Origin of the sequence: Haloarcula sp. CBA1129 (assembly GCF_008729015.1) — an archaeon.
Classification (GTDB): Archaea; Halobacteriota; Halobacteria; order Halobacteriales; family Haloarculaceae; genus Haloarcula.
This window is the reverse complement of sequence record NZ_RKSM01000003.1, coordinates 230281-287951: the sequence shown is the minus strand read 5'-3', so window position 1 is coordinate 287951 and position 57671 is coordinate 230281. Positions and strand designations below refer to the sequence as shown.

Annotated in this window: 51 protein-coding genes and 1 pseudogene (2 of these 52 only partly in view); 22 read left to right on the top strand and 30 right to left on the bottom strand. The window is 59.4% G+C overall.

The window, feature by feature from the left end; genetic code table 11:
• The 9 genes and pseudogenes from Har1129_RS19120 to Har1129_RS19075 form a co-directional block, all read right to left on the bottom strand.
• Positions 1 to 1016, bottom strand: the 5' portion of a protein-coding gene (locus Har1129_RS19120) for a lipopolysaccharide biosynthesis protein (RefSeq protein ID WP_151102412.1). It extends 490 nt beyond the left edge of the window; only the first 1016 of its 1506 coding nucleotides appear in the window; the start codon lies at positions 1014 to 1016; the stop codon falls past the left edge of the window.
• A gap of 237 nt (positions 1017 to 1253) precedes the next feature.
• Complete coding sequence (locus Har1129_RS19115) at positions 1254 to 2390, bottom strand: Gfo/Idh/MocA family protein (RefSeq protein WP_151102411.1); 1137 nt, start codon at positions 2388 to 2390, stop codon at positions 1254 to 1256.
• Between the two features lie 218 nt (positions 2391 to 2608).
• Positions 2609 to 2686, bottom strand: a pseudogene (locus Har1129_RS19110) (IS6 family transposase); the annotation flags it as partial.
• A gap of 597 nt (positions 2687 to 3283) precedes the next feature.
• A complete protein-coding gene (locus Har1129_RS19105) occupies positions 3284 to 4087 on the bottom strand; it encodes a glycosyltransferase family 2 protein (protein WP_151102410.1) in 804 nt (267 codons plus the stop codon).
• Between the two features lie 755 nt (positions 4088 to 4842).
• Positions 4843 to 5043 carry a hypothetical protein gene (locus Har1129_RS19095; protein WP_151102408.1) on the bottom strand — a complete coding sequence of 67 codons (201 nt, stop codon included), beginning with the start codon at positions 5041 to 5043 and terminating at the stop codon, positions 4843 to 4845.
• Between the two features lie 632 nt (positions 5044 to 5675).
• Positions 5676 to 6668 carry a transposase gene (locus Har1129_RS19090; protein ID WP_151098964.1) on the bottom strand — a complete coding sequence of 331 codons (993 nt, stop codon included), beginning with the start codon at positions 6666 to 6668 and terminating at the stop codon, positions 5676 to 5678.
• 812 nt (positions 6669 to 7480) lie between these two features.
• Positions 7481 to 8023: a hypothetical protein gene (locus Har1129_RS19085; protein WP_151102407.1), complete on the bottom strand. Its 543-nt coding sequence runs from the start codon at positions 8021 to 8023 to the stop codon at positions 7481 to 7483.
• Positions 8024 to 8774: 751 nt separating this feature from the next.
• Complete coding sequence (locus Har1129_RS19080) at positions 8775 to 9038, bottom strand: HalOD1 output domain-containing protein (protein WP_151102406.1); 264 nt, start codon at positions 9036 to 9038, stop codon at positions 8775 to 8777.
• A gap of 70 nt (positions 9039 to 9108) precedes the next feature.
• A complete protein-coding gene (locus Har1129_RS19075) occupies positions 9109 to 12273 on the bottom strand; it encodes a GAF domain-containing protein (protein WP_151102405.1) in 3165 nt (1054 codons plus the stop codon).
• 546 nt (positions 12274 to 12819) lie between these two features.
• Here Har1129_RS19075 and rdfA point away from each other — a divergent pair.
• The 6 genes from rdfA to Har1129_RS19045 all read left to right on the top strand — a co-directional run bounded on the left by rdfA (position 12820) and on the right by Har1129_RS19045 (position 19198).
• A complete protein-coding gene (gene rdfA, locus Har1129_RS19070; protein WP_151102404.1) occupies positions 12820 to 13467 on the top strand; it encodes a rod-determining factor RdfA in 648 nt (215 codons plus the stop codon).
• Positions 13464 to 15254, top strand: a complete 1791-nt coding sequence (locus tag Har1129_RS19065) for an archaea-specific SMC-related protein (RefSeq protein ID WP_151102403.1) — start codon at positions 13464 to 13466, stop codon at positions 15252 to 15254. The genes rdfA and Har1129_RS19065 overlap by 4 nt, the downstream gene beginning before the upstream one ends.
• A gap of 159 nt (positions 15255 to 15413) precedes the next feature.
• Positions 15414 to 16238, top strand: a complete 825-nt coding sequence (locus Har1129_RS19060; RefSeq protein ID WP_151102402.1) for a hypothetical protein — start codon at positions 15414 to 15416, stop codon at positions 16236 to 16238.
• A 324-nt stretch (positions 16239 to 16562) separates the two neighbouring features.
• The gene (gene nadE, locus Har1129_RS19055; protein ID WP_225307869.1) at positions 16563 to 17411 is read left to right on the top strand and encodes an NAD(+) synthase; all 849 of its coding nucleotides are present in this window, start codon (positions 16563 to 16565) and stop codon (positions 17409 to 17411) included.
• Between the two features lie 135 nt (positions 17412 to 17546).
• The gene (locus tag Har1129_RS21385) at positions 17547 to 17744 is read left to right on the top strand and encodes a 30S ribosomal protein S17 (protein ID WP_151102401.1); all 198 of its coding nucleotides are present in this window, start codon (positions 17547 to 17549) and stop codon (positions 17742 to 17744) included.
• 119 nt (positions 17745 to 17863) lie between these two features.
• A complete protein-coding gene (locus Har1129_RS19045) occupies positions 17864 to 19198 on the top strand; it encodes a 5'-deoxyadenosine deaminase (protein ID WP_151102400.1) in 1335 nt (444 codons plus the stop codon).
• 28 nt (positions 19199 to 19226) lie between these two features.
• Here Har1129_RS19045 and phnE read toward each other — a convergent pair whose 3' ends face one another.
• The 6 genes from phnE to yqeC all read right to left on the bottom strand — a co-directional run bounded on the left by phnE (position 19227) and on the right by yqeC (position 23733).
• Complete coding sequence (gene phnE, locus Har1129_RS19040; RefSeq protein WP_151102399.1) at positions 19227 to 20105, bottom strand: phosphonate ABC transporter, permease protein PhnE; 879 nt, start codon at positions 20103 to 20105, stop codon at positions 19227 to 19229.
• On the bottom strand, positions 20098 to 20904 hold the full coding sequence (locus Har1129_RS19035) for a phosphonate ABC transporter ATP-binding protein (protein WP_225307868.1): 807 nt from the start codon (positions 20902 to 20904) through the stop codon (positions 20098 to 20100). Before Har1129_RS19035 ends, phnE begins: the two co-directional genes overlap by 8 nt.
• 11 nt (positions 20905 to 20915) lie before the next feature.
• Positions 20916 to 21791 (bottom strand): phosphate/phosphite/phosphonate ABC transporter substrate-binding protein, encoded by an 876-nt coding sequence (gene phnD / locus Har1129_RS19030; RefSeq protein ID WP_151102397.1) that lies wholly within the window; start codon positions 21789 to 21791, stop codon positions 20916 to 20918.
• Between the two features lie 85 nt (positions 21792 to 21876).
• Positions 21877 to 22257 (bottom strand): Rid family detoxifying hydrolase, encoded by a 381-nt coding sequence (locus tag Har1129_RS19025; RefSeq protein WP_151102396.1) that lies wholly within the window; start codon positions 22255 to 22257, stop codon positions 21877 to 21879.
• A gap of 32 nt (positions 22258 to 22289) precedes the next feature.
• Positions 22290 to 22907: a nucleotidyltransferase family protein gene (locus tag Har1129_RS19020; protein WP_151102395.1), complete on the bottom strand. Its 618-nt coding sequence runs from the start codon at positions 22905 to 22907 to the stop codon at positions 22290 to 22292.
• 46 nt (positions 22908 to 22953) lie between these two features.
• Positions 22954 to 23733 carry a selenium cofactor biosynthesis protein YqeC gene (gene yqeC, locus Har1129_RS19015; protein ID WP_151102394.1) on the bottom strand — a complete coding sequence of 260 codons (780 nt, stop codon included), beginning with the start codon at positions 23731 to 23733 and terminating at the stop codon, positions 22954 to 22956.
• A 94-nt stretch (positions 23734 to 23827) separates the two neighbouring features.
• Here yqeC and Har1129_RS19010 point away from each other — a divergent pair, with 94 nt between their 5' ends.
• Complete coding sequence (locus Har1129_RS19010; RefSeq protein WP_151102393.1) at positions 23828 to 24076, top strand: sulfurtransferase TusA family protein; 249 nt, start codon at positions 23828 to 23830, stop codon at positions 24074 to 24076.
• Between the two features lie 2 nt (positions 24077 to 24078).
• Positions 24079 to 25119, top strand: coding sequence for a selenide, water dikinase SelD (selD, locus tag Har1129_RS19005; protein WP_151102392.1), 1041 nt, complete (start codon positions 24079 to 24081; stop codon positions 25117 to 25119).
• A 17-nt stretch (positions 25120 to 25136) separates the two neighbouring features.
• Here the strand turns inward: selD and yqeB are convergent, their stop codons facing one another.
• From yqeB to Har1129_RS18960, 9 genes are all read right to left on the bottom strand, one after another.
• A complete protein-coding gene (gene yqeB, locus Har1129_RS19000) occupies positions 25137 to 26717 on the bottom strand; it encodes a selenium-dependent molybdenum cofactor biosynthesis protein YqeB (protein WP_151102391.1) in 1581 nt (526 codons plus the stop codon).
• Positions 26714 to 26959, bottom strand: a complete 246-nt coding sequence (locus Har1129_RS18995; RefSeq protein WP_151102390.1) for a hypothetical protein — start codon at positions 26957 to 26959, stop codon at positions 26714 to 26716. The genes yqeB and Har1129_RS18995 overlap by 4 nt, the downstream gene beginning before the upstream one ends.
• A 2-nt stretch (positions 26960 to 26961) precedes the next feature.
• On the bottom strand, positions 26962 to 27315 hold the full coding sequence (locus Har1129_RS18990) for a DsrE family protein (protein ID WP_151102389.1): 354 nt from the start codon (positions 27313 to 27315) through the stop codon (positions 26962 to 26964).
• Entirely contained in the window at positions 27312 to 27683 is a 372-nt protein-coding gene (locus Har1129_RS18985) for a DsrE/DsrF/TusD sulfur relay family protein (RefSeq protein WP_151102388.1), read from the bottom strand. The genes Har1129_RS18990 and Har1129_RS18985 overlap by 4 nt, the downstream gene beginning before the upstream one ends.
• Positions 27684 to 27783: 100 nt before the next feature.
• Positions 27784 to 30264, bottom strand: a complete 2481-nt coding sequence (locus Har1129_RS18980; protein WP_151102387.1) for a xanthine dehydrogenase family protein molybdopterin-binding subunit — start codon at positions 30262 to 30264, stop codon at positions 27784 to 27786.
• Positions 30261 to 30827 (bottom strand): (2Fe-2S)-binding protein, encoded by a 567-nt coding sequence (locus tag Har1129_RS18975; RefSeq protein ID WP_151102605.1) that lies wholly within the window; start codon positions 30825 to 30827, stop codon positions 30261 to 30263. Before Har1129_RS18975 ends, Har1129_RS18980 begins: the two co-directional genes overlap by 4 nt.
• 98 nt (positions 30828 to 30925) lie before the next feature.
• On the bottom strand, positions 30926 to 33376 hold the full coding sequence (locus Har1129_RS18970; protein WP_151102386.1) for a xanthine dehydrogenase family protein molybdopterin-binding subunit: 2451 nt from the start codon (positions 33374 to 33376) through the stop codon (positions 30926 to 30928).
• A complete protein-coding gene (locus Har1129_RS18965; RefSeq protein ID WP_191906220.1) occupies positions 33369 to 33947 on the bottom strand; it encodes a (2Fe-2S)-binding protein in 579 nt (192 codons plus the stop codon). Before Har1129_RS18965 ends, Har1129_RS18970 begins: the two co-directional genes overlap by 8 nt.
• 209 nt (positions 33948 to 34156) lie before the next feature.
• A complete protein-coding gene (locus Har1129_RS18960; RefSeq protein WP_151102384.1) occupies positions 34157 to 35389 on the bottom strand; it encodes a Zn-dependent hydrolase in 1233 nt (410 codons plus the stop codon).
• Positions 35390 to 35539: 150 nt separating this feature from the next.
• On the opposite strand from Har1129_RS18960, the gene Har1129_RS18955 reads away from it, so the two are divergent.
• Positions 35540 to 37255, top strand: coding sequence for an amidohydrolase family protein (locus Har1129_RS18955; protein ID WP_151102383.1), 1716 nt, complete (start codon positions 35540 to 35542; stop codon positions 37253 to 37255).
• Between the two features lie 68 nt (positions 37256 to 37323).
• Here the strand turns inward: Har1129_RS18955 and Har1129_RS18950 are convergent, their stop codons facing one another.
• Positions 37324 to 38445, bottom strand: a complete 1122-nt coding sequence (locus Har1129_RS18950; RefSeq protein WP_151102382.1) for a BMP family ABC transporter substrate-binding protein — start codon at positions 38443 to 38445, stop codon at positions 37324 to 37326.
• 195 nt (positions 38446 to 38640) lie between these two features.
• Positions 38641 to 39783, bottom strand: a complete 1143-nt coding sequence (locus Har1129_RS18945; RefSeq protein ID WP_151102381.1) for a BMP family ABC transporter substrate-binding protein — start codon at positions 39781 to 39783, stop codon at positions 38641 to 38643.
• A gap of 308 nt (positions 39784 to 40091) precedes the next feature.
• On the opposite strand from Har1129_RS18945, the gene Har1129_RS18940 reads away from it, so the two are divergent.
• The 4 genes from Har1129_RS18940 (at position 40092) to Har1129_RS18925 (ending at position 44969) form a co-directional block, all read left to right on the top strand.
• Positions 40092 to 41753 carry an ABC transporter ATP-binding protein gene (locus Har1129_RS18940; RefSeq protein WP_151102380.1) on the top strand — a complete coding sequence of 554 codons (1662 nt, stop codon included), beginning with the start codon at positions 40092 to 40094 and terminating at the stop codon, positions 41751 to 41753.
• Positions 41753 to 42853: an ABC transporter permease gene (locus Har1129_RS18935; RefSeq protein ID WP_151102379.1), complete on the top strand. Its 1101-nt coding sequence runs from the start codon at positions 41753 to 41755 to the stop codon at positions 42851 to 42853. Before Har1129_RS18940 ends, Har1129_RS18935 begins: the two co-directional genes overlap by 1 nt.
• A complete protein-coding gene (locus Har1129_RS18930) occupies positions 42853 to 43845 on the top strand; it encodes an ABC transporter permease (RefSeq protein ID WP_151102378.1) in 993 nt (330 codons plus the stop codon). Before Har1129_RS18935 ends, Har1129_RS18930 begins: the two co-directional genes overlap by 1 nt.
• An 89-nt stretch (positions 43846 to 43934) precedes the next feature.
• Entirely contained in the window at positions 43935 to 44969 is a 1035-nt protein-coding gene (locus Har1129_RS18925) for an LLM class flavin-dependent oxidoreductase (protein ID WP_151102377.1), read from the top strand.
• An 18-nt stretch (positions 44970 to 44987) separates the two neighbouring features.
• Here the strand turns inward: Har1129_RS18925 and thrC are convergent, their stop codons facing one another.
• On the bottom strand, positions 44988 to 46247 hold the full coding sequence (thrC, locus tag Har1129_RS18920; RefSeq protein WP_151102376.1) for a threonine synthase: 1260 nt from the start codon (positions 46245 to 46247) through the stop codon (positions 44988 to 44990).
• Positions 46248 to 46407: 160 nt separating this feature from the next.
• On the bottom strand, positions 46408 to 47751 hold the full coding sequence (locus Har1129_RS18915) for a dihydroorotase family protein (RefSeq protein ID WP_151102375.1): 1344 nt from the start codon (positions 47749 to 47751) through the stop codon (positions 46408 to 46410).
• A 141-nt stretch (positions 47752 to 47892) separates the two neighbouring features.
• Between Har1129_RS18915 and Har1129_RS18910 the strand changes: the two genes are divergently transcribed.
• From Har1129_RS18910 to Har1129_RS18900, 3 genes are all read left to right on the top strand, one after another.
• Positions 47893 to 49191 carry an amidohydrolase family protein gene (locus Har1129_RS18910; protein ID WP_151102374.1) on the top strand — a complete coding sequence of 433 codons (1299 nt, stop codon included), beginning with the start codon at positions 47893 to 47895 and terminating at the stop codon, positions 49189 to 49191.
• 305 nt (positions 49192 to 49496) lie between these two features.
• Positions 49497 to 50423: a hypothetical protein gene (locus tag Har1129_RS18905; RefSeq protein ID WP_151102373.1), complete on the top strand. Its 927-nt coding sequence runs from the start codon at positions 49497 to 49499 to the stop codon at positions 50421 to 50423.
• 86 nt (positions 50424 to 50509) lie between these two features.
• Positions 50510 to 51358, top strand: a complete 849-nt coding sequence (locus tag Har1129_RS18900) for a hypothetical protein (protein ID WP_151102372.1) — start codon at positions 50510 to 50512, stop codon at positions 51356 to 51358.
• Positions 51359 to 51569: 211 nt separating this feature from the next.
• On the opposite strand, the gene Har1129_RS18895 is transcribed toward Har1129_RS18900, so the two are convergent.
• Positions 51570 to 52340: a hypothetical protein gene (locus tag Har1129_RS18895; RefSeq protein WP_151102371.1), complete on the bottom strand. Its 771-nt coding sequence runs from the start codon at positions 52338 to 52340 to the stop codon at positions 51570 to 51572.
• 106 nt (positions 52341 to 52446) lie between these two features.
• Between Har1129_RS18895 and Har1129_RS18890 the strand changes: the two genes are divergently transcribed.
• Entirely contained in the window at positions 52447 to 52920 is a 474-nt protein-coding gene (locus tag Har1129_RS18890) for a hypothetical protein (RefSeq protein WP_151102370.1), read from the top strand.
• A gap of 69 nt (positions 52921 to 52989) precedes the next feature.
• On the opposite strand, the gene Har1129_RS18885 is transcribed toward Har1129_RS18890, so the two are convergent.
• A complete protein-coding gene (locus Har1129_RS18885) occupies positions 52990 to 54825 on the bottom strand; it encodes a bacteriohemerythrin (RefSeq protein WP_151102369.1) in 1836 nt (611 codons plus the stop codon).
• 102 nt (positions 54826 to 54927) lie between these two features.
• On the opposite strand from Har1129_RS18885, the gene Har1129_RS18880 reads away from it, so the two are divergent.
• The 5 genes from Har1129_RS18880 to Har1129_RS18860 all read left to right on the top strand — a co-directional run.
• Positions 54928 to 55362: a pyridoxamine 5'-phosphate oxidase family protein gene (locus tag Har1129_RS18880; RefSeq protein ID WP_151102368.1), complete on the top strand. Its 435-nt coding sequence runs from the start codon at positions 54928 to 54930 to the stop codon at positions 55360 to 55362.
• Positions 55363 to 55514: 152 nt separating this feature from the next.
• Entirely contained in the window at positions 55515 to 55793 is a 279-nt protein-coding gene (locus Har1129_RS18875; RefSeq protein WP_225307866.1) for an SHOCT domain-containing protein, read from the top strand.
• 137 nt (positions 55794 to 55930) lie between these two features.
• Positions 55931 to 56548, top strand: coding sequence for a bifunctional 2-polyprenyl-6-hydroxyphenol methylase/3-demethylubiquinol 3-O-methyltransferase UbiG (locus Har1129_RS18870; protein WP_151102367.1), 618 nt, complete (start codon positions 55931 to 55933; stop codon positions 56546 to 56548).
• Between the two features lie 125 nt (positions 56549 to 56673).
• Positions 56674 to 56943: a hypothetical protein gene (locus Har1129_RS18865; protein WP_004965433.1), complete on the top strand. Its 270-nt coding sequence runs from the start codon at positions 56674 to 56676 to the stop codon at positions 56941 to 56943.
• Between the two features lie 305 nt (positions 56944 to 57248).
• Positions 57249 to 57671 carry the 5' portion of a DMT family transporter gene (locus Har1129_RS18860; RefSeq protein ID WP_151102366.1) on the top strand. It continues 567 nt past the right edge of the window, so the window shows 423 of its 990 coding nt (coding positions 1-423); it begins with the start codon at positions 57249 to 57251; the stop codon falls past the right edge of the window.

The following is a 57671-nucleotide window of genomic DNA, read 5'->3' as shown; positions in this document are numbered from 1 at the left end:
ACCATCGGCTGCCATTCCGGGGTAAAAAATGCTTCAACAAATGCGGGTGCGACTGCTGCGATCCCCATTGCTGCTGGGAACGAAGCTAACGTGGTCATCCTAAGTGTCTGGAAGTAGCCGGACCGCAACTTTTCCACGTCGTTCTGTACCTTTGAGTACGCCGAAAACGTCACACTTGAGATTGTCTGAGTGATTTCGGTCGCTGGCGCGTTCGAGAGTCGGTAGGCGAGTTGGTAAAACCCCAGTGCGCTCGCCATGAGCGCCCAGCCGACAAACGCGTCGTCTCCTCTGCTGTACAGGAAATACAAGATGGAATTGGCAGTCATCCACTTCCCGAAACTGTAGCGCTTCTTCGCAACATCGAGATCGAACGAAGGCCACGGACGGTACCCGTCCGCCAGATACGAGACGAGGAACCGGGCCATGTCGCCGGCGATGTATCCGATTGCCAGTGCATAGACGGTCGGTTCATACAGAGCCAGGCCTACGGTGACGACGAAGTATGCCACTGCGCCGCTGACTCTGTATACGAATTCTTTGTGGAAATCTAGACTCTTCTGGAAATAGACGACAGCAGGGTTTCGTAACCCAACGATAAACGGCGAGAGGGCGATCACTCGAAACAGATCGGTCGCCGAAGGTTGGTTGAATAACGACGCAATAAACGGAGCGCCAAGGAACAGGATCAAGGCGATTACCGTCCCTCTGGCTGTCTCGATTGTCCAGGCAGTGTTGAGCTCGTCGTCGACGTTGTCCTCCTCGGCCTGTATCAGAGCGGACTTGATGCCCAACTCGGAGAACTTCTTGAGTGAAGAGAGTGTCAACAGCGCGATCCCCATCAAACCGAATGCACGTGGGGATAACAATGCGGCCACGATGACTAACAATAGCAACTCTAGTCCTCGTTCGGTGACGTTCATTACGCCGACCCAAACACCACTCTTCACGGCCTGCTCCATGACATCATCACTGGCCGGGAGCAGTCGCTTTATTAACCGCTTCAGTTGATCTAGCATCGCCGTTCGCACTCCTTGTCGCGTGTGTGACGAGCCACAACACTAGGACGATTGACGGATCTCAGTGTGTTCTTCCAACTCAGAACCCTATATTGCTGTGCCTGCATAGACTCTCCGTTGCTACATACTTCGGATACCATCTGTTTGTTATGGGCGGGGTAACTGTAGTGCAGCTGAACTATCCGGGCGTATCTTGACAGTCCTTCTCAGTGTGCAACTATTCGAGTGTACTGGGATTCATTGATTGTTCGCAGTGAGTACCTGCCCGCTTTCGACCATCGACTCCAGCGGGTTATCGTCGATTTCCAGCGGGAAGTCGACTCGGCCGCACCGCCGAGCGGACTCCCAGCAGCCGAATATAAGTTCCGTTGCCTGCAGTGCGTTGTCGGCTGAAAGTTCAGGTTCACGACCTGTAGAAAGTGCGTCAACGGAGTCTGCTATGGCACGGTCGATATAGGTTTCAGGTCTCGCGTTTTCTACAGTGGCTCCCGGAATTCGAGCGCTGATCTTCTGTTTTGCGGCATCGAAGATTGTTTCGTTGGGACCATGTACGTCCTCTCCATCTGTACCGATCGTCTCCCACTTTCTGCCGGTCCGAACCCGTAGCGGAACCTCGCCGCCGATTTCTATCATTCCGTCTGATCCCAGCAATCGCATATGGCAGTCGACAATACCACCATCCCCTGTTGATGCAAGCCCGTTGACACCGTTCGTATAACGCCATTGCGCGATGGCTTGATTTTCGTTATGGGCCCCAAACTGTACGTTTTCCTCGCTGTATTCGATCCCAGCCATCACCCATTTTGACATCGTCTGGTCAGTGAAGTACCCACAGAGATCAAACAGGTGTGACCCGTAATCAAACAGGTTTTTTCCACCGAGTTCAATCCGCTCTAACGAGCCTATTCTTCCGTTTTCAAGCAGCGATTTGGCTTTCCGGAACGGCTTTCCGAACCGCCGCTGGTGGTTGAACGTAAGTTGGATGCCAGCACGCTTACAGGCCGATACCATTTTCTGACAGTCCTCCCATCTCGTTGCCATCGGCTTTTCACAGTGAATCGCGTCCATTACCCCACTTTCAGCACACGTCATCACAACAGGTGCGTGAATATGTGGCGGAACACAGACACTGACAATGTCGGGCTTGACAGCATTGAGCATCTTCTCAGTGTCCGTGTAGACATTTCGGTCTGAGAGATCCCACCGTTCACCGAAATCTTTCGCGTTCTCCGGGATGACGTCAGCACAGGCGGTGAGTTCACAGGAATCTAGCCGTCTGTACGCGCCTGCATGTCTATATGCCATTGCGAACCCGTCAGTATCCGGATCGTCCGGATCTGCGCCAGTCCCAATGACTGCGACAGTGTACGTCATTAATTGAAGATGGGATAGTAGCCACAATAGTAGTAACCTCGTACTGAGTCATTCAGACAGTCCACACTGACTGGGTGGTCTCTCAATGCTACCGTAATAATATCTCTGAAACTCTCGTCTCTTCTTATCAGAACGGGTGTAGACAACCATCTTGTGTAGTTTTAGAACATACACAGAGTTTTATATGACTCTTAACCACTCCGCTTTCGGAGCACTGTCTAGTTCTGGATGACATCGGCTGGTGTTTCGCCGTCGAGTGCTTGGTTCGGCCGTTCGTGGTTGTGGTAGTGTCTGAAGCTCTCGGCGGATTCCAATCAGGACAACCAGACCACCAACAAAGGATCTGTTCACTCGTGAACCGACCACTGTCGCTCGTTGATCGAATATACGAAGCCAGTTAAACCAGTTGGCGTTTGATTTTTGGATAACCCCATATCTATATTAGTTGTATCCCTGTCCAAACCGTTAGGTGATTAATAGCATCCGCTGCAACAATATTGACGGTATGGCCTGTTTACTAAAACGGTCTCCGTCGTTTGATTTTTCACAATGATGGACCAAAGTCGTCGCCGACAAAGCGCAGTTACAGTAACAAGGGGAGCTATCTCACTGTACTGATGTCTTCAGATGGAGAGACTAGGGCCGTGGAGTCGGAGCGGGCGACCCGTCGGACCATTCTAGCCCTCGTTGCGACTGGACTCTCGTTCGGTGCTGCAGTGCTTTTGAAACGGGAGATCTTGTATCGTGGGTACGGCGAGGATGGTTATGGAGAACAGGGCTTTGGAGAGTGATTATTCTTGTTTCTCGTACACTCTCTACCACGGGTTGAGACCAGCGGCTACTAGCTTGTGAGCTTGTGTAATATGAAAATACTAACAAGTCCCAGCGGTACGTTAGTCTGACGGATCTGTGGATTGGACGGATCGATCAATATCCGGTACCTCGCCTTTGTCCTCTTCGTGGGTGTGACTCAGGTATCCTCGAATACGCCCAACTGTCTTTGCAACAGTACTGCCCGCTTCTACCACAGTCGCTACTGGCGTTATTCTGACGTAATTCAATGGATCAAGTGCCTCACAGAAAACATTCTTGAGCTGATTTGTTCGCGGGACGTTACATTTTGACCAGTAGTACGGACTCTTTGTCTCGAGCTTATACTGTTTCTTCCAGTACTCGGTAATAGATGATGCGTACGGGTGGTCGACGATGAGTTCGGGGTCATACCGAATATCAAACTCGCTTCTGATTCGTCTGGCGAGTTCCTTTTCTTCGTGACCCCACCCCATTTGTTCGTCCCACCCACCAACAGCGTTAAAGACGGTCCTGTGAACACCCATGTTACATCCCCAGAAGTGGTTGACGTAGCAAGGATCGTCTCCCCAGTCGTAATGGGCTGTGAAATGGTGGGCAAACACATCATCGACTGGGTGGACGGTTCGACCGGCGTATGCCGCCTCTGTTTCGAGGACCTCATCAGCCTTTTGTAGATATCCTTGACGGGGTCGGGAATCATCATCGAGAAATACTATCTTGTCGGCTGAGGCTTGTCTGATTCCTTCATTTCGTGCCTTAGTCACTGGGCTCTCATCACACACGATAACCTCGAAGTCGTCGAACGTCTGGTCTTTGAGGCACTGTATTGCTTCAATCTCATCACGCGGCTTCAACGTCGCGATGATAACGCTGACCGACACCATGTAATATTCTACGAAGTAGAACTCTTTTTCAACATATTAGTATAGCCATCCTGTCATTAGTAGGAAACACATTCTCCTGTCCATCCCTACCCTGGCATGGTCGCAATGACTGCCTGTACCCATGATACAACTCCGTAGATGAATACTACAAACCCACCCATGGAAACCCAGCGTAGCCGTTTGTGATTTTTTGGGCGGACACCATCTGGATTACTGAGTTCGACCGCAAACAGAAAGCCTGCGTAGCTGAGCAGGTAATACAGTAGCGGGTTCCAACGACCGATAAACATCATCCCTCCCAGCGTCGCTGATAGCCAGACGATAAAAACCCCCACGAACCGTCGAACCCATCCAGCACACATAGTCAGTCAATACACGTCTTCCTGTTTTGTTATGCTACTACTATCGCGTCCTATTGAAAGGTGGTTTGGATGCCGCTTACAGCGGTGGTCACCATGTTGGTAGCTATTGATACACAATATTCAACTGGGAGCTCTGTCGATGAGCCACAGGAACACTGTCACTAAGAGAAACAGTACTTCGAAGACAATGTGTCAGAACCGGTTTTCAATCGACTTCAACTAACGCTTTCGGGAGGTCCTCAGTCAGTGGCTAAAGCCGTGTTCCCTCCCCGCCGCGAGAGCTATGTTTTCATCGCTCACGCTTTCTCAGATGTACTACTGTGATGCTGCGACTAATCGTGACCGACTTGTGCGGATGAAACACATTCTCGCTTCGCTAGTAACGTTGTTCCGTTATCGCCGTAGATCTCGAAGCGAATCCGAGTGAATAACAATAAACTCTTCTTCACCGAGTTGTGACTCATGCTCCGGCAAAAATATCAACTGTGAATCAGTTGACGATTTGACAACCGTTAGTTCTTCCATCTCGTAGCCCAGATCTGATTCCCAGTCTGGATCTGTCGGTACGTCTTCCCACTCCTCTGTGGTCATCATTCAGCTGCCACTCCATTCAAACATTCTAGTCTTGACAAACTCAACCGCTGGTGGGAAAATAGCGAATTCTGACCACCTCTCCGTACCGCTAATCTTAGATTAAGACAATCTTTGAACTTCCTCTCTATTGCGCTGACATCGAGCATATCTCGGAAAGGAGTAATTACTATATTAAAGATTGCGTCCTTATATGCAATATGTATATACCATTTACACCTATTTACTTACCAATTCTCCCTATAATCTCCTATGGAATAATCCCGTGAAAACACCTCAATATCTGGTAGTAGGTTCAAATTACCCTGATATTCGACAGGACTACACTGGATAATGACACCGTCTTGCACCGTAGTACGGTGAGCAAATGAATACAGCCACGGGATCCACTATCGGGTTGGACTCATCCAAGGGTTTTCGAGTGTACCTGTACCAATGCCACTCCTGTATCTGTGGACCTGTCATCTATGTATCCATACGGACCCTTCTACCTGAGCGCTACGCCTGAGACTCTAAAGTAACAATCAAATCTTAATTGGTGCCATTTCGTACCTCCGGTGTTACTCGATTTTGAGTGATCGAATCAGCTACCGCATTCCACGTAAGTCTATAGTGAGGGTGTCATAGAACTCTTGTCACACCGTGATGATCGTGCTTCCCGGATTGTCTCCGCGTTCGTAGTTGGTGATAGCGACGACGAGGCGAAGGCACAGAGCAAGAAACACCTGCGATCGTGCGTGGACGCGGCCTCGGGCGTGCGTTCGCCCGAGGCCGCAGTCCTTCACTGATTCGTTGGTTCGTTCGACGCCAGTACGGCGGTTGTACGTCTCGTCTAGGATTGATTGCTTCAGCTGGACGCCCTCACTGTGTTCCTCGATGCGGTCTTCGATCCTGTACTCGATGTCTTTCGGGTCATCAGTGTTTCGCGCGTTGTACGGAGCGACTGGCACGACCCCTGCGGTCAGCAGGTGGTCGTGCCAGTCGAGCGTGTCGTAGGCGCTGTCACCAACCATCCAGATTGGTTGCTCAACGGCGAGCGCGTCACGTGTGACGCGCATCGCCGTCTCTTCCGGTGCTTGTTTGCTCTCGGTGAACTCGGCTGCAATCGGGATCTTTTGCCCGGTCGAGACGATCGTGCAACCGTAGCCGTAGTAGTACTCGTCGTCGGTTGGATCGTAGCACTTCGACGCGTCTGGATCGGTGGGCATCGCCCTCACGTCGGTTGAATCGATACAGTAGGTCAAGTCGAGCAGGCCGCGTCGGGCGGCCTGCTCGACGAGTCGGTCAAAGACCTCGTTGACGACGTGTTCGAGGTCGGTGAGAAAGCGATCGACCGCGTCTCTCGACGGCGGTCGATCGAAGCCACAGCTCAGCCAAACAACCGTGTTCCGAAGCTCCCGCTCAACCGGACGAATGCCGTAAATGTCCTTGTAGTAGCAGTGGAGAAAGCCACGCATCAGCTCTGGTGGTTCGTGGTCTCGTGTTCGCCCCGTCTTTGCCGGGGCGAACACGTCGAACCCTTCGAGAAACTCGAAGGAGAGGTGCTCAAACAACGCTAACGTTTCCGTCTCCACGACATTGAAGAACGACTCTACCGAAGGATCATCTTGCAGGGTCGCTGGACTCATCCACCTCAGCGTTCACCCTGCTCTTTGGTGTGCTACTCGTTCTATGACACCCTCCTATAGTGGTAAGCTCCGCTATGCCGGAATAACACGACTATAACAATACGCCCCTGTACGGAAGGTCCTGATGGAGAGGGCAGTTACCCGACACCCACAACCGGCCCAATCCTTACCACCCCCCTCAGGGACGCTCGTGCCCTGTATAGTCGCTGTCGACTCGGATCGCTCTCTCCACTTTGACAGTGAGCCGGAACGGCTTCGGTCACACCGTTTTATCCGGCTCACTCCGGTCTCGACTTCTTAGCTATGACGACTGAACTCAAATCTTTTGCTACGGATTCGCTGATTGCCCTGATTAACTGTGTTAGGAACTAGAATGCCATCGGTATCCAGCAGATATAACGCAACTGTACTAGAACTCGCGGCCGAGAAGCGACGTTATGATTGCATTCAAAATAGCCGATGAACTCCCCTACACCGATTCCTGAATGTGTACCTATGATCGGCGCAAAATTCAGAGTGGTTTACAACAAAATTCCGAAAGCTCGACACCAGTACACCTCGGATATGAATTAACTGGTAAGAGTGTAGAAGAAGCCAACTACCTCAAATATGAACTCAATTACTAAACTGTACCAGTTACTCGTAGCGGTGTATGCCGGAACATATCTCCGACAGCGAAATGGAACGGATTTCGGAATTCGCGAGCACTCCGATGTACAAACGGTCGCCAGATCAGTTACTACCTGACGGGGCGGCTGACGACAAAGAATAACACACCCCCGGGGGGTGCTTACCAGTCAACATAGTTCCGCTCACGGCTCGCCGATATCGAAGGACTTGCCATTCTTTCCTCGCCGCCTAGAGACTGCGTGAGCAATAGAAAGCACGAGAAATGAACTAATGACAACTAGTCCGACAACTATCGGACTGACCGCACTGAGTGGCGGAAGGCCGACAATTGCTGCAAGGAGTAAAATGGCGTTCAACAGGGCGGCAGCTCCATAGTATTGATACCATTTTGAATCATCATCGCTATTGCTAATGAACGGTTCCACCTCCGGAGCATCCTCTCGAAGAGCTATCTCACCTGTATCGGCGTCGTACGTTATCAACCCTGCCTCTTGAAGCTTCGGAGCATGGGTTTGATACAGTGAAACGTACACCCGCTTTCGCGCCTGCGAGGAGAGTTCTTCGACGGTCGTGTCGTTCTCCCACGCAGCTAACTCCTCAGCTAAATCGGTTAGCTGGACCGCCTCCTTTTGCTGGCGTAGATAGTAAAGCGTATATCGACGCCTCGAACTGCTGAGGATGTCGAACATTTGATCGCGTGAGAGCTCTGGTTCTTCCTCTACCATCGGTTCGCTCATAACCTCGATTGCTGCATTGGTTTGTGTTCAGGCCGCGAGAGCGACATATATACACGAAACCCGGGGTACCGTTTTGTTACACCCCCGTTACCTTCTAATTCCAGAGTAAGAAATAGCTACTTGTCCAGCGCACCGAACTACTGTTCTTCGCTGACTGACCACAGTCAGTATATAATCCCTTAAAATTCCACATCGTGAAGTGTTTAACGTACAACATAATCCAGTCATAGCTACGTGTAATGAATAAAAACAAATCTGCGCGTGAAAGCGCAGTACAGTGCGTTATTGTTTAGATCGGTACACGCCTCTGTTTCAGTACTGCGAAGCTGCGGATCCTTTCGTATTAGTATAATACCATATATTAGTACTACAATATCAAACCTCAATGAGGATAGACGGAAACTACATAACATCCTATTAATAATACATAGCGTCTCCGTAGGGCTGATTCTGCTACTCGATTCACTAAGTTGCTGACAGGCGATTCAGTAATCACATGGAAAAAGAATTCTCTGTGGCTGTCCTCCATGCTGACATATCGGGCGTATATTGATGCATGGCAGAAGATCTCGTCTACTGATTGGGTTGAGAGCGTGACCCCTCAATAATCGCTCTACAAATTCGCCTATGTCTCTGTGGCCTCTGTGTTGTTCTCCCGCATTGTCTCCACGCCGTGCTCTCTTGCCGGTGGCTCCTCGTTATCTGTTCACGTAAGAACTAGTAGGACGTTGCTAGCCAGTTATGTCGGCGTGATTTCGATGGTCTCGCTATCTCGAATCCGAACGGTGTACCCACTGTATGTGAAACTAATCTGAATGTCGTCGTTGGACTGCCCTGCAACAAGCGTGTCGAGGGCGTCCGGGTCAATTTGGTTATACAACGGCGGGAGACTGGTTTCCGCTACGGATTCTTTCGCTGCTATAGCGGTTACAATCGCTTCACTCGGCGATTCGTACTGGTTTGCCCAAAAGACAGTTTCTGTCTCGTTCCACTCCAAACTCATTGTTCTTTGTATGAACGCACTCCCGTATCAGTATATACTCTATCAGACTAGCAAACTCAAATAACGGGCGCTATCTATCTAGATGCTGGGTCGTTCCGCCTTCGCTAAACAACTGTTCAAGTAGCTTCCGGATAGCTACCCGAAGGTGGTGGCTGAACGTCGGCTGTGAAATATCGAGAGTATCGGCTATCTCTTGACCGGTCTTGTCGCGTGGAGATTGATAGAATCCGCTATAAAAGGCTGCAAGCAGGACCTCGAATTGACGGGGGGTTAGCTGTGCTGTCAATTCTGAGTGGAACGACTCACGAGTTTGGACACCATGTTCCCGCTTGTGACGGCTCACGAGTTCGATGTCTGGACACGACCGCCGTAATTCAGCTATAAGCTGGCGAATATCGACAGTCTGTGGGACCTCAAGCTGAATCTCCAGAATTTCACCGTCAGACTGGATTAACTTCGGGGCCCCCCCTTGTTCGGCGACTGTCAGTGCGAGCTGTGTCCCTGATACTGTTGCTTCGAACAAGCTCGTGTCTTCAGTGTCAGTTAGACACTCTAATCGCTCAATCCGGGGTAGGGTGTCCAAACACGCTTGTAGGTCACCGGGGGAAGCGTCAGTGCTGAAAAACACGATACAGCTGGTATCGCCCTGTGGGACGATTCCTTCGAATGTGATTTCTGCATCGACGACGCCAGCGATACGATGAATGATATCGTCGGAGTCCGTCGCTTCCAACTGGAGTTCGACAGCCCGATCTGCGACGAGCCCTTGCTTCGTCTCAATGCTGTTGATAGCGTATCCGACCGTTTCACTCACCTCTTCGAGTACTGACTGTGTCGGCAGATCGAAAACGTCCGGCGTTTTCGCATACACGGTCAGAATGCCGTAGGAGAGCTGCTGATAGCTGAGTGGGATGCTGACGACTGACTGGAACCCCCGTTCCAGCAGCCGCCGCTGCCACCCCTTTCCCCTGAGCCCGTCTGCGATGTTGTTGTTCAGCGTCTGTTCGTTAGTTCGGGCTGTCTGGACTGCTGGCGGAGGCGGTGTCTCATTCGTGGGCGTACGGGATTCCTCCAGAAAGCCACGGTCGGTTCCTGCCCACGTCCGTGGTGTAACCCGGTCGGTATCGGATTCGTATTCGCCGATCCAAGCAAACGAACAGATGTCGGATGCGACCAACTGGTCACACACTGCTTGCTCTATTTCTGAGCGACTGTCTGCCCTGAGTACGCGCTCGTGAATTTTCTGACTCAGTTCTGTCAGTCGATTCATCTGCTCAAGCTGAACCGTCCGTTTCTCCAGATCACGCTGTCTGTCTTCGAGTTCTGTCTCGTAAGTCAACCTATCGAACGCCGCTCGAATTGTCGCACCGAGGAGTTCGGTAATTCGACGTGTCTGGGTATCGAACACGCCGCCGATAGTGTCGCCCGCTCGAAGCACCCCGTGGTCCCCCAGCGGGACAAACACGGCTTTCCCATCAGCCATCGTGTCCCCGCCTGCTTTCGACGTCGAGTTTTCGTCGCACACGATAGTCTCCTCGGTGAAAAAGGCTGAGCTAACAGGGCTATCACCGTCTGCTGGGAGAGCCTGATACTCCTCGATCTCCGTGGCAGCAAGTGGGCGGAAGACGTTGGTCTCGCTGTCGAACGCGTACAGCACAACTTCGGGGAGACCGATAATATCACGGGTTCGCGATACAACAATTTGAGCAGCTTCCTCCTCTGAAGTCACGCCCAAGAGATCTGTTGCCGTTTCGTACAACTGTGTAAAACCCATCTCCGCCCGCTGTGTCTGTAGTTCGTTACCGATCCACTTGCTCAGCAGGTCCACGAGTGTTACGTCCCAGTCCGAGAACCCGGCCTTGTCTGTCCCGGAACCGTAGAAACAGAGCGTTCCGTAAGTACTCCCACCCACAGTCAGTGGCGTTCCGAGGTATCGATTGACTTCGTCATCCCATATATTGTTTCGGTCACTGTCACCGCATTCGGTATCAACGTCTGTCACCACGACTGTCTCCCCGTTTGCGATAGCTTCCGCGCAGGGGGTTTCCGACAGGGGAATCGTTCCACCTGAAAAAATTGTTTCGTCAGGTGTCTGAAGTACTTCGAAATCGTATTCCATTCCGTTGACATTAGAGAGTGTCGCATACTCAGTCCCAAGCACACTGCGGCCGACCTGCATGAGGTCCGCTATCTGTTCCTGTAGTGCGCCTTCTCGTGCTGTGAACACTTCAGTAATCGTTCGCAGGACTTCTTCCCGCATTTCGAGTTCGGCACGCGTCGCGGTTGAATGGAGGCCATCAGCAACAATCTCCGCAAGTTCTGTCAGCACAGCCTGCTCCGCCTCGTCAAACGCGAAGGGTGTGTCAGCGTATATCGAAATCACACTCTGTACTGATCCCGTGTACTGAATGGGGAGCACGATCATCGACCGAAACCCGTATTCCGATATGAGCTCGCGCCAAGGCTGAGCCGATGATTCAGTCCGGATGTCAGACGCTACTTGATGCTCGCCGGTTTCGATCGCACGGCCGAACGGCCCGTCATCGAAAACTGAGCGGCCATAGCGGGAGAGCATCGCTTCGACGTATTCGAGTGCGTCGCCACCACCCGCAGAGGAGACGATGTCGCCTGACTCGTTTTTTTCGCCGATCCAAGCGAACTGGTAGGCATCCGAACTGGTCAGAATTTCGCAGACAGCCTCTTTGATCTCCTCGGCCGTTGATGCCCGCAACACTTGGCGGTTTATCTCCCGAAATAGTGAATTGATCCGAGATAAGCGCGCTGTTTCCCGTTGAAATCGGTATGATTCGACCGCGTTCTCGATTCTGTTTGTGAGCACTGTGTACTGCTCTGGCCCGCCGCCTTTCACGAAGTAGTCGGTGACGCCGGCTGAAACCGCTTCGCTGGCGAGCTTCTCGCTCCCTTGCCCTGTCAACAGAATAAACGGAAGGTCACCGTTAGACTGTCGCACCGTTTCTACGAACTCAATCCCGTCAGTTTCGGGCATCTCGTAGTCACTGACGATACAGTCGATCGACTCTGAATCGAAGTAACTGAGCGCATCCTCGACGCTCGCGGCCTCGATGACCTCGATACGGTCGTTCTCGTGTTCCAGCAGTTCCGCCGTCGTCTGCCGGAACTCGCCGTAGTCATCGACTAACAGCACCTTGATTTTCGAGGCTGCCGTTCCACTATCCGTTGGCGCCGGTCCAGTCTCACCGGCCAACTTCCGCATACTACACTACTTACGCGACAGTCCGTATAAACGTTTGACTTGGTCGCAACGCTGCCGTGGTTCTACGCCCGTTGGCAGTACCGTCTCCCGTGAGGAATTCGGCTTCTTCTCCAAACTAGTAGGTCACTCATATTTTAGACCGTATCCGGACACTGTGCCCTCCGAACCACGGTTCATTTTCATCGATATTATTGAAATAGTACATATGGCGGAACGTTATATATGTCAAAATACACTTTCATAAGATACTATCGTACAGATACTGAGCGTGTGGAAACACGATTTATACGAATATTAGCTGGAACCCGAATTTAGTGCTGCGTGTAATTATCGTATAATAGTGTGTCAATAATGTCCGATAATAGTAATAACACAATACTATTTGAATATCTGACTTTTCCATCAGTTCAAAAAATACAATCTCTTTCCAACCGTTTACCCACTTTCAAAATACATACTAAGGGTGTATATTTTGCAGGCGACAACTACACCGCGGATACACCGTCCGTCAAAAACTATTACTGAACAGGCCGAAACAACTGGACAATGGCTGTTGACTCCGGTTGCAAAGTAGACGCGGTTATCGACAAGTACGGGCTGGCATCGGCAGACCCAGTCTACGAGTCCCTTGACAATGGCCTGCTCGCACGCTGGACGGGTGCTGATGACCGAACTGAAATGGGGTATCGGTCGTTGACAGCGTGGTTCAACAAACGACTCCTCAAACAGGTCTACACTGAACACGGTCGTGAATCCCTTGACACCCGTATCGACAGTGACTACACGACGTTGCGTGGCGACGACGACTTACAACGGGACGAACTCATCGAGCGACTGCAAGCCACGGGTATCCCCGGAGCGTCGCTCCACGACGACATGGTGTCGTGGGGAACGATGCGAACGCACCTCAATGACTGTTTAGACGGTGAAAAAGAGCTCCCGAAGGCGACAACTAACTGGGAGCAGGAGAGCGTGGCAACGGCGAAAACGGTTGTCGAACGGAAGGCCGAAACGGCACTGTCCTCGCTCGCGAAGAAAGGCGATCTTGACGGCGGTGACACCGCGGAGATAGAGGCCCAGATACAACTCGGCTGCCCAGACTGTCCGACCCGTGTTCCGTTCGATGTCGCACTCGAACGTGGGTACGTCTGCAAGCAACACCGGAACGCGAGTTTGTCAGCACACAATTCATGACTTGGACCATCGAAATCGAACGAATCGCGGGTATCCTTGAGGGGGCGGCGACGGTAGAGCCGGGATTGAACGTCGTCCGTGGCTCGAACTGGCAGGGGAAATCGAGCTTCATTGAAGCCATCAAAACGTCCCTTGGCACCTCCACAGAGTTGACTGAAGGAGCGGACAGCGGTACAGTGCATCTCGAAACGCCAACGGGCGTCTATGATGTGACGCTCTCCCGTGAAAACGGCACCGTGGCCCGACACGGTGACCCGTACCTCAGCGACGAGTACGACGTGGTCCGCGCTGAACTGTTCGCGTGCTTAGATGAGCGTAACGAAGTCCGTCGCGCTGTCCGGGCAGGAGAAAACCTCGAGGACGTGCTGTTGCGGCCGCTTGATTTCCAGAACATCGACTCACAGATCGAGACGTTACAGCGGGAACGCGAACAGATCGAAACGGAACTCACGCAGGCACGCGAAGCGAAAAAGCGGATCCCCAGCGTTCAGGAGAAAGTGACGCGGCTGGAAAACGAGATCGAAGATTTGCGGGCTAAACGCGAAACAATCGACAGTGATGCAGGAAGCGACGACAGTTCAGAGTCGGTTCGCCGTCAACTCAGCCAAGCACGGACTGAACAGAATCAGGCCAAAAACCGCGTCGAACGACTCGAACAAAGTATCGAGCGGACGGAACAGCGTCTTTCAGAGCGTCAAGATACGCTTGAGGCCCTCGAAATTCCTGAATACACTGATGTTGAGGACAAACTCTCGGAGGCACGGCAGCGGCTCTCGCAGGTGGAGCGAGACGCCGAGGTACTCCAGTCTGTGTACTCGGCCACAGAGATGGTACTCAGTGAGGAGCGGCTCGACCTGCTTACCGAGGTGGAGCGTGATATCGACGGTGACACCGTGGCCTGTTGGACGTGCGGCAGTGAGACGACTCGCGCGGACTTGGCTGACCAACTGGACGCGCTCGGGAGCGAACTCACCGCGCTTCGAGCTCAGAAGGAGACTTACCGAGACACTGTCGAGGAACTGGAAACACAGCGCGAGGAAATCAGTCAGGCTCGCCGTCGAAAGGCGGACCTAGAGGAAGACATCGCTGAACTGGAGGCGACGCTAGCCGACCGGAAACAGAGCCTTGACACTGCTAGCAACAGGCTCGAACAGGCTCAGGCGGACGTGGAGCGACTCTCCGACCATGTTGATGCGGCCGTAGCGGAGCTTTCGGACGTCGAAAGTGAGATTAAGTACCGCGAGGCCGAACTCGAAGACACCGCCGACGAACTGGCACAACTGGAAACGAGAGCGGACCGCGTTGACACGCTGGAAACCGAGATTGAAGCTGTACGCGATGACCTCGCAGAATTACGGGGTCGGAAAGACCGACTCAAGCGCGAGGCACGGGAGGCGTTCGACACGGCGATGCAGGACATCCTCTCCAGATTCGGGACGGGGTTCGAAACGGCCCGACTCACCGCTGACTTCGACATTGTGGTCGCTCGCGACGGCCAAGAAGCGAGCTTAGATGCCCTCAGCGAGGGTGAACTCGAACTCATCGGTTTTGTGGCAGCGCTGGCCGGTCGCCAGTCTTTCGACGTTGGCGACGCTGTACCGCTCTTGCTCGTCGACGGTCTGGGCGGCCTTGATGACGACAATCTCCACACCCTTATCGAGTACCTGCAGCAGCGGACAGAGTATCTGGTGTTTACTGCGTACCCGGAATACACAGCCTTTGACGGACGCGAGATCGACCCGACCCAGTGGACCGTTGCGAACGAGAAAGAGGCCTCGGCTGACTGACTCCCCCCCCTCAAAGACGGATGTCTCTTACTGACGCCGATGTCTTGCTCGGCTGTATAGCTCTGTTGTCTGAGAACAGACTATACTTCATAGGTATACTTCTACTTTTAGGACGATAATACAAAAATACTATTAGTGGTACGGGGATTCTATAATCAGATGGCGACCATACGGGTCAAAGATTGGACGAAAAAAGAATTACGAAGAATCCGAGACGCGGAATCACATTCGTCGTACGATTCGGTCATCAAATCGCTGCTGAAAGACCGCAAAATCGCGAAGTACGCCAACGACGACGGCGGGACTGCGATGGGCGAGTCCGGCCAGTCACAGGCCGCCGACATCGACAAGGCGTTTGACGATCTGACTGTACTGGCGGAACTGACTGGTAGCCACGACGGCGTGTTGTTCCTCTGGTGTCCGAACTGCGGGAACGAACTCGTGCATCTCACGGCCGAGCAGCCGCTTGGTCTCTCCGTGTTTGAGATGGAGTGCCAGCGGTGTCTTACCCGCCTCGACAGTCAGGCCATCGTCGCTATCGAATTACGGTATCCAATCGAACAAAAGATGATCGAGGGACAGCTTCAGACGGATCTCAAATCCTGCGTGATGGACTACTGGGACCGGACGCTAGAGGCGGCCGCCAACAACACGCTCGAAACTGAGGCCCCCACCGACCGGCTCGTGTGGCAGTTCGACCAGTACCACAAGCAGTTTACTTGGGACTGGCCGACTGATGTCCCAACTGTCAGCTTTGTCCCCGGTGTCACGTACCGTAACACTGCAACTGACGAGCGAATCGAAGTCGTCGAAGCTGTCACCGAGAACCGGAACGCGATGGACTCATACAAAATAAGACGCTGCACTGCAGACGGCGATGTTGTTCCGGACCAGCTAGACAGCAGCACAGTCGTCGACTGGATTGTCAACCGGAAACTGGTTGTCACAGAGCAGTCAGTGGGAACGACTACACCCGCGACGTAGCTGATCCCGCCGTTGGTTTTGGCCTATCGCCGATGCATGTGGTGTGGGGCCTGATAAATGGACAATGATATCTAGATAATGCTGGAATTGAACAGTTCTTGTCGGTTACTAGCATGGTTTCGGTACTGGAGGCGGCTATAAGTTTAGAGTAATATATGTGCTGTATAAGGTGTATCGAGGCTACTGCAGACTCCCATGACGTTTGTCGACAACAGTTATACGACACCAGCAGTCTACGTTCTACTATGACTGGGCTGGTTGGATGCGCGCGTTTCCTAGCTGCATCGCCGAGTGCGCCTTGGTTCGTGGAGGCGGAGAGCGCCCGTGAGTAAAGCGATGCATCCTCACACGCTCAAACTCCCGCGTGAGGAACACGGATTGGCGACGTCGAAGGCAGCGACTAGACGGATACAGGGCATCCTTCCGGTGTTCTTGGAGAACAAGATCATCGAGGCAGAGGCTAACGGACTGGTCGTTGCCCTCGATGGCAGCGTCGAATCGACGGTTGCGGCGGCGCTGGCCGTCGACGGCATTGGGGCCGACTACGTGACCGGTCTGGTGATGCCGGTGCAGCTAAGCGACGAAGGACCTGCTCGAACGGCTGAAACCGTCGCGTCGCTGCTGGACATCGACTGCCACCGGCTCCACCTGCAGCCAGTGCTTACGGCGTTCCAGCGAGTCGTCGATGAGACCGGTGGGCCGACCGACGACCTCGTGGCAATGCAAAACGCCACCGAACGCTTCCGGATGGCATGTAAGTACTACGTCGCCAACACCAGAAACGAACTCGTCGTCGGGACGGTTTCCCGGACTGACCGACTGCTGGGATCCGTTGCGAAACACGGCGAGAACGGCGTGGATCTATCGCTGTTTGGCGACCTCTATAGAACTGAAATCGATGCCCTCGCTGATGCACTTGCGGTCCCATCGGACCTCCTCAACCAGTCCCCACATCCAATGTGGCAGGTTGGTGCAACTGATGTGGCGGAACTGGGTATTGACCAGCAAGAACTTGACAGCATCCTCCATTTCGCGGTTGATAGGGGCTGTTCCGCATCGGCGGTGGCCGACAAGGTCGGCGTTGGCGAATCTATCGTTGAACGAGCGGTTCAGTGGTGTGCCAGTACGCGCCACAAGCGACACACGCCACCAAAGCCATCGATGGATAACTGATACTGTCTGTGGAATATTTCGCCACCCCGGGGGTCGCAAATCTCTCGCAACAGGGACAGCCAACAGCATGAGCCACACCCGTGGTGTTTCTGTGAACAAAGCAGTTAACAGCTATACTCCGCGAGTCTCACATCCATGCAGGCCGACCCCAAAGAGATAATCGACATCGGCGACAGGCTACTGTCGGAGTATCCCGAGCTGTTTACCGAGCAGTACGAGACAAACACTCGTCTTGTTCAGCGACTTGCCGGCGTGGATTCGTGTCGCACCCAAACCCGACTCACCAGATACATCACCCGAAAAAAACGGACACGGAACGGCTCGCAAAGGTGAGGCCACCGCAAAGCACACGCGCCACACGGAGTGCCACAAGCCTGTGGCTGGATTGTCTGCACTCGCCGGGCATCCCGAGATGAGGACCTTCTTTATGTAGAGACCGTCTTGCAGGACGTATGCTACTGACTGGGACTGTTGTTGCAGATTCTGAGACTGTCCTGCAGGACGGGGCGGTCGTTGTCTCCGGAGACCGCATCGAGGCTGTGGGTTCCCGGACCGAACTCGAAGCGCAGTACGCCGACCACGAACACCAGTCCTACGACGTGCTGTTGCCGGGACTCGTCGGCGGTCACATCCACTCGGTGCAGAGTCTCGGCCGCGGCATTGCCGATGACACGGAACTGCTTGACTGGCTGTTCGACTACATTCTGCCGATGGAAGCCTCCTTGACCGCCGAGGAGATGGAGATTGCGGCGAAGCTGGGCTATCTGGAAATGATCGAAAGCGGGACCACGACCTGTATCGACCACCTGTCGGTCGCGCATGCGGACCGGGCCTTCGAAGCGGCGGGCGAGATCGGTATCCGCGGCGTTCTCGGCAAGGTACTGATGGACCAGCGCTCGCCGGATGGCCTGCTAGAGGAGACGCAGGCCGCACTGGACGAGTCCGAGCGGCTCATTCAGCAGTACCACGGTGCCTACAACGACCGGATTCGGTACGCCGTCACCCCCCGCTTTGCCGTCTCCTGTAGCGAGGCCTGTCTCCGTGGCGCACGTGAGCTCGTGGACAAATACGAGGGCGTCCGCATCCACACACACGCCAGTGAGAACCAGAGCGAGATCGAGACGGTCAAAGAGGACACCGGAATGCGAAACATCCACTGGCTCGACGAGGTGGGTCTCACCGGCGAGGATGTCGTCCTTGCACACTGCGTCTGGACCGACGAGAGCGAGCGTGAGGTCCTCGCAGAGACGGGGACGCACGTCACCCACTGCCCTTCCTCGAACATGAAACTCGCCAGCGGTATCGCGCCGATCTGGGACTACCGCGACCGCGGTATCAACGTCGCCATCGGCAACGACGGGCCGCCCTGTAACAACACACTCGATGCGTTCACCGAGATGCGACAGGCGAGCCTGCTCCAGAAGGTCGACCAGCTAGACCCGACGGTGACGCCCGCAGCCGAAATCTTCGAGATGGCGACGCGCAACGGCGCGAAAGCCGCTGGCTTCGACAAACTCGGCGCGATTCGGGAGGGGTGGCGCGCCGACATCGTCGGTCTGAATACGGACCTCACGCGAGCGACGCCGTTGCACGACGTGCTCTCCCATCTGGTGTTTGCGGCCCACGGCGACGACGTCCGCTTCACGATGGTCGACGGGAACGTGCTCATGGAGCACGGCGAAGTAACTACTATCGACGCCGACGCCGTTCGTTCGAAGGCCTCGACAATGGGGCTTGAGATGGACCTCGAAGACGAACGGGAGTCCGCACAGGAACAGAAGCCCTGAGGCAGACCTGTCGGTTTTCGCCCAAGCGTCAGCCGAGCCGCGTCCGCAACCGCGATCCGAGCCAGTCGCTCGTAACGACCAGCGCAAACACGGCGAGGATGGCGGTCGAGAGTTTCCCGTACTGCAACCGCTGAATGGTGATAACGAGATAGTATCCGATGCCGCCCGCGCCCACGAACCCGAGGATAGCGGCCGACCGAATGGTACACTCCCAGCGGTACAGCGTGTACGAGGCGATTGTCGGCGTCACCTGCGGGACCATCCCGTGACAGACCGCCTGAAGGCGTGTCGCGCCGCTCCCGGCGACCGCCTCTGTCGTCATCGGGTCCGTGTCTTCGAGAAAGTCGGCGTACAGTTTCCCCAGAACACCGGCGTTGTGGACCGCAAGCGCGAGAACGCCCGCAAACGGGCCGAGGCCGATAGCGGTAACGAACAGGAACCCCCAGACGATACCGGGAACGGAGCGTAGAAAGCTGAGTACGGTACGACTGGTGTGATAGAGACCGCGTCCGGCAGCGATACGGCCGGCCGAGGCGTTTCTGTACAACGGGCCGCGATGGGTGACGGTGGCGGCACTGGTCAGACCGAGTGGAACGGCGAACGTGACAGCAAGCGTGGTTCCGACGACGCTGATAGCTAGGGTCTCCACAACTGCCCACAGCAGGCCATCACGAAGGCCACGTCCCAGCAGGTAGTCACGGCTCGTCTCCGGTGGGACGCCCTCAGCGATGAAGGCGGCCATCTGCTCACGAGCACCGGCAGCGAACAGGGCCATCAGATCCACTTCGGCGACCCACGCCGCAGCAATCAAGATGCAACACCCGCCCAGCAGTGTCGTGAGCTGGTGTTTCGACAGCCCCGTATCAGGGTGCCGGGTCGCGTCCGGGCCGCTATATTCCTCAGACATAGCGCGGAACCGGACCGTCGCTCTCTTTCTCTGGCCGCGCCTGCTTCGCGTCGGGATCCGGCGTGGATGCGCCTGCCGCGAACAGGGCGTCGAGCTGGTCGTTGGTCACCGCTGGTGCGGGCGTATCGAACCTGACTCGACCGTCGGCCACGCCGACGATTCGGTCGAAGTGCTCCAGTGCCAAATCGACCTCGTGGAGGGCGGTGACCAGCAGTTCCCGGTCGAGGGCAGCGTTGAGCACGTCGATAACGTTTCGACGGGAGTTCGGATCGAGGTTCGCTGTCGGCTCGTCGGCCAGTACGACTGCTGCGTCCTGCATGAGCGCCCGTGCAAAGGCGACCCGCTGGCGCTCGCCAGCACTCAGCGATTTTGCGGGGACATCGGCACGTTCCGCTAGCCCGACTGCATCGAGTCGTTCGAGGGCTGGCTCTGGGTGCCGTGGCAGCAGTGGTTCGATGAAGCCACGGAGCCGGGACAGCGCTCCGAGGCGCCCAGTGAGGACGTTCGACAGTGCCGTCCGCCGGTCCACGAGTGTCTCCCCTTGGTACGCAAGCGTCGCGGTCGAACCAGTAATGCTGCTCCCGTCGAATGTCACCGTCCCTGTATCGGGTCGCAATGCACCGGCTGCCAGTCTGAGGAGCGTGGTCTTACCTGCACCTGACGGACCGACAACGGCGACCCGTTCACCGGCATCGAGGCTGAGCGAGACATCCTGTAGTGCAACTTCCCCACCGAATCGCTTGGTGACGCCGTCGAAAACAAGCTGCTGGCCTGACCGTCTTCCCTTGGGTCGCTCCATACGCTTGTTCCTCACTCGTCGCCTCCCTGTTCGATGCCAGCCATCTCGACGGCCGTTTCCAGCGAAGTAAACGCGCCATGGTCTACCTCGACGTATCGGTCGACGGCCTGCTGGTCGAGAATGTCCGTTCGACCCTTTGAATCGAGAGTGGTAAACGCTGTCCGAACAGCCTCTGCTGTCGTCACTTCAAGCGACGGAGCGACGGCCCAGGGGTAATCTGGGAAGCCGGGAGTCCGCCATAGCTCTCGCACCCCTTCCACGGCGTCGTCCGCGCGTAGTCTGTCGTAGATGCGGGCATTTAGCGCACCGACGACGCCGCTGGTTCGACCGACTGTCTCTGCGGTCGCATCGTGCGCGCCGACGTGGGTGACCTGCGCGAATGCGTCGGTGTCCAGACCGTACTCTGTCTGAAGATGATACGTCGGCATCACGGTCCCACTGGTCGAGAGCGGGTCGCCGAACACCAGTTCGGTTTCGCTTGCAGTTTCGACCACATCGGCCATCCCTGTCAGGCCGCTTTCTGACGGGGCGATGAACACGGAGTGCCACTCCGTCTGTCCGTTCCGTGACCCGACGACGACTGGCTTTGCGCCTGCTCGACGATGCGCGAGGATGTAGGACACGCCGCCGTAGTAGGCGATATCGACCTGCTCCGCTACCATCGCCTGCACCATCCCGGCATAGTCAGCCGCTGTACGTAGCTCGGTCTCGACGTCGAGTTCGGTCGACAGATACGTTGCGAGTTCGGTGTTCCGTTCGATGGCGGTATCGGGATCCACATCGGGCACGACACCGACGGTCAGCGTCGGCGTCGTAGTACTTCCAAGACAGCCCGACAGCGAGAGCGCTGCCGCTGTACCTATGAATCCACGCCTCGTCGGTCGCATTACGTGTTACTGCAAGCCGCCGGGCTTGAAACTTGTGTGCGCCACATCTCGTCCGTGTGGCTCACGACGGCAGTGTCTGTCGGCCTCAGTCGCTCGTTGCGATGGCCTCGATTTCGACGCCAACACCTTTTGGCAGACTTGCGACCTCGACTGCGCTCCGGGCCGGCGGTTCTTCGTCGAAGAAGCCGGCATACGTGTCGTTCATCGACTCGAAATCGCCGATGTCGTCGAGATAGACGGTCACTTTCAACACATCGCTCATCTCCAACCCCTCCGAAGCCAGCACCGCTTCGACGTTCGATAGTGCCTGTTCCGCCTGCGTCGCTATCGGTTCATCGTCCAGCAGGTCGCCATCGGGTGTCATCGGAATCTGGCCCGCGGTGAACACGAGCGAGCCGTTTGTCGTTGCCTGACTGTATGCGCCGACCGCATCGGGTGCATCGGTCGTGCTGATAGTCCGTTTCATCAGTCGGGTGTTCCACCATCAGCATCTTAAATTCACAGGCCATCTCGGCGGTCCCTGAAATCGGTGAAGTCCGCATTGGTGTCGATATCCCAGTGGATTCCGGGGTCCTCCACCTCGATGAACGCTGTCTTTTCAGTGGTTTCGATGATATCTCGACCGCCGCGGTCACCGGAGACCGAGGCGAGCGCATCGAAGTGGCAGCCGTCGAACAGCACGGGGTTGCCCCGGGCCCCCTCGTGTTTGGGAACCACGATGGTTGCTGTTCCTGTCCGGTACGCTTGGATAAGCTCCTCGATAGTAGCAGCCCGTACGAACGGCATATCGCCAAGCAAGAATAAAGCGGCGTCCCAGCCGTATTCCTGTGCGTAGTCGACCCCGTGTCGAACTGACGTACTCTGGCCGGCTGTGTAATCGTCGTTACGACGAAGCGAAAGCGAGAGACCATCCAGCGCCTCGGCGACGGCCACGTCTTCGTATCCGAGGACAGCGACAATGTCCGACAGGGATGCCTCGCTGGCGCTTTCGGCTACCCGTCGGACGACCGCCGTCCCATCGATGGTTGCCAGTAGTTTGTTACCCGCCTCGTACCGTGAACTCCGTCCAGCGGCGAGGATGACGCCCCCGACTTTGGGCCGGTGTTGACCACTCATAATCGCCTTCGCATCGCAACGATTCCGTCTGTTCGTTCGAAGTTTGTCATCGCTGCTCCTCCTGTACAGTCGTCGCTGAAACCACTTCACAGACAGCCGACGTGAACGACGTGATGACTCCCCGAGAACACCGCCCGGTCTGTGACAGTGCGTGCGTGAGTACGTCTCTGGCGGTACGCTGCTGTGTTTTGGTATCCGCTTTGTTGACTAGCGGTATCACAGACGCCTCCGCCGGCGCGTTTCGGAGGCCACCCTCGGGATGCGTGAGCACTGTCCCGACAGCTTCCGGCGTAATCGCGTCGCCTATATGGAGGCCGGTGATGTCAGCCACCCGATTCGGCCGATGCACCACATCCGTCGTCAGAGGCTCACCGACTGCGGCGACCGATGCGACCGGGACAACGTGGCTCGCTGTACTCGGTACGACTGGCTCCCCATCACCGGGCGCTTTGAACTCCCGCTTGCGTGCACCGTCAGCCTTGACGAGGAGCCAGTCGAACAGTCCGGCGTCGGATAGCTGTTCCACCACACTCACCTCGAACCCACGAACCTTCCGGTCGACTCGCGCCGGGTCGACGACCCTCTCGCGGGCGAAGGCGACTGGCGGTTCGCGTGCTTCGAGGTCGGCCCGCCACTCGTCCGGACTGGTGAGCGTCAGCGGCAGGTCAGACGGTGGTGGCATCGCCGTCGTTGTCGTGTACCCCACGTCGTACCCCTCGTCGGTTCCTTCAACCGTCAACTGTCCCATCGCGGTCTTCTTCCCGCCGGCCCCGACAAAGGCGACAACGGCGCTAGAACGCAGGCCCAGCGCAGCAGCCAGTTGCATACGGTCGCTCCACGGGAGACACAGAAATAGCTTGCCGGGGCAACGACGTGTGGCGTCGATAGCGTTTTTGTGATTTAGTAACACACATATCGGTATGCCCCGCGTAGACGTTCGTGGTGAAATCTGTCCCCGTCCGGCACTCATTGTCCGGCAGGCGCTTTCGGACCTCGACACCGGCGAGACGCTCGTTGTTCGAGGTGATTACCCACCGGCCGAGGAGAACCTTCGGCGAATGTGTACAACTCACGGCATCGACGTGACGACCGCAGAGACTGCTGGGAAGTCCGACGAGTTCGAACTCGAACTTCAGGTGACCGAGATGGCGTCGCTTTCGGAGGCCTGAGTGTGGGTCGTAACGCGGAGACTGACGGTGATGACGAGGTGACTCGGTTGACAGAGTATACGGAACTCCACGGCTGTTCCTGCAAGGTCGGGCAAAGTGACCTCGACTCGCTGCTGGCCGATGCCGGCCTCACCAGTGACAGCGACGCGCTGCTGTTCGGCGTCGGCGAGGACGCCGCTGCGCGGCGACTGAGTGACGACCTCGCGCTGGTCTCGACGGTAGATTTCTTCACGCCCATCGTCGACGATCCGTACGACTTCGGCCGTGTAGCCGCCTGTAACGCTGCCAGTGATGCCTTCGCTACAGGTGCCGTCGAGAACGTCGACTGTCTGGTCGTCCTCGGACTTCCACGAGAACTGACCGACAGCGCGGCCCAGATTCTCTCTGGCATGGCTGACACGCTGGACACAATAGATGGCGTCATCGCCGGCGGCCACACGATTATGAGTCCGTGGCCGTTCGCCGGCGGCGCTATTTCGGCGACGGCGCGTCCCGACGCCCTGCTCACATCGCGGGGAGCCAGCCCCGGCGACCGCCTCTATCTGACCAAACCGCTCGGGACACAGCCGGCTATGGGTGCGTCCCGCGTGACCGACGAGCAGTTCATCGGCACAGTTACCGACGCCACTGACCGCCCACTCGACAGCATTGCTTCAGAGGCCATCGCGTGGATGACGACGCCGAACCGGGACGCGGCACTCGCATGCCGCGAACACGCGACTGCAGCGACCGACATTACCGGCTTCGGCCTCGCGGGGCAGAGCCGCGTGGTGGCTGCCCGCTCGAACGTCGGTATCGAACTCACACACCTCCCGGTCATCGCGGGAACACCCGCCCTCTCGACGCTTTTCGGATACGGGCTAACCGAGGGAGAGAGCGCGGAGACCAGCGGCGGACTGTTCGTTGCTGTCCCGCCGACTGCGACCGACGCCGTTGAATCAGCGTTCGACGATGTCGGCGTGTTCTACCGCGACGTGGGGCGTGTCACTGCCGGGCGCGGCGTCACGCTCGCAGACCCAACCATCGAAGAAGTTCGTCGCTAACACCGATTAGGAATGGGCTACCGCAGCCGAAGCACTGCCTCCAGCACACCACCGCCGAGGCAAAGCGCCTTGTCCGAGATCTTCGTCGGATCGACGGACTCGCCCCGGGGGTCCACATCGCCGAGTTTGGCACCATCCTCGACCCTGAGGCCCCCATGGACGAGGCCGCGGACGAGACCGCCGATCTCGGTTTCGACCGGCCGGTCGCCTACGGTCCCGACCACGTCACCGGCTGTGACACTGTCGCCGATACCGACCGTGGGGGTCCAGTCACCGTCGGCCGGGGCGCGGAGCACTCGCTCGTGGGTGTAGCCCCGCCGTTTGCCGGGCTCGCCGTCGTATTGGCTCGCCGTCCCCTCGTAGAACACGCGGCCGAGTTCGTGCCCACGGTCCGTCTCGATGACCGCGTCCACATCCTCGCCAGCCTCGAAACCGGGTCCCATCCCGACAACGATGTCGGCATCAGACCGTCGTGTGCCGGTATCGAACTTCCCTTTTGCCATGATAGCATCGACGAGAACTGTGGCGTCAAGTTCGCTGGCGACAGCCGCGTCGGGGTCAACGATCACCGGGACTACGTCGTCAGCGAGCAGTCCGAGCGCCTCGTCGATATCCGCTGCCGCCCGGCCGGGAACTCCTTCGACCGTCACCTCGTCCTCGTAAAGCGCCGCGCCGAAGGCGACCGCCCGCCGGACGACAGTCGGCTGTTCGACTTCGGCGACGATGACCGGGAAGCCGGCCTGCTGGAGCCGGTAGACAACGCCGCTCCCGAGGTCGCCGCCACCACGGACGACGACGAGGTCGTCGAGGTTCAGGCGCGTGGCCCGTTCGCCGGTCGCGTCGTGGCGGTCCATGGAGACCTCGGAAAGAACCGAGAGCGCGACGGCGGCTGGCCCGCTCCCGCCGAGGTCAAGTCCCACTGGGGTTCGAACCCGGCTCAGCTCTCGACGGCTGTACCCCGCCTCGGCAAGTGAGCCGAGGACGTGGTCGGCTTTCGTCTCGCTTGCAACAAGGCCGACGTAGCCAGCCTCGCCGTCCAGCGCCGCGGCGACAGCCTCTCGATCGAACGTCCCGCTCCGCGTCGCGACGACCACGGCCGTCTCGCGCCCCATCGGCAGGCCGCCGAGCGCTTCCCCGTAGTCGCCGTGAATCACGTCGGTATCGTTGGGGAACTGCCCCGGGTCGGCGTACGCTTCACGGTCGTCGACCACGGTGACGGCATAGCCGAGCCGCTCCGCCAGCGGGGCCAGTTCGACGCCGATGTGGCCGCCGCCGGCGATGTAGAGCTGTGCCTGTCCACGAACCCGGTCGATGAACACGTCCATCTCGCCGCCACAGACCATGCCCGTGTTGCCGCCACGTTCGAGTTCGTACGTCCGGACGCCGGGCTTGTCGGCTTCCGAGAGGACTGACCGTGCGTCTTGGACAGCAAGGTGTTCAACCGTGCCGCCCCCGATGGTCCCGTACTCCTCGTCGGCAGTGACGACCATCTTGTCCCCCACGTCCCGCGGTGCGCTGCCGTCCTTGCGGACGATGGTCAGGAGCGCTGCCGGCTCTCCCCGCGCGGCCAGTTCGTCGAGCCGCTCGAACAGGCTCATACGAAGCTCTTGACCTCCCGTTCGACGAGGGTTTCGACCACGTCGTCGTATGATACTCGGTCGATGTCGGGGGGTAGAGAGACGCCGCGCACGTCGACGTCCCGTGCGACCGCTGAGACGGGCGTGTCGACGTCCGGCGAGAGGTAGACGCCGTCCTGAATCAGGACGACGTGTGCTTCGGGATCCCCGGCGGCGGTGCGCAGTCCGATTTCGGCCATCGGTTTGTCGATGAGATATAGCATTGTCAGAAGTCCAGTGTCCGTTCGGCGTCGTGGATGCGGGCGGTGATGCGGTCGCCCGACCAGACTGCCACGTCGTCGGCGATTTCACCCTCGTCGACGCCGCGCTCGGCCATCGCCCCCGCATCCGCGATCATCTGTCCGCCCTGCTCCACCAAGTCGGCGACGTGCCCGCTCATATTGAGGGCCTCGCGGTCGACAGCTTCCCGAGCGCCGTACACACCGTCTTGAGTGAATATGACGGTCACGTCGTGCAGGTCGAACCCGGCCGCGACACCACGGGCCGCGCGAAGACCCTCGGGGATGTGGACCCGGCCGTACGGAGCGCGGGTGAGCAACACGACGACATCTCGTTTCATAGCGAAACCACCCGATCCGCCTCGCCGACGATGTCCGCGAGGTCGGGAAGCAGGCCCACCTCGACGCCGTCGGGGTAGTCCGCGTCGGCATCGATGCCGCGGGCGTCGACGCAGAGACCGCAACAGATGACCTCCGCCCCATCCGAGATGAGTTCTTGGAACTTCTCGGTCGGCATTTCGTCGTACAGCCCGCTATCCGAACAGCCGGGCAGCGTCTGGTCCGCGACGGGGACGAGCGCGCCGTCGAGGTAGTGGAAGTAGCTCACCTCGTGGCCCTGATCCAGCGCCGCCCGCCCCAGTTCGTAGGCGGTCCGCCACCGCTCGCTGTCGAAGGGACCGCCTGTCAGCAGAAACCCGATGTACGCCATACTGTCGGGATTTCGGTGAATCGCTCTTAATAGTTTGCCCGACACACTGGCGAACCCACCGAGTGTGGTGTTTTTGCGCTGAAAACCGACCGGATCCAACTCACCTATCGTCAGCAGACCGCTTGTCGAGTGCCGTCTTCAGGTCGTCCGCGGTAAACGGTAGCTCTGCCAGCCGAACGCCGACGGCGTCGCGAATCGCGTTCGAGAGCGCCGGCGGGACGCCGTTCGTCGGGAGTTCCGCGATAGACTTCGCGCCGAACGGACCCGTGGGTTCGTGAGTCTCAACGAGAATCGTCTCCATCTCGGGGTGGTCCGTCGTTCGCGGCATCCCGTACTGGCGGAACCCGAGCACTTCGGGGGCCCCCTCGTCGTCGAAGGTGAGGTCGCCGCTGGTAGCGTATTCGAGGCTCATGTGCTCGCCGCCCTCGATCTGCCCCTCGACCAGCGCGGGGTTGATGGCGACGCCACAGTCGGCGGCGAACACTAGTTTGTTGAGTTCGTATTCGCCGGTCTCTTCGTTCACTGTCACGTCAGCGAACTGCGCGCCGTATGGCGGCGGGCTCTCGTCGGTCGAGTGGTTCCCGTCCCCGAGGATGTGTTCGCGCTCGTCGTCGCCATAGGTGGCTTCGTAGCCGATTTCGTCCAGCGACACGCGGTTTTCGGTCCGCTCGCTGTACACGCCGTCGTCGCCAGTTTCGAGCACCTCGGGCGGCTCGTCGAGTAGCTTCGACCCCCACTCTAGGAGCCGTTCTTTGGCGTCCTCGGCGGCGTTCTTGACCGCGCGGCCGCTGATGTATGTCGTCGAGGAAGCGTACGCGCCGTAGTCAAAGGGCGTCAGGTCGGTGTCGGCGGCGATGACAACGATATCTTCGGGAGCACAGCCCAGCACCTCGGCAGCGATCTGGGAGAACATCGTGTCTGCGCCCGTCCCGGTATCGACGCCGCCGACCTGCAGGTGGAAGCTCCCGTCCTCGTTCATCTGGACCTGCGCCGCGCCGAGTTCCTTCCCCGCGACGCCACTGCCCTGTGCGATCAGCGCCATGCCGACGCCGCGGTGCAGGTGCTCTTCGTCCGGTTGCTCTAAGTCGTCGTAGCCGATAGCTGCCTTGCCGCGGTCGATGCACTCGCGGATGCCACAGGAGCGGATCTCTCGGGCGAATCGGTCGCCGTCTTTCAGAATGGCGACGCTTTGGTCGAGGTCGCCCTCACGGACCGCGTTCCGCAGGCGGAACTCGATGGGGTCGAAGTCGAGGCGGCGGGCCACCTCGTCCATGTGTGCTTCGACAGCGAAGTGGCCTTGTGGCGCGCCGTAACCCCGCATTGCCGCGCCCATCGGGAGGTTCGTGTGGACCACGTCCCCCGAAAAGCGGACGTTCGGGACTCGGGGGTAAAGGGGAAGTGGCTTCGTTCCGACGTTGTTCGCGACGGTCATGCCGTGGGTCCCGTAGGCCCCCGAGTTCGACAGCGTGTAGAGGTCCATCGCCTCGATGTCGCCCTCGTCGGTGACTGCGGTCCGCATCTGCATCTGCATCGGGTGCCGAAAGCGGAGTGCGGTGAACTCCTCTTGACGGCTCATCTCCAGTTTGACCGGTCGGCCGGCCGCGAGGTGCAGCGCGAACGCGACAGGCTCGATTGCCATCTCTTGTTTCGATCCGAACCCCGCGCCGATACGCGGCTTCTTCACCCGCACGTCGCGGATGGGCACGTCGAACAGGTGTGCTATCTGGCGGCGGGTGTGAAAGGGGACCTGCGTTGCCGTGATGAACGTATGTCGGTCGTCCTCGTCCGTGTAGGCGATGGTTGTGTGTGGTTCCGGGACGCAGTGGGACTGATACGGCGTCTCCCACTCTGTCTGGATGACGTGCCGCTCCTCGTCGTTGTCCGCCCGCTCAAACGCCGCATCCGCGTCACCGAGCTCTCCCTCGAAGTGCGATTCGAGGTTTCGGTTGTAGTCCGCGCCCGACTGCTTGTTCTCCACGTCGTCGGCTTCGAACAGTTGTGGTGCATCCGCGTCGAAAGCCGCTTCAGGGTCGAAGACGGCATCCAGCTCACGGTACTCGATATCGATTTTCCGGGCGGCTCGGTCTGCTGTCTCCGGGTCGTCGGCCGCCACGGCTGCGACCGGGTCGCCGACGAAGCGGACGTGTTCGCGGAGTACTTTCAGATCCCACGGGCTCGGCTCGGGATAGGACTGGCCCGAACTGGAGTACAGCTTGTCCGGAACCACGTCGTCGAACGGCGTGATGACAGCGTCGACGCCATCCATCGCCTCGGCTTCGCTCGTGTCGATTGACTCGACGTAGCCGTGGGCGATGTCGCTGCGAACCACTTTCCCGTGGGCGAGGTCCGGGAACCGGTCGCGGTAGTCCGCCGTATACCGGGCATCGCCGGTGACGATTTTCCGCGCGTCGTCTTTCTCTTCGTCCACGGTAATGGCGTCGCGCTCGGATTCGGGCTTCCGGTCGGGTTCGCGTGCTGCGTTCGCCCCTGACTCCGTATCGGCGTCGGTGGGGTCTGTCCCCTCCACCCCTGTCCTGTCGGGCCGCTCGCCCGTCTCCCGCGCCCGGTCGGAATCGCTCACTGCTCGCCCTCCATGCAATCGCATCCGCCGAGTGAACACTCGGTCACAGTGGCGGTGCTGTCGCTATCCACTGCCGTCCCACCGTCGGCGGCGACGGCTGTCTCGTCGTTCAGCCGCTCGGCGGCGTCTAGCACCGCTTCGACGATTTTCTTGTAGCCGGTACACCGACAGAGATTGTCCGACAGCGCTTCCCGGACTTCTTTCTCAGTGGGGTCCGGGTTCGTCTCCAGCAGCGCTGTCGAGCGCATTATCATCCCCGGGATGCAAAAGCCACACTGCAGCGCGGTGTTGTCGACGAACGCCTGCTGTACCGGGTGGAGGTCGTCCTGTTCGCCCAGTCCTTCGATTGTCTCGACGGATGCGTCCTGTACGTTCAGCACCGGCTCGACGCAGGATTTCACTGGCTCGCCGTCGACGTGCACCGTACAGAATCCACACGCACCGGTGTCACACCCCCGCTTCGCACCGGTGTATCCGTTCGCTCGCAATACATCGAGGAGGGAGTCGGATTTGGTCGCCTCGAACGTCTCCGTCTCGCCGTTCACTTCCAGTTCGATTTGCATATCACTCACGCGATATCTCGCTGTTGTCAGCAATGTGATGAACAGAGCGGTAAATAGCTATCGCGGACAGCGGCTCGCAAACGGGAATTTGTGGCCACTCAGTCCGTACGCTCGTCCAGTTTCGACGCGATTTTTTCGGCGGTGATCGGCATTTCACGGATACGGACGCCGACGGCGTCACGGACGGCGTTGGACAGCGCCGGTGGGACCGTGTTGGTCGGGACTTCGGCAACCGACTTCGCGCCGAAGGGACCGGTTGGTTCGTGGGTCTCGACTAGAATCGACTCGATAGGCGGCGTCTCGGTCGCCGACGGCAGCCCGTACTCGTCAAAGTCCGTTACTTCCGCTCGTCCTTCGTCGTCGAGCGTGATGCCCTCGCTGACGGCCATCTCGTAGCTCATGTGGTTCGCGCCCTCGATCTGCCCCTCGGCCATACCGGGGTTGATGGCGACGCCACAGTCGACCGCGACAACCAGTTTGTGCACATCGAACTCGCCGGTGGTCTCGTCGACCGTCACGTCGGCGAACTGCGCGGCGAAGGGCGGGGGACTCTCGTCGGTGCAGTGAGTCCCCTTCCCAAGGATGTGTTCGCGTTCGTCGTCGCCGTACGCGGCTTCGTAGCCGATTTCTTCGAGCGCGACTGAATCGCCGCTGGTCTCGCTGTACACCGTCCCGTTGCCCGTTTCCAGCTTCTCGACCGGTTCGTCGAGCAGCTTGGACCCCCAGTCGAGAATTCGTGCTTTCGCATCTTCCGCGGCCTTCTTCACGGCCATCCCGCTGATGTATGTCGTCGAGGAGGCGTACGCACCGTAGTCGAAGGGCGTCACGTCCGTATCGGAGGATTTGACAATTATGTCGTCCTCGTCACAGCCCAGTACTTCCGCGGCAATCTGGAGGAACGCCGTGTCAGCACCCGTCCCGATATCGACGCCGCCGACCTGCAAGTGGAAGCTCCCGTCCTCGTTCATCATCAGCTGGGCGGCCCCGAGTTCGTCGCCGGCAACGCCGGTTCCCTGCGCGGACAGCGCCATCCCGATGCCGCGATGCAGATGGTCTTCTTCGGGCTGTTCGAGGTCGTCGTAGCCGATAGCCTCTTTCCCGCGTTCGATGCACTCATCGAGGCCACACGACCGAATTCGACGCTCTGCGCCTTCGCCGCCCATCATCCCCGCGATTTCGTCGAGGTCGCCGACTTCCATGTGGTGCCGTCGGCGGAACTCGATAGGGTCGAGACCGAGATCGCGGGCCACCTCGTCGAGATGGCCTTCCAGCGCGAGCGTGCCCTGTGGCGCGCCGTAGCCCCGCATCGCCCCGGTTTGTGGCGTGTTCGTGTGGACGATGTCGGCCTCGAAGCGGGCGTTGGGGACTTTCGAGTACAGCGGCAGTGGCTTGCTTCCGACGTTGCCCGCGACGGTCATGCCGTGGCTGCCGTACGCGCCAGTGTTCGACAGCGCGTACAGGTCGATGGCTTCGATGTCGCCGTCGTCGGTCACGGCCGTCTTCGCCCGGACTTTCATCGGATGGCGCGAGCGCATCGCGTAGAACTCCTCTTGGCGGCTGGCTTCGTAGAGGACCGGGCGGTCGGTGGCAAGCGACAGCGCGAGCGGAATCGGCTCGACGACCATCGCCTGCTTGCCGCCGAAACCGCCGCCGACCCGCGGCTTCGTCACCCGGATATCGCGGATTGGAATGTCGAACAGGTGGGCGAGCTGGCGGCGCGTGTGGTTTGGCACCTGCGTGCTGGTGATGAGGACGTGGCGGTCATCTTCGTCCGTATACGCAAGCGAGGTGTGTTTCTCGACGTTCGCGTGGGACTGGCGAATCGTCTCCCACTCGGTCTCGTGGACGTGGGTGTCGCCGTCGAGCGCCGCGTCCACATCTCCGAGTTCCCCCTCGATATGGGCCATCCGGTTGCGGTCGTAGTCGTAGCCGACGATTTCGTTTTCGACCTCGCCGTCCTCGAACAGCTGGGGTGCGTCCCCGTCGAAGGCTTCCTCGGGGTCGGTGACGTAGTCGTCCTCTTCGTAGGACACCTCGATAGCCTCGACGGCGGCAGTCGCGGTCGCCCGGTCTTCGGCTGCGACGGCGGCAACCGGGTCGCCGATGTAGCGGACGTGCTCGTTCAGCACCCGCATGTCCCACGGGCTCGGTTCGGGATAGGACTGCCCGGCGCTCGTGTATTTTCCGTTCGGAACCGCGTCGGATTCAGGTGTCAGGACGACTTCGACGCCGTCCATCGCCTCGGCTGCGCTCGCATCGATACCGGTCACGCGGCCGTGTGGAATCTCGCTCCGGACGACCGCTGCGTACGCGAGGTCCGGATACCGCTCCTCATAGTCGGCGGTGTACTTCGCCTGTCCGGTGACGAGCTTTCGGTCGTCGTACTTCTCGGCCCGGTGAGAGACGCTGTCGCGCTCGTCGGGGGCCTTGTCGTTGTTTTCCGGTTCGTCCCACTCCAGTGGGTGTTCCTCGTGTCGCTCGTCTTCGACGGTCTCTGATTGGGAGGCCGTGCCCCCGTCAGCTTTGGCTGTCTCGTCGTCGTTATTCATCGCAGCCACCTCCACAGCAGTCTGTCGAGTCGGCTCCACGGGGTCCCAAACTGGCCGGCTGGCCGCCGTCTGCGGCCACCGACTGCTCGCCCTGCATTCGATCTGCTGCGTCTAGAACGGCCTCGACTGGCTTCTGATAGCCGGTACACCGACAGACGTTGTCGTCCAGTGCCTCCCGGACCTCCCGTTCGGTTGGGTCGGGGTTCGAATCCAGCAACGCCACCGCCTGAATCACCATCCCCGGGATACAGAATCCACATTGGACGGCGAAGTTGTCGACGAACGCTTGCTGGACCGGGTGCAGGTCGTCCTGTGTCCCAAGCGCCGCGACAGTCTGTACCTCACTTCCGTCAGCGTCCGCCGCAGTCATCCCGCAGGCCATGCGCACCTCGCCGTCGACGAACACCTTCGACGCGCCGCAGGTCCCACCGTCACAGCCGCACTTGACGCCGATGTAGCCGTGTTGTCTCAAAACCGTCGCCAGGTCCGTCTCCGACCCGGCTTCGACTATTGTCCGCTCGCCGTTGATTGTGAGTTCAATATCCACAGCGTATCCTCCAGTTTTCGGCATGCGCTACGGACACACGCCTGTTAGTGAACAAGTGTGCAACACTATCCCATATATGTATGGTTCACAGGTACCTGATTGCAATGTTGCCAGACGAAGCCACAGGCAGAGGACACTACAAGACACTATACTGACACACCTGCGACAGACACGCCAGTCAACGTGTGCCGTGTGGCAAACCTGTGACACATCTTCTCTGAGAACGCGGCCGTTCACTCGGCGGCCTTCGTCCGGACTGCGTTCAGCAGTACTTCGGTCCCGGTGACGATGTCCTCCCAATCGGTGAACTCGCTCTCGCGGTGGCTGATCCCGTCGACGCTCGGCACGAAAATCATGCTCGTTGGGGTCATCTTGTTGAGGTAGTTCGCGTCGTGGCCCGCGCCGCTGACTAGCCGCGTGTACTCACAGCCGACTGTCTCGGCGGCCTCGACGACGGTGTCGATGCAGTCTTGGTCGAACGGGTCCGCGTCGACCCGCATGATCTCCTCGATCTCGTATTCGAGCCCTTCGCGCTCGGCCGCGTGGGCGACCTCCGCTCTGATCTGTTCGACGGCCGCGTCGACGACTGCGTCGTCGTACGAGCGGAAATCGAGCGTGAACTCAACGCGTTCGGGGATGACGTTGATAGCGTTCGGCCACACGTCGACGCTGCCGACCGTACCAACGAGGTCTGTCCCCTCGGTTGCTGTAATCCGCCGGACGGCTCGCGTCACGTCCGCCGTCGCCACGAAGGCGTCGTGGCGCATATCCATCGGCGTCGGCCCGGCGTGGTTGGCCTGTCCCTCGAAGGTGACATTCAGCCACGAAAAGCCGAACACGCCCTCGACGGCGGCGACGGGGATGTCCTGCTGTTCGAGAAACGGCCCCTGCTCGACGTGCATCTCGAAGTAGCAGTGGATATCGTCCGCTTCACAGGGTGTTTCGCCCTTGTAGCCGATGCGTTCGAGTTCGTCGCCGAAGCGCTTCCCGTCCTTGGCCTCGCGCTCGTACGCGTAGTCGAGGTCGAAGATATCACAGTAGACGCCGCTGCCGAGCATATCCGGCTGGAAGCGTACGCCCTCTTCGTTGCTCCAAGCGACCACCTCTAGTGGGCGTTCGGTCGTCACGCCGGCGTCGTTGAACGCCTCGATGACCTCCAGCCCGCCGAGGACGCCGATAACGCCGTCGTACCGCCCGCCGTTGTACTGGCTGTCGATGTGCGACCCGAACAGGACCGGCGCGGCGTCGCCGTCAGCCCCGTCTCGGCGACCGAAGATGTTGCCCATCGTGTCGATACGGACTTCCAGCCCGGCCTCGCGGAACCACTCGACGAGCGTATCGCGAGCATCCTTGTTCGCGTCGGAGAGGCTGGGACGATTGACGCCGCCCGCTTCTGTCGCGCCGATCTCGTTGAATGTGTCGAAGCGCCGTCTGAACCGTTCGCTGTCGAGACTGACGGATGGCATTGGGTAGCTGTTCCGCGGTGTCGTCTTGAAGATTGTGTCGGGGAGAGACGCCACACAGGCCGACAGACACGCTGTGGCACGCGCACGCCGCTGTCACACACGGCTCAGACCACCGAAAGAGCCAAACGACCGTTCCGCGAGTCAGCAGACATGACCGAGCCGAGTGCCGCGTCTATCGCGTTCCGAGACGCGCGGGTGCTGGACGGGAGCGGTCGCCCCCCGTTCACTGCGAGCGTGCGTGTCGCCGACGGTCGAATCGATGCCATCAGCGACGACTCGCTCGACGCCGACCGTATCGTCGACCTCGACGGGTCGTATCTCGCGCCGGGATTCATCGACATGCATGCGCATTCGGAACTGCGCCTGTTCGAGCACCCCGGGGCCAAGGAGAAACTGACGCAGGGTATCACGACAGAAGTCCTCGGGCAGGACGGGGTCAGCGTCGCCCCGGTTCCGGCAGCCCTCACCGAGGAATGGGCAGAACGGGTCAAGTCACTCGACGGGACCCTCGGCGATACGTGGCCGTGGCACAGCGTCGACGGCTATCTCTCGGCGCTCGAATCAGCCGAGCCGGCCGTCAACTGTGCGTACTACGCCCCACACGGCAACATCCGGTCGATGCTGGCCGGATTCGAGGACCGCCCGCTCACTGGCGAACACGTCGTCTCTGCCGGCCCAGTCACCAGTCAGCGGCTGGCCGAACCCGAGTTCGACGGTGACGCGCCACCCGGAGAACTGGACGCCCTCCAACAGGAACTGGAAGTGGCGCTCGAAGAAGGGGCCTTTGGCATGTCCAAAGGGATGATTTACCCGCCGAGTTCGTACGCCCGTGACGACGAACTGGTGGCGCTCGCGGACACACTCGCCCAGCGCGACTCGTTTATGATTTCCCACGTCTGGAACGAGACGGATCGGGTGGTCGAATCTATCGACCGGTATCTCGACATCTGTCGGCGCGGCGGCTGTCACGCCCACGTCTCCCATCTCAAGGTCGGCGGCCAGCAGAACTGGGGGGAGTCCGAGGCCGTGCTCGACCTGTTCGACGACGCCGTCGACCGGGGCCAACGGGTCACCTTCGACCAGTATCCCTACACCGCCGGGTCGACGATGCTGACCGCGCTGTTGCCGCCGTGGGCACGGCAGGGTGAGTCGGAAGACATCCGTCATCGTCTCAACTCCACGGCAGTTCGCGACCGCATCGCCGCTGACATCTCCCAGCCGGGCGACTGGGAGAACCTCGCGTACGCCGCCGGGTCGTGGGATAACATCCTCATCACGCGAACCGGAAGCAGTCGCTATCAGGGCGACACCATCGAGGATATCGCTGCCGAGATGGACCGCGAGCCGGTCGATGCGATGTGTGAACTCCTCGTCGCGGAGGAACTGGACGTGACGATGGCCGACTTCGTGATGGCTGAGGAAGACATCGAGCGGTTCCTCGCGGACGACCGCGGCACGTTCTGCACGGACGGTATCTTCGGCGGGAAGCCCCACCCGCGAGCTATCGGCGCGTTTGGCCGAATTCTCGAACGGTACGTCCGAGAGCGTGACGTGCTCTCGCCGGAACTGATGGCGTACAAGGCCGCCGGAAACCCGGCCGACATCCTCGGGCTCAGGGACCGTGGCTACGTCCGGGAGGGGTACGTCGCGGACCTCGTCGCCTTCGACCTCGACTCGGTGTCAGCCAACGCGACCTACGAGGAGCCGTTCCAGTACACCGACGGGATGGAATACGTCCTCGTCGGCGGTGAGATTGCCGTCCGGGACGGCGAACCGACCGGCACTCGGAACGGCGCGGTGCTTCGCTCCTATGAGGAGTGGGGCGGTGCGGCCCGTCCGGGCCTCGACCGCGCTGCTGGTGACTGACTGGTTCGACCGCTGCCTGTCGGTGCAGTGGTGGCGCGACAAAAACTGAGTGTCGAACTCCGACTGTGCTATTCCGGCACTTCGGCGTCGACGGCGTCGACGAAGCTGTTCATCTCTTGGAACAGGAACTCGTCGCTCTCGCCCTCGAACGGTGAGCCGGACCAGACATCGAGTTCGCCGTTGACGATCTCTTCCTCCGTCTCGGCGACGGTGTCTTTGACCTCCTGTGGGACCGCCGGCCCCCACTCGTCCAGCGCTGGGAGGTTCGTTTCCATGCCGCCCCAGAAGGCATCGGACTCCCAAGTCCCGTCCCGGACTGCGGAGATGGTCGGGCCGTAGACTTCTTCCCAGTTCCACACCGGGGAGATGAGGTAGTTGTCGCCGCCGAACTCGCCCATCGGCGCGTTGTAGCCGGAGGCCCACACGTCCGCCTCGTTGGCCGCTCTGACCGGTGCGGGAGAGTCCTGTTCCTGTGAGATAACGTCACAGCCCTCGTCGATGAGTGAGTTGGCCGCCTGCTTGGAGGTCTGTGGGTCGAACCACGCGTTGACCCACCGGATCTTGAACGTCGCGTCCGGGTTCACCGACCGCGCACCCAGCGCCATCGCGTTGATAGAGCGGATGACTTCGGGGATCGGGAACGCGGCGACGTAGCCGATGGTGTTGTTCTCGGTCACCATTCCGGCCGCCTGCCCGGCCAGATACCGGGGCTGGTAAATCCGGCCCATGTATCGCCCCATGTTCTCCCGGGTGCGATAGCCGGTCGCATGCTCGAAGTACGTGTCGGGGTACTGTTCCGCAATGTTGAACATCGGGTCTTGGTAGCCAAACGTCGTCCCGAAGACGATGTCGGCGTCACCCTGCGCGTACTGCTCGAAAACGCGTTCCGAGTCTTCTGGCGCGACAGCTTCTGTGTACTCGGTTTCCAGCCAGTCGTACTTCTCGTCGACCGTCTTTCGCCCCTCGTCGTGGGCCCATGACCACCCGAGGTCGCCGACCTCTGAGATGTACACCCATGCAGCAGTGACCGAGTCAGACCCGGAGCCACCATCGCCGCTGGTGGTCGTACCGTCTGTTGTGCCGCCGCTCCCGCCGTCGCCACCACTACAGCCGGCTAGCGCAGTTACCCCCGACGCCCCGAGGGCACCTAGCATTTCCCGCCGCGATATCGTTCGGTTGGTATTCACCATTACTGAACTGGGTAGATGTAGCGAAAACTTCTACTTAAGAGATACCATCTTTGACCTTGCAGCGAACAAATACATTCGGGCAAAATTGACTGAATGTCTATTTCGAGCGTCAGTAATAACACGAAATCTGTTGGAGTTGTCCGGAAGGCCACAGTACATGCAGGTGAGTGCGGCAGCTGTGTCCCGGTGGCAGAATCAGCTTGGGACCTCCCCCTCGACGGCGTCGACGTAGCTACTCATCTCTTGGAAGAGGAACTCGTCGCTCTCGCCTTCGAACGCCGAGCCCGCCCAGACGTCTAGCTGTCCGTCGAGTATCGCCGACCGCGACTCCGAGACGGTGTCTTTCGCTTCCTGAGGCACGTTTGGCCCCCAGTCGTCCAGACTACAGATACCTGCGTCGATCCCTTCCCAGTACGCGTCGGAGTCCCAAGTTCCGTCTCTGACTGACTCGATAGTCGGGCCGTAGAACTCCTCCCAGTGCCAGATCGGAGAGGTGAGATAGTTCTCGCCGGCGATGTCGCCCATCGGGGCGTCGTAGCCGGTCGCCCAGATACCCGCATCGGAGGCCGCACGGAGTGCAGCGGGCGAGTCTTGATGCTGGGCCATCACGTCGACGTCCTCGTCCAGCAGGGCGTTTGCCGCCTCGCTCTCGGTCGGGGGGTCGAACCAAGAGTTCGTCCATCTGACCTTCAGCGTCGCGCTGTCGTTGACAGACGCGGCCCCGAGCGCGTAGGCGTTGATGCCACGGATGACCTCCGGAATCGGGAACGCTGCCACGTATCCCAGTGTATCTGTTTCTGTGACGCTCCCGGCGGCCTGTCCGGCGAGATAGCGGGGCTGATAGATCCGGCCCATGTACCGCCCCATGTTCTCCATCGTCAGGTAGCCGGTGTTGTGCTCGAAGTACGTGTCGGGGTACTGCTCCGCGACTGACGCCATCGGGTCCTGATACTCGAACGTACAGCCGAAGATGATGTCCGCATCACCCTGTGCGTACTGTTCGAACACCCGCTCGGAATCAGCGGGGGCAACGGCTTCGGTGTACTCCGTTTCCAGCCAGTCGTACTCTTCTGCGACCGCTTCTCGACCCTCGTTGTGGGCCCATGACCACCCGAGGTCGCCGACCTCCGAGTTGTACACCCAAGCGGCAGTGACCGAATCCGCTCCGTCACTGCTGGTCGTCGTCCCGTCAGCAGCGCCGCCGTCGGCGGTGTTTGTGGCCGCTTCGCCGTCACCTCCACCGCCACCACCGCTACAACCGGCTAGCCCGGCTAGTCCTGCTGCGCCAAGCGCTGTCAGTAGCTCCCGTCTCGATTTGGTGCATTTCTTGTCAACCATTCACTAACCGGGTAGCCATTGCAGAAACAATTACTTAAATCGTTCCGTTAACGCAGCTTTCTCTGCGTTATCATTCAAATATACGCTATAGAAATGGGATAATATAGTACCATCTGGCAATTATATGGATCATATGTTCATACTATTGCTAGTGCCGACAGACGGAACCCAGATCCACAACGGACAGTAACACACCACAACTGATACTTGGCAAATGTCCGGCATTTCCCGTTCTGGACGGCGAATATGGCTACCTTTGGAAACAATTATGCCACTACATTGTTGATACCCGGCCAAGATCAGAGAGCATGTCCGAACACACCACGCTCAGGATGGAGGGGATTCTGAAGGAGTTCCCCGGGGTCGTCGCCAACGACCATGTCGACCTCTCCGTCGAGCGCGGGGAAATCCACGGCCTCCTTGGCGAAAACGGTGCGGGAAAAAGTACGCTGATGAAGATTCTGTACGGGCTCTATTCGCAGGACGACGGCGATATCTATCTCGACGGCGAGCGACTCGATCTGGAGTCGCCACAGGACGCCATCGATGCCGGCATCGGGATGGTCCACCAGCATTTCATGCTGATACCACGCCTCACCGTCGCTGAGAACGTCGTACTCGGCGAGCGTGAACCGGCCACAGTGTTCCGCAGCGATGCCGAGGACAGCTGGCTGCCAGCGGCGGTTCGGAACAACAGCCTCGTCCAGTCGCTCGCCGGCCAGTTCTCGCTCGGGCTCGACGTTCCCGAGCAGCAGATTCAGGATCTGGCGGACCAGTACGGGTTCGACATCGACGTGAGCGCGAAGATCTGGGAACTCGACGTGGGCCAGCAACAGCGCGTCGAGATACTCAAGGCGCTGTACCGGGATGTCGACCTCCTGATTCTCGACGAACCGACGGCGGTCCTCACGCCGACCGAGGCTGAGCGGCTCTTCGACTCGCTCGAACGGCTAACCGACGAGGGTCTTTCGATAATCTTCATCACGCACAAACTCACCGAGGTCGACGCCATCGTCGACCGGGTGACGGTGCTCCGGGAGGGGCAAAACGTCGGTACTGCCGAGGTGTCCTCGGTCTCCCGGGCGGACCTCGCGGAGATGATGGTCGGCCGCGAAGTCCTGTTCGAAATCGACAGGGAAGCGGTCGATCTCGGCGACCCGGTGTTGCGTGCACGCGGAGTCGAGGCCGACGACGACCGCGGTATCGAGGCTCTCTCCGGCGTCGACCTGACGGTCCGACAGGGCGAAATCGTCGGTATCGCAGGTGTAAGCGGCAACGGCCAGAAGGAACTGGCTGAGGTCATGGCCGGCATCCGGGACGTGACCGCCGGCGAGCTAGTGGTCGGCGGCGAGGACATCACCGGCGCGAAACCGAAGACGTTCGTCGACAGCGGCGTCTCGTTCGTCCCCGAAGACCGGCTCCGGTACGGCTGTGCCGAGGATCTCTCGGTGATGCACAACGCCACGATGAAGGACTTCAGAGACGGCCGGTTCGGCGACCGGCCGTTCCTAGACTACGGAGAACTCCGTGACTACGCCGAAACACTGGTCGAGGAGTTCGATGTCCGCGGTGTCAGCGACGTGACTGAGACCAACGCCGGCGACCTCTCCGGGGGGAATCTCCAGAAGCTCATCTTGGCCCGAGAGATATACCGCGACCCGGACCTACTTATCGCGAACCAGCCGACCCGTGGCGTCGATGTCGGGGCCATCGAGTTCATCAGGGAGACCCTGCTCGAACAGCGGAAGGCAGGCACCGGTATCATCCTCCTCTCGGAGGACTTGGACGAGATATTCGACCTGAGCGACAGAATCTTTGTCGTCTACGAGGGTAAGTTCGTCTACGAAACGACACCGGCCGAGGCCGACCGTGAACGAATCGGTCTAGAGATGACCGGCGGTGGTGACGACGACGGCGAGACGGTCGCGTCGACGCCACAGTCCGGCGTCACACAGGAGAGTGAGAGCTGATGAATGTCGCAGTAAACGTCGATGCGCGCGAGGATATTCCCGTCTGGCTGGCCTACGGGACGCCTGTGTTCACCGTACTGGCCGCGCTAGCGGTGAGCGCCATCGCACTGGTCGTCCTCGGCGTAAATCCCGTCGCGGCGTACGCAACGATGTTCGTCGACACGCTCGTTACCGAGTTCGGCCTGACCGAGACGCTGACGAAGGCGGTACCGCTGATTCTCACGGGCCTTGCGGTGTATCTCCCGCTGAAAGCGGGGCTGTTCAACATCGGTGCCGAGGGGCAACTCGTCGCCGGTGCGCTCGCTGGGACTTGGATCGGACTGAACGTCTCGCTCCCGGGTCTGGCACTGATCCCGTTGATGTTCGTTGCCGCAGCCGCGGCTGGCGGTATCTGGGCGGGCATTCCGGCCTACCTTCGCGCAAAGTGGGACGTCAACGAGATCATTACCTCGCTACTGCTGACGTTCGTCGCGCTCGAACTCCAGAGCTACCTGCTCCGGGGGCCGATGCAGGGCGGCACCGGGAACTTCCCGCAGTCGGAGCGGTTCTCCGAGGCCGCGACGATTCCGGAACTGGTCAGCGGGATCCACGCCGGCCTGCTCGCTGCCGTCGCGATGGTCGGAGTGACCTACGTCCTGATGACGAGAACGCGACTCGGGTTCGAAATCACCTTCGTCGGATCGAACCACGAGGCCGCACAGCAGGCGGGGATGAGCAAGTTCTACGTGTACCTCTTGGTGTTCGTCGTCGGGGGTGCGTTCGCCGCCATGGGCGGTATCAGCGAAATCGCTGGCGCACAGGGTCGATACCGCGCCGGATTTGAACCCGGATACGGCTTCACCGCCATTCCGATTGCACTCCTCGGCCGCAACAGCGCGCTCAAGGTGATGCTCGCGGGGCTGTTTTTCGCCGTGCTGTTCGTCGGCGGATCGAGCATGGAAGTCGCCTTCGGCGTGCCTGCGGCACTGGTCGAAATCATTCAGGCGCTGGTCATTCTCTTCCTCATCACCGCGGAGTTCTTCAAGAGCTACCGGGTCGGCATTGACATCACGCGCGGACCGGCGGAGACGCCGGCCCGGCCACAGCGGGGTGACGACTGATGGTGAGCTTCATCGCCGGCCTGCTCGATGCGACCGTTCAGGCGGCGACGGTGCTCCTGCTCGCCGGGATGGGGGAACTCATCAGCGAGCGGGCGGGCGTCCTCAACCTCGGCGTCGAGGGGATGATGCTCGTCGGCGCGCTCGGTGGGTTCATCACTACCGTCGTGACGGGGAGCCACTGGCTCGGGTTCGGCGTCGGCATCCTCCTCGGGATGGTGCTGGCGCTGGTTCATGCCTTCCTCTGTATCACGCTGAAGTCGAATCAGGTCATCAGCGGCGTCATGCTGACGCTGCTTGGAACCGGTCTCACGACGTTTTTCGGCTCTGGTTGGGTCGAGGAGTCAATCGACGGCTTCCCGCAGATGACGCTCCCGCTCGTCGGGCAGTACCTTGTCGGGATTCCGGTCATCGGTGAGGCGTTCTTCCGAAGCACGGCGACGGACTACCTCGCGCTCGGCCTGCTGGTCGTGGTCTGGTACTTCCTGTACCACTCGAACCTCGGGCTGGAGATGATCGCCGTCGGCGAGGACCCCGAGATGGCGGACACGATGGGCGTGTCCGTGTTCCGGCTGCGGTATCTGGCGGTGCTCATCGGCGGCGGGTTCGCCGGCGCGGCTGGGGCACACCTCTCGCTAGCCTTTTCCCAGCTCTGGGTGCCCGGGATGACCGCGGGCCGGGGCTGGATCGCCGTCGCGCTGGTCATCTTCGCGCAGTGGCGGCCCCGTCGGATGCTGGTCGGGGCCTACCTGTTCGGCCTGCTTGACGCGCTCCAGATCCGTTCGCAGTCCATCTCGCTGACGCTTGGCCCCGACGCGCCACTCGCGGGTGTTATCAATCCCGTCGTCGAGTTCCTCATGACGCCACAGATCATGGGGACGTACCCGTATCTGGCGACGATTATCGTACTGGCCTACGCCGTCATCCGGACCAAGAGCGACCAACTCGCGGTCCCCTCGGCGCTGTTGCAGTCATACAGCCGCGAGACGGACTAGCGGGCCGTCCGAAACCAACGGCCACACCTCCCACAGACCGTGTGTGTGGCAAATCTATTTATCCATATTCGGAGAACTCAGCATGTCTCATGAGCGCCAATCAGGTCTTCGAGAGAGGCGACCGTGTCGGTATCTACTTGCAAGATAAACACTCGCTTGAAGAGAACGTGGAACTCGTGCAGTACGCGGAGCAGCAGGGCATCGACGAAATCTGGCAGGCCGAATCGCGGCTCGCACGCGATGCTGTCTCCCCGCTCGGCGCGTACGCCGCTGTCACCGACGACATCAAACTCGGGACCGGGGTCATCAATAATTGGACGCGCAACGCGGCGCTGATCGCGCAGTCGATGAGCACGCTGGAGGAACTCGCCGGGCCGGACCGGATCATGTGCGGCATCGGGGCTTGGTGGGACCCGCTGGCCGAGAAAGTCGGCATCGACCGCAGTGGCGCACTGCGGGCGATGCGCGAGTGTGTCGAGGTGACACAGGACCTGCTTGACATGGAGAACGTCACCTACGACGGGGAGTTCGTCCAGATGCGGGACGTGGAACTGGACGTGGTCCACGGCGACGACGGGCCACGAACCGTGCCCGTCTACGTCGGCGGGACCGGGTTCAAGATGCTGGAACTCACCGGGCACTTCGCCGACGGCGCGCTGTTGAACTACCTCGTCAGCCCCGAGTACAACGAGAAGGCCCTCGACGCACTGGAGACTGGGGCGGAACGCGGCGACCGCTCGCTGGAGGACATCGACCGACCCCAACTCGTCGTCTGCTCGATGGACCACGACGAGGAGCAAGCACTGGACAACGCACGTGAACTCATCACCCAGTATCTCGGTCAGCAACCGCACATCATGAAAGCCAGCGGCGTCAGTCAGGACCTCATCGACGAGGTAGGCGAGACCATCGGCGGCTGGCCGGCCGACCACGAGGACATCGAGAAGGGGATGCACCTCATCCCGGACGACGTGGTCCACAAGCTCACCGCCAGCGGGACGCCCGAACAGTGCCGCGAGAAGGTCCGCGAGTACGCAGAAACGGGCTGTCAGTGTCCGATTCTCTATCCGCTGGGCGACGACCGGCGATTGATGATAGACGAGTTCGCCGACGGCTACCTGTAAGCTGTTCTGGACCGCCCCTCAGTCGTCGGCCGCGGCCTCCGCTGCTGTGCCGTACAGGCGCTCGACTTCCGTGATTTCAGGGTCGATCCTGTCGACGCCGCCGGTCGCCTTCTCGGCGCTTTTCGTGTCTTTCAGGCCGAAGCCGGTGGACACCACGACGACCGTTTCGTCTTGTTCGATGATACCGCGGTCGAGTGCGGTTCGGACGCCGGCGACGGGCGTCGCGCCCGCCGGCTCGGAGTAGATGCCCTCGGTGCTGCCCAGCAGTTTCTCGGCTTCTAAAATCTCGTCGTCGGAGACCAGCAGCGCGGTTCCGCCGCTCTGTTCGAGCGCCCGGCAGGCCTTGACGGTGTTTCGCGGTCGACCGACCGCGATGGAGTCGGCCAGCGTCTCGGCGATGTCGTCGACGTCGTCGTGGTCGTGGAAGGCGTCGTGGATGGCTGACGCCCCTTCGGCCTGAACGCCCAGCATTTTGGGGTGGCCCTCGACGTAGCCCATGTCGTAGAACTCCTTGAACCCCTTCCAAGCCCCGGCGATGGTACAGCCGTCACCCATCGAGAACACGACCCAGTCCGGGACGTGGCCACGGGCGATAGACTGGTCGGCGAGTTCGTGGCCGACCGTGCGCTTGCCCTCGACCTGAAAGGGATTGATGGCGGCGTTGCGGTTGTACCAGCCGTACTTCTCGGTCACTTCGACGCTGAGGTCGTAGGCTTCGTCGTAGCTGCCGTTGACAGCGAGTACGTCCGCACCGTAGACCAGCGGCTGTGCGAGCTTGCCCGTCGGGGCGTCACCGGGGACGAAGATCCGACAGTCCATCCCACCGCGGGCGGCATAGCCCGATAGCGACGCGGCGGCGTTGCCCGTCGAGGCGCAGGTGATGATGTCGCGGCCGGCGTGTTTGGCTTTCGTGACGGCGATAGCGCTGGCGCGGTCCTTGAAACACCCCGTCGGGTTTCGTCCGTCGTCTTTGACGAGCGTCTCGACGCCCAGCGCCTCGCTGAGGTTCGGCGCGTCGAAGAGGTCCGTCCCGCCCTCGTTGAGCGTCACGATGTCGGCGTCCGACGCGACCGGGAGAAACGCCTCGTACTTCCATTGGCTCGCAATCGGTCCGCCGAGGTCGCCGTCGAACGCGTCGTCGATAGCGTCGTAGTCGTACGTTACTTCGAGAATGCCCTTCACGCCCTCGTGTTCGGGACAGGTGTAGATGATCTGGTTCGGGTCGTACTCCGCCCCACAGAGTGTACACTCGAGGGTCGTGACTTGCGTCATGCCCATACTACATCCTGAGTACAACCGGGTATAAAACCGTACTGCGGCTTCAGCCCGGTTGTGAGGCGAACCGCCTCTGTCGTGGCCGCCACACCGCCACACACGGACCGCACACGCCACACATACATTTGTGAACAATCTATCAGGTTGATGGATACCAAAACCGCTACAGCGGGCGGTCCAAGAACTGGCCACGGCCCGCCGTTGACTGGACCCTGTGGTCCGTTGCGACGACCTCTCCGCCAGCGATGACAGTGTCCACGCGCGCGCTCCAGTACTGTCCCTCGTATGGCGTCCAGCCACCGACGAACGCGTGGTCGTCGGCGGTGACCTCGTACTCTTCGGTCCGGACGAGCATCACGTCCGCATCTGTTCCAACCTGCAGCGAGCCTTTTTTCGGGTAGATACCGGCGTTCCGGGCCGGTGCTGCACACACGAGTTCGCGGAGTCGCGGCCACGAAATCCGACCTTCGTGGACGCCCTCGCTGACGAGGAACTCGACCATCGTCTCGACGCCCGGGAGGCCGGCGTCGGGCTCCCAGATGTCCTCCCAGCCGGCTTCGCGCGTCTCGCGGTAGGTCGGGAAGTGGTCTGTGCCGATGAGGTCGATGGTCCCGTCTCGAACTGCGTCCCAGAGTCGCTCCCGCTCGGCGTCGGATTTGAGGCTGGGATTGACCTTCAGGAACGGGCCCTTTTCTGCAACGTCGCCCTTCGAGAAGGCCAGATACTGCGGGCAGGTTTCGAGCGTGACTGGGACGTTCGCTCGCGAATTGAAACGGGCGGCCTCGCGTGCGCCGCTTCCGCTGGAGATGTGGACGACGTGCAGCGGGCAGTCGGCGTACTCCGCGAAGCAGCACGCCCGGGAAATCGCGTCCAGTTCAGCTTCGAGCGGCCGTGAGTCCATGTACACGTCTGGCTCGTCGCCGTCGATAGTCGACCGCGCGTCGTCGAGCAGTCCCTGTGTCTCACAGTGGACGCGAACCGTGCCCCCGGCATCGCCGACCTGCCGCATGAGTCTGGCGATGGTTTCGTCGTCTGCCAAGTACGGGTCGGCGGTGAACGTCTTGAAATCTGCCGTGCCAGCGCTCATGATACCAGTCACGTCGATGTCGGGCTCCTGAACGTTACCCGCAACGAGGCCGAAATCGACGTGTGCAAGGTCCGCACACGTCGCTGCTTTTTCTTGCAGTGCAGCGGGAGTTGTGACGGGTGTTTGCGTCGGCAACTCAATGACTGTCGTCACCCCACCGGCGACCGCACTTGCGGTCTGTGACGCGAAGTCGATTCCGTCCGGAAACAGCTCGTCGTCGTGCATATGAGTATGCACGTCGACAGCGCCCGGGATCGCGACCATCTCGTCCGCGTCGATGACGATATCCGGGTTACTGGGAGTCGGGACCGACGACGCCGGACCAGCGGCGTCTATGGTGCCGTCAGTAATCGCAATCTCACCGTGCTGGACGCCGCGAGCCGTCACCACCTGTGCGTCTCTGATGTGAACATCTGTCATACCTGTAGGGCCCGGGCGAGAGAGGAAAACAGTTGGTGTGTGAGACGCCACATCCGGCGCACACGTCAGTTGTGAAATGGTGGCTGCTACGGCCGCTCTGGGGCGGATAGCTTTTAGTCGGCTGCCGGTATCCCCCCACTTGTGATACTGAACGCAGGGACGCTCGTCACGATGGACGATGAGCGCACGGTCCGGTCGGAGGCACACGTCGTCGTCGAGGACGGTGACATCGTCGCTATCGAAGACGGCTACGCGTCGGGCGCTGACGTGATCGATGCTACTGACGAAGTCGTCATCCCGGGACTGGTGAACTGCCATACCCACATGTACGCGCTGCCGATCCGTGGCGCACCGCTCGCTGCCGAACCCGAGAGCTTCTACGAATCGCTCGTCGACATCTGGTGGAACGTCGACGAGGCGTTTACCGAGCGTGACGCTCGCCTATCAGCACTGGGGTCGTGTGCGGAGATGCTTCAGAGCGGCGTCACCACGTTCTGTGACAACTACTCCGGGCCAAACACGCTGCCGGGCGGTCTCGACGCCGTTGCAGAGGGCGTCGCACAGACGCCGATCCGCGGGATGATTAGCTTCGAGGCAACGGCCCGAAACTCAGAGGCTCAGGCCAGAGACGGAATCGCGGAAAATCGGCGATTCATCAATGAAGCGGAAGACCAGTATGACACCGTGTCCGGCCACTACTGCCTCCACACGCTGTTCACCAACACCGAAGATATCGTTGAAGAGTGCGTCAACCGGGCTACCGACGATGACCGCCCTATCCAGATACATCTCGAAGAAGGGCTGGTCGACGTACACGAATCCATCGCCGACTACGGGAAACGACCGGTGCCGGCGCTTGAGGATATGGGGTTTTTCGACGCCGAGATTATCGCCGCTCATTGCGTCCACTCGACCGAGTCCGAGATCGAAATCCTCGCAGAAAACGACGTCAACGTCGCCCACAATCCCTATTCCAACATCAACAACGCCGTCGGTATCGCTGATGTGGAAACGATGCAAGCCAACGAGATGACAATCGGGCTCGGTGACGATGGGTGGGACCCGGACATGTTCGAGACCATGCGTTCGGCCGTCGGCATCCACAAACTCAAGCAACACAACCCGAGCGGCTTCGACATGGCTACCGCTCTTGAATGGGCGACAATTGGTAGTGCGGCGGTACTAGGGATGGACGACGCCGTTGGAAGTATCGAGGTCGGCAAACGCGGTGATTTTGTCACGCTGGATCTGGGGCCAAATCCCGTGTTGGAGGGGAGTGCGCCCTACTACGTCGTCAGCGCTGCAAGCAGTGCAGACGTTACCCGGACGATTATCGATGGGAAGACCGTGTACGACCAGAAATCCGGCGTCACCGGAGTCGATGGTGCGGATATGGCTACTGTCGGCGATGCGAGTGCCGAACTCTGGGAGCGGTTGTAGGTCAGCTGCCGGACGGGTCTGTCCCGGATCGCTGTAGATTTGGAGCTACATAGTATACACTCTTAGGGTGTATACTTATTTCCTCGATAACTCTCAGAAAGCCCCTCTGTGTCCACTAAAATAACTACACCCTAAGGGTGTAAAACAAAGGCCGATATTTCGATTTTACCGTTAGTGTGCACATTCTGTACACACGGTATTTCGACCATAGCGGGGTTGACGGGGGAAATCCGTCTCTGCAGTGTACGGTCGCAAATGTTTCCGGTTCCCGTATGTAATAGTGGGACTGTGTGCGTGGGTGTCATATGGTAGTCAGTGACGCCTTTGAGACGTTCACGCAGGTGCTCGAATGCCTCGATTCGTCTGACACTGAGGTCAAATCAGTCTCAGTCAGGGGCCAGACGACCGCGGATAACGACGAAATCAGTGCTGACCTGACGCTCGCGACGCCGGTATTCGGCGGGGTATCGATACACGATGACGTCTCTGTCGACGCTGAGGAGTTCGATGTGACTGATAAGCGGATTGAGATCGACGTGACGGTGACTGTCCCAGTCGGAACTGACATACCGGTGCCACCGTCAGATCAAGGGGAGGCGTCCACTGAACTGGCACAGTCCCTCTCGCAGTCGGATTCCGTGCCAGCATACAAAGACCCCGAAGCACTTCAGGCAGCCTACGACGCCTGCGATACGTTCCCGGAGATGACCGAGGCGCTTGACGCCGACGTGACCTCCGAAACGGTCCGTCGGTATATGGTGGAGTACGATATCCACGACCCGACTGATACGACGCCACAGGCAGGCGGACTCAGTCTTGCAGACGTGCAGGCAGATTCCGATACCGATATCGATGCAAGCTCCTCTGGCGAGTCAGACCCTTCTGACGACAGGGCGGGCGACAATAGTCAGCCCGAAGAACCGGACGGACTGGGTGCCCGGTCTGTCGCTGCGTTGCTCGCCGAGGCGGATTCTCAGGACAGCGACGACAATCTCGTCGCGGATGGACTCGGCATCTCACAGGACGTGACTGTGGCCGAACTCGCACAGACTGTTACTCAGTCCACCTCTCTGGACGAGGTGACCCAGCGTCTCGATTTGAACCAGACACATGCCCGGCGACTACTGTCGGAACTGGATCTGCTTGACCTCGTTACCCATCGGCTGGCAGCCAACCAGATACGTGTCTCGAACGCCGAAATCAAGCGCCGTATCACTGCAGCCAGTCATTGACGATCCCTACGCGGTGGGTGCGCGCGAAGATTAACTATCATCATCAATGGAAACTGTTTTTGTAGCCCGGTTTGAACGTGTGTTAAATGGCAACTATCCGCGTGCGAGATTGGACGAAAGAACAGATCGAGAAGATACGTGACACGGAGTCCCACTCCTCGCATGATTCGGTTATCAAGTCGCTGCTGAAAGACCGAAAGCTGGCGAAATATGCGGACGATGCCGCAGAGACCGTTCCGGAGTCGTCATCCGAGTCCCGGACGAAGGAGCCCGACACCGCATTTGATGACCTGACTGTCCTAGGCGAGCTGACCGGTGCAGACAATGGGGTGTTGTTTCTCTGGTGCCCCAGTTGTGGGAACGAACTGGCACATCTGACTGCGGATAACCCACTTGGTCTGTCTGTGTTTGAGATCGAGTGCCAGCGCTGTCTCACCCATCTCGACCGACACGCCATCGTTGCCATCGAAATCGGCTATCCGATCGAACAGAAGCTTGTTGACGACTGTCTACAGGAAGACCTCAAGGATTGCGTCGTCGATTACTGGGACCGGACACTCGATTCAGCCGCTGTGGGTGCGCTTGATGACGACCTCGACCCGGCGCATCTCGTCTGGCAGTTCGACCAGTATCTTCGGGCGTTCGCATGGGAGTGGCCTGTGGATGTCCCCGTCGTTGGCTTTGCCACAGACGAAACCTATCACAACACTACCACCGACGAGTATCTCGAAGTTATCGAGCCAGTCTCGGAGAACCGGAACGCGATGGATTCGTTCAAGATACGGCGGTACGCCGGCGAGCCAGAAACCCACGACGGTGAGACGGAAATTCTCGATAGCACTACTGTCGTTGAGCACATTGTTAATCGGCGACTTCTGGTCGAAGCACGCCCCGACTCGCCCTCACTGCCCGAGTCGACCGAACCGACAACGTGACTTTCCCAGACCTCCATATACATCTACTTTCGAAAATCCTCAAGTACTATCAACACAAGTAAATACATATACACTCAAAACAGATACGGCAGATACTGTATTCTTGGTATATCTCCCAGACAATCTCACATCTGGCTATTTAGTGCTAAAAAGCGACTATCTGAATCTTTAGATGCGGTATACCGACATCTCTGGAAGCAGACGTTCTGTCTCAGTTTGTTTCTGCCGTCGGACGGGAACACCGAAGGCAGACAACGCTCTCTGCGACCCAGTTCACGTCTGTCGAGTCACAGTGCGGACAGCGGTGGTGGTCGGTGTCGTACTCTGTGGTTCCGCGAGGCGTGGGGAGGAAGCCGTCGTCGATCACCTGCTCGATGAGACTAGGGAACCGTTGTCGTTTGACGATGGCTCGCTGTGCGAGGAAGCTACCGGGGTCGTCAGGATCCGCGCCATGGAGGTCTTCCCAGGGAAGAGCGATTTCGCCGTTAGCGGGGCCACGGGCGACTTGCTGGATGAGGGTCGCAGCGGCCTCGAACAGCGGCGTCGTCCCCCACGCTTGCGGGTTGTCAACAGCACTTCCAGCGTCCTTGTAGGCCGATTCCGCTTCGCGGTACGCCGCCTCGACACCGTCGAGTCCTGCGACTGCTCGGAAGTCTCCGACGAACTCCTTGAGGCAGGCGTGCTGAACGGGGTGTTCGAGCCCGTTGCCCAGATCTTTCGCTACGGCGACCCCTTCGACGCCGCGGCGGGTGGCGCGCGTGTCCTGTCCAGCGACCCGGTAACAGACTGCGCTCGTCGCGAGGTACTGGAGCCCGTCGCCGACCCATCCTTTCTCATCGGCGCTAAAGGGGCCGAGACCTTCTCGTGGGTCCGAAAGAACTCGCCACCCGGCCCGTGTGTACTCGTCTCCAGCGCGACGGTAATCGCGGTCAGCAATGGCGGCTACTGCCGCGGCCCGATGTCCCGCGTCTTGTGTGCGCATGAAGTCACTACGGGGGACGGCCTCACAGGCTTTCGCACCCAACAAATCGGTATCACTGTCGGTCTGAACCGCCAGACAGAATACGGCCCGGTCCTGTCAAAAAGACATGCAGTCGGCACTTCTCGTCACGACGCTTACGGTGTCATTCCGGTTTGTTATCGGTGTTGTTGCCAGTGTCGCCGCGACGGTCGCGATGGACTTGGTGATGGCCAGACTGCCGGAAGGCGAAACAGCGCCGTTCATTGCGTCAGGTGTGTTGACGAACACCGTTCCAGAGGATGCCCCAGAGCGACTCGCGAGCGTGGTCCATTACATCGCTGGCTGGCTGACTGGCCCGCTGTTCGTCTGGATGCTTCTCACCAGTGAAGGGCTCGTAGGTGGGCAGTCGATACTTGCGACAGTAGTCGCTGCTGCTGTCCTTTACACGCTAATGGTCGGTTTCTTCGTCTTCGTCGTGCTCCCGCGGTCCCGGCTCCCGTCGACTCGGATGGCGGATATCCGACGCGACTGGGCGATTTCGGCGGCCGCGTATCTGCTCGTTCTCGTGCCACTTGTCGCACTCGGGTCCCGGGTCGTCTGAGATAGCCTGAACCACAATTTCACTTGATCGAACGGTAAACAGGAGTGCTTGCCGACCGTCTGAACGCGCTCACTCGGCGAGCGACAGCTCGCCGTCCGGCCCCACCTCACCGACTTCGCCGGTGTGGTACCAGTCGTCCCGGAGCGTTTGTGCGCCACTTTGGTCACCGTCGAGGAACCCACCGAGGACAGTCGGGCCACGGACCAGTATTTCCCTGCTTTCGGAGACAGCGATTTCCACGCCCGGCATCGGGTCGCCGATTGACCCCTCCACGAAGGACTCCGCCGGGTTCAGTGCGCCGACACCAGTTGTTCCGACGGAGCCGTAGAGCTCGCATATCGGAACGCCCAGCCCTCGGAAGAAGTACAGCAGATGATCGTCGAGCTGGCCGGTCCCGGAGAGGGCGTATCTGAGGTTCGATAATCCCGCCTCTTTCCGGAGCGGCTTGTACACGAGCCGCTTGGCGGCCCTGTATTTCAGCGGCGTTCCCCGTCCTTCGACGATTCCCTGCCCGTAGGATGCAACTCGACCGCCGACCTTCCGCTTCATCCAGCCCATGTCGCCGAGACGGTCCTGTATCGTCCCGTAGAGCTGCTGGTACATCTTCGGGACACCGACAAGCACGTCCGGCTTTACCGCCGCGAGCTGGTCGATGAACGCCTCGGCTCCGAGGTAGGCGACGGCGCTTCCCGTCGCCCAGAGGTAGTACGTCGCGACACGTTGGTAGATGTGTGCCAGCGGGAGCGAACAGGTCCCCGTCGCCCCGGGACCGGCAGGAAGTTCCTCGCGGAGGCTCGCTGCTGCTGCCAGCAGATTCCGGTGTGTCAGCGCGCAGCCGGCCTTCTCTGCAGGGGAAGCCACGTCGAACGCGACTGTCGCAACCTCGTCTCCGTCAGTCTGGAGGCCGGGAAGCACTCTCGCCTCAGCAGTCGGTAGATCGTCGAACTCGAGGACAGTTTCGACTGCCATCGTGAGGTCCTCGGCCACGCCTCCGGCTGCCACGAGTCCGACTGCGCCGGTCCGCTCGATAATCTGGGCTGCCCGGTCGTCGCTTGCAGACGGGTAGAGTGCAACCGGGACAAGCCCGGCGAAATGACAGGCCAAGTCGAGCACGGACCACTTGTACTGGGACTGTGCTCTGATGGCCAGTCGGTCCCCGGGGCGAAGTTCCGTCGAGAGGAGCCCGCCCGCGACTGCTTTCGCCCGCTCGGCCATCTCCTCGAAACTCCGTTCGACGAACTCGCCGTTATCTCTGACGAGCGCTGCGGTCCGGTCTCCGTGTTCCGACACGATGTCTTCGAACCAAGCCGCTACTGACCCCTCCGGGACTGAAAGCGAGCCGCCGTCGTAGATATCGCTGTCGAGACGCACGCCGGCGTCTTCGCTCTGGCGGTCAACTGGGACCGGGTCTTCTGATGCCGTTCGGTCATGATAGAGCTGGCCGGGTTCGTACTCGTAGTCGTCGCTGACCTCCGTCTCGAAGTAGTCAGCGTAGTTCTGGTCCTCATCGCCAGCGGCGATATGTGCATCGAGCCAATCCCGAGCAACTGTCAAGACCTCCATCGTGACGTACTCTCCGTTCTCGTGTTTCTCGCGAAGCTCTCGCACTTTCCCAGCGAACTCCTCGTGCATTTCACGGTGGTTGTAGAAACAGTCGCTGCAGTCCATGGCGTAGCCACAGTTCTGCATGAACTCCTCTTCGTCACCGAAATGATACTCCGTGTATCGTTCGAGTTCCCGGAGAATGTCACCAACTTCTTCCTCGGAATGGCCCTCGTTCATCGCCGTGTGGAGGTCGTTCAGCAGCCCGAACAGGCGCTTGTGCTGCTCGTCGAACCGCTCGACATTTGTGCTGTACCGTTCTTCATCCCACTCGGCGAACTTCCCCGTCGAGTCTGTGCCCATACCTGTTCTGTTACCCATTATTTGAAAAGTAACTCTCACGTTCCCACCGAGTGAAAATGCGGTCTGCTTTCCAAGTAGTTGCCAGTTAACATTGCATTCGGGATGCGAGAATTACGTGACGAAGCGGTCGTCGACGTCCTCACTGACAACGGAATCGGCGTGCTGGCACTGTCTGGCCCGACAGGGGCGGCCCCGTATCCGGTTCCGGTCGCGTTCGGGTACGACCCGGCGACGGATAGTCTGGCGTTTCACCTCTCAGAGAGCGAGGAGAGTCAAAAACACCGCTATCTGACGGCGGACGCCACGGTCGGATTCACGGTGTATGAAGAGACGGAACCTAAATCCGTGTGGCGGAGTGTCGTGGTTACGGGTGAGCTGGTAGAGGCGACGTACGGCGAGGTAGAGCCGGCACTTGCCTCGCTGGCCAGCAACACACAGTTCGCCCCCAACCCAGTCAGCTGGGACGATACATCGACGACGACGCCGTATGAACTTCGAATCGATGACTGGTACGGACGGGAATTCCGAGTCGGGTGAAACAGGTGTCACGACCCACTGATACCACTGCTCCAGAATCACCCTCAGCGCTTCATTCACGGCCGCTCGGTCCGTGCTGAGTTCTCAGTCCGTGGGAACCAGCGTACGTCATTATGCTGTGGGGCCCGTAGCTATACATAGAGGTGTCCCAGATGCTACTGCCAACAACTACGCTACTCCAACACGGACCGATGGGGCCCCACGGTGGGGCAACGGGCATGGGCATGGCTCCGGGTGGCTGGTGGCTACTGTTCGTAGCGTTCGTCATCGCTGCTGTGGCGATAGGGGTCCTGCTGTACGTACAGCTACAGCGTGAGGTGACCGCTGAGCCGGACTCACTGGAGACGCTGAAACAGCAGTACGCGTCGGGAGAAATCGACGAAACGGAGCTTGAAACGCGGGCCGACCGATTGCTCCAGTACGAGCCGTAGGCCGCGACACTGGCAGCGCTGTGAGTCTGGCCGGAGAGGCCACTTGTAGAACTGTGCACTGTGACGTCCCGACTGCGCCCACGGCCGTCTGACACGCACTTCGTGGTACATTTATTCTGCAACACTGTACGATGGGTATGGACCCGGACGACGTTCGCGACGACTGGGCCTCCCGCTCCGGGAAGTTCTCGCCGGCGTACTACGCTGAAATCGGACCGAACGAAGTGAGTAAGACGCTGCGCAACGTGCTCGACCACTACGTTCAGGATGACGCCCGGATCATCGAACTGGGGTGTGGTTCGGGCCGGCATCTGGCACACCTCAAGAACAACGGCTATGCGAATCTCACGGGTATCGACATCAACGACGAATCCTTCGACGTGATGGCCGAGCACTACCCTCGGCTCGCGGACTCGGGGACGTTCCACACCGGAGCGCTGGAGGACATCGTCACCGAGTTCGAGGACGACGCCTTCGATGTCGTCTACTCGGTTGAGACGCTCCAGCACATCCATCCGGACGATGCGTGGGTGTTTGAAGAGATCGCTCGCATTGCGGGTGACCTCCTCGTAATCGCCGAAAACGAGGGTAACAGCCCCGAACGTGGACGCGAGGATACTGCTGTAAGCTACGTCAATGACGAGTTTCCGCTGTATCACCGCAACTGGAAGCAGGTGTTCTCGGAACTCGGGTTCGCGCAACTCATTCGGGAACCCACGTCCCGGGACACCATTCGCGTGTTCCGTGCACCGTAACTCTCACCTGTAGCTGTCACTGCTCGTCGGTTCTGTCATCGGATAGCGACCCGCCGGTAACTTCACAATCGATAACCGGGCAGCAACTATTTGTGTCACGGTATCATGCGTCAAGTTGGATCGCTATGCAACTGTGCCAAAACTGTCAGGCGGCTATCGACGAGTACCTCTTGGACAAACAACTCGAACCCCTGCGAGACCTCACAGTCGACGACTTCAATCTCTGTGCCGACTGCGTGACCGTCGTCGCGGACGCCTGTGTGGAGTGTGACGGCGCGGTGTACGTTCCTCGGTCCGAAACCGCGGTCCCTGACTGTTGTCCCGCGTGCCGATCCGAGCACATTGACGAAACCGGGACTGACCCGGGCTGGCATTTCGACACGGTGTCGACCTGACTCGGGCCATACACTTGGGCGCTGACCCGGAGCAGCTACTCGTGGCTGCCGACGTGGGCAGCATCCTCGCTTTTGCGCTACTGACAGTGACCTGAGAGACTGTTCGGTGACCGAATGAGAACTCTGTGTTCCGTACCCGAGTAGAACAATACGTCTCGGTACAACTGGCTTCGATAGTACTTCGGACACACACTGTTTGTCGAAATTTCTGAACGGCGTATTCGGCGATAGGGGCCGTGTGTGTGCGTCACAGTGGCGATAGAAGCTTCATACTCCTCCAGCACATACGATTGGTCTCTACTGGAATGACACGCTCGACACGACATATTGGCTTGCTGTTTGCTGCGCTCGCACTCATCTGGGGACTTTCCTTTGTGGCGATCAAGACTGGTCTCGAAAGCGTCCCGCCGGTGCTGTTGGCAGCTGTCCGACACGATATCGCTGCAGTCGTCCTGCTGGGCTATGCCCTCTGGCGGGGCCGGTCACTGCGCCCACAGACCCGCGATGACTGGTCGCTGATTCTCATCGGCGGCACTGTCCTCATCGGTGCACACTTCGCACTCCTGTTTCTCGGACAGCAGTACGTCCCGAGTTCCTTCGGCGCAATCCTGCTCAGTCTCACGCCGGTTGTGACGCCGGCGTTCGCATCGACGCTGATCCCGAGTTACAGGGCTCGACCGCACGAACTCATCGGCACTGTCTGTGGGTTCATCGGTGTGGTCATCATC

What these genes read in the sequence shown, in the direction of transcription:
- Har1129_RS19115 (WP_151102411.1), bottom strand. Translation starts at nt 2,390, where the DNA reads ATGACGTACACTGTCGCAGTCATTGGGACTGGCGCAGATCCGGACGAT.
- Har1129_RS19105 (WP_151102410.1), bottom strand. Translation starts at nt 4,087, where the DNA reads ATGGTGTCGGTCAGCGTTATCATCGCGACGTTGAAGCCGCGTGATGAG.
- Har1129_RS19095 (WP_151102408.1), bottom strand. Translation starts at nt 5,043, where the DNA reads ATGATGACCACAGAGGAGTGGGAAGACGTACCGACAGATCCAGACTGG.
- Har1129_RS19090 (WP_151098964.1), bottom strand. Translation starts at nt 6,668, where the DNA reads ATGAGTCCAGCGACCCTGCAAGATGATCCTTCGGTAGAGTCGTTCTTC.
- Har1129_RS19085 (WP_151102407.1), bottom strand. Translation starts at nt 8,023, where the DNA reads ATGGTAGAGGAAGAACCAGAGCTCTCACGCGATCAAATGTTCGACATC.
- Har1129_RS19080 (WP_151102406.1), bottom strand. Translation starts at nt 9,038, where the DNA reads ATGAGTTTGGAGTGGAACGAGACAGAAACTGTCTTTTGGGCAAACCAG.
- Har1129_RS19075 (WP_151102405.1), bottom strand. Translation starts at nt 12,273, where the DNA reads ATGCGGAAGTTGGCCGGTGAGACTGGACCGGCGCCAACGGATAGTGGA.
- rdfA (WP_151102404.1), top strand. Translation starts at nt 12,820, where the DNA reads ATGGCTGTTGACTCCGGTTGCAAAGTAGACGCGGTTATCGACAAGTAC.
- Har1129_RS19065 (WP_151102403.1), top strand. Translation starts at nt 13,464, where the DNA reads ATGACTTGGACCATCGAAATCGAACGAATCGCGGGTATCCTTGAGGGG.
- Har1129_RS19060 (WP_151102402.1), top strand. Translation starts at nt 15,414, where the DNA reads ATGGCGACCATACGGGTCAAAGATTGGACGAAAAAAGAATTACGAAGA.
- Har1129_RS21385 (WP_151102401.1), top strand. Translation starts at nt 17,547, where the DNA reads ATGCAGGCCGACCCCAAAGAGATAATCGACATCGGCGACAGGCTACTG.
- Har1129_RS19045 (WP_151102400.1), top strand. Translation starts at nt 17,864, where the DNA reads ATGCTACTGACTGGGACTGTTGTTGCAGATTCTGAGACTGTCCTGCAG.
- phnE (WP_151102399.1), bottom strand. Translation starts at nt 20,105, where the DNA reads ATGTCTGAGGAATATAGCGGCCCGGACGCGACCCGGCACCCTGATACG.
- Har1129_RS19035 (WP_225307868.1), bottom strand. Translation starts at nt 20,904, where the DNA reads ATGGAGCGACCCAAGGGAAGACGGTCAGGCCAGCAGCTTGTTTTCGAC.
- phnD (WP_151102397.1), bottom strand. Translation starts at nt 21,791, where the DNA reads ATGCGACCGACGAGGCGTGGATTCATAGGTACAGCGGCAGCGCTCTCG.
- Har1129_RS19025 (WP_151102396.1), bottom strand. Translation starts at nt 22,257, where the DNA reads ATGAAACGGACTATCAGCACGACCGATGCACCCGATGCGGTCGGCGCA.
- Har1129_RS19020 (WP_151102395.1), bottom strand. Translation starts at nt 22,907, where the DNA reads ATGAGTGGTCAACACCGGCCCAAAGTCGGGGGCGTCATCCTCGCCGCT.
- yqeC (WP_151102394.1), bottom strand. Translation starts at nt 23,733, where the DNA reads ATGCAACTGGCTGCTGCGCTGGGCCTGCGTTCTAGCGCCGTTGTCGCC.
- Har1129_RS19010 (WP_151102393.1), top strand. Translation starts at nt 23,828, where the DNA reads ATGCCCCGCGTAGACGTTCGTGGTGAAATCTGTCCCCGTCCGGCACTC.
- yqeB (WP_151102391.1), bottom strand. Translation starts at nt 26,717, where the DNA reads ATGAGCCTGTTCGAGCGGCTCGACGAACTGGCCGCGCGGGGAGAGCCG.
- Har1129_RS18995 (WP_151102390.1), bottom strand. Translation starts at nt 26,959, where the DNA reads ATGCTATATCTCATCGACAAACCGATGGCCGAAATCGGACTGCGCACC.
- Har1129_RS18990 (WP_151102389.1), bottom strand. Translation starts at nt 27,315, where the DNA reads ATGAAACGAGATGTCGTCGTGTTGCTCACCCGCGCTCCGTACGGCCGG.
- Har1129_RS18985 (WP_151102388.1), bottom strand. Translation starts at nt 27,683, where the DNA reads ATGGCGTACATCGGGTTTCTGCTGACAGGCGGTCCCTTCGACAGCGAG.
- Har1129_RS18975 (WP_151102605.1), bottom strand. Translation starts at nt 30,827, where the DNA reads ATGCAAATCGAACTGGAAGTGAACGGCGAGACGGAGACGTTCGAGGCG.
- Har1129_RS18970 (WP_151102386.1), bottom strand. Translation starts at nt 33,376, where the DNA reads ATGAATAACGACGACGAGACAGCCAAAGCTGACGGGGGCACGGCCTCC.
- Har1129_RS18965 (WP_191906220.1), bottom strand. Translation starts at nt 33,947, where the DNA reads ATGCCGAAAACTGGAGGATACGCTGTGGATATTGAACTCACAATCAAC.
- Har1129_RS18960 (WP_151102384.1), bottom strand. Translation starts at nt 35,389, where the DNA reads ATGCCATCCGTCAGTCTCGACAGCGAACGGTTCAGACGGCGCTTCGAC.
- Har1129_RS18955 (WP_151102383.1), top strand. Translation starts at nt 35,540, where the DNA reads ATGACCGAGCCGAGTGCCGCGTCTATCGCGTTCCGAGACGCGCGGGTG.
- Har1129_RS18950 (WP_151102382.1), bottom strand. Translation starts at nt 38,445, where the DNA reads ATGGTGAATACCAACCGAACGATATCGCGGCGGGAAATGCTAGGTGCC.
- Har1129_RS18945 (WP_151102381.1), bottom strand. Translation starts at nt 39,783, where the DNA reads ATGGTTGACAAGAAATGCACCAAATCGAGACGGGAGCTACTGACAGCG.
- Har1129_RS18940 (WP_151102380.1), top strand. Translation starts at nt 40,092, where the DNA reads ATGTCCGAACACACCACGCTCAGGATGGAGGGGATTCTGAAGGAGTTC.
- Har1129_RS18935 (WP_151102379.1), top strand. Translation starts at nt 41,753, where the DNA reads ATGAATGTCGCAGTAAACGTCGATGCGCGCGAGGATATTCCCGTCTGG.
- Har1129_RS18930 (WP_151102378.1), top strand. Translation starts at nt 42,853, where the DNA reads ATGGTGAGCTTCATCGCCGGCCTGCTCGATGCGACCGTTCAGGCGGCG.
- Har1129_RS18925 (WP_151102377.1), top strand. Translation starts at nt 43,935, where the DNA reads ATGAGCGCCAATCAGGTCTTCGAGAGAGGCGACCGTGTCGGTATCTAC.
- thrC (WP_151102376.1), bottom strand. Translation starts at nt 46,247, where the DNA reads ATGGGCATGACGCAAGTCACGACCCTCGAGTGTACACTCTGTGGGGCG.
- Har1129_RS18915 (WP_151102375.1), bottom strand. Translation starts at nt 47,751, where the DNA reads ATGACAGATGTTCACATCAGAGACGCACAGGTGGTGACGGCTCGCGGC.
- Har1129_RS18905 (WP_151102373.1), top strand. Translation starts at nt 49,497, where the DNA reads ATGGTAGTCAGTGACGCCTTTGAGACGTTCACGCAGGTGCTCGAATGC.
- Har1129_RS18900 (WP_151102372.1), top strand. Translation starts at nt 50,510, where the DNA reads ATGGCAACTATCCGCGTGCGAGATTGGACGAAAGAACAGATCGAGAAG.
- Har1129_RS18895 (WP_151102371.1), bottom strand. Translation starts at nt 52,340, where the DNA reads ATGCGCACACAAGACGCGGGACATCGGGCCGCGGCAGTAGCCGCCATT.
- Har1129_RS18890 (WP_151102370.1), top strand. Translation starts at nt 52,447, where the DNA reads ATGCAGTCGGCACTTCTCGTCACGACGCTTACGGTGTCATTCCGGTTT.
- Har1129_RS18885 (WP_151102369.1), bottom strand. Translation starts at nt 54,825, where the DNA reads ATGGGCACAGACTCGACGGGGAAGTTCGCCGAGTGGGATGAAGAACGG.
- Har1129_RS18880 (WP_151102368.1), top strand. Translation starts at nt 54,928, where the DNA reads ATGCGAGAATTACGTGACGAAGCGGTCGTCGACGTCCTCACTGACAAC.
- Har1129_RS18875 (WP_225307866.1), top strand. Translation starts at nt 55,515, where the DNA reads ATGCTACTGCCAACAACTACGCTACTCCAACACGGACCGATGGGGCCC.
- Har1129_RS18870 (WP_151102367.1), top strand. Translation starts at nt 55,931, where the DNA reads ATGGACCCGGACGACGTTCGCGACGACTGGGCCTCCCGCTCCGGGAAG.
- Har1129_RS18865 (WP_004965433.1), top strand. Translation starts at nt 56,674, where the DNA reads ATGCAACTGTGCCAAAACTGTCAGGCGGCTATCGACGAGTACCTCTTG.